This is a genomic window from Streptomyces mirabilis, assembly GCF_039503195.1.
GTDB lineage: Bacteria > Actinomycetota > Actinomycetes > Streptomycetales > Streptomycetaceae > Streptomyces > Streptomyces mirabilis_D.
Genome location: NZ_JBCJKP010000001.1, coordinates 4,690,353 through 4,745,909, shown reverse-complemented (window position 1 = coordinate 4,745,909; position 55,557 = coordinate 4,690,353). Strand labels below are relative to the sequence as shown.

Genomic DNA, 55,557 nt, shown 5'->3' with positions numbered 1-55,557 from the left:
CAGTTTGCCTTGCCGCTGAAGTTCCCGCTGGTCAGCAAGGTGGCGTTCTTCCAGGTGTCGTTCGGAGCCAGAAGGCGGTTCTCGGTCCCGAAGGTGCCGGCACCGACATAGGTGTAGAGGGTCAGTTCGCCGTCGACCCAGCGCACCATCAGGTCCGTGGCGTACTTTCCGTTGTGGAACTGCCCGGCCGACATCTGAATTGCGTTCTTCCACAGGGAGCCGGAGGGCGCCATCTGGACTTCTCCGCTCAGGCCCGAAGCGCTGACGTCCGGGTAGAGAGTGACCTCACCGTCGGACCAGCGCACCATGAGGTCGGAAAGATCGGAACCGGTGAAGTCTCCGCCCGTGACGGTCTCCGCGTGTGTCCAGGTCGAGTTGGGCGCCTGAAGCCGTCTCTCCGGCAGGAACCCGCCCTTGCCGTCACCGGGGTACAAGGTGACTTCGCCGTCGGACCAGACCACGATCATGTCGCTGCGGCGGTTGCCCGTGTAGTCGCCCGAGGCCAGCAGCTTCGCGTGCTGCCACAGCGCCGCTCCTCCAGGGAGCTTCGCCTGGATGCCCTGGTACGGGGGCAGGTTGGACGGAGGCTCCCGGTTGGCTATGGCGTCGGCGAGGAGGTTGGAGGCGTCGGAACCGAACGCCGGGGCGTAGCTGATGTAGTCGACGTTCGCGTCGTTGCCGCCGCCGTTGTAGCCACCGAGGTTGCCGATGACATGGCCGGTGTGTGCGTCGTCCTGGTAGTCGGTGATCCACGGGCTGCCGGAAACGCCACCGTAGTAGCCGCCACAGGTCATCGACATCTGACGGAACCCAGGCAGTTGCGTCGTCGGTACGGTGCACTTGATGGCCTGTCCGGCCCCGTTGTGGTCCTTGCCCGGATAGCCCACGACCGTGATGTCCTTGTGGTTGTAGCCGGTCGGCTGGGTGAAGGTCAGCCCTCCACCCACGGCGTCCTGGAGCTGCCGGCCGCGCTGATTCGCCGAGACGCGTGCGAACGCGGTGTCCAGATCGGACCAGGGCTTCTTGGTCGACGAATGGCCCTTGTCAGGTATGTAGCGGGGGTCGATGAAGATGTGCTGGATGTGGAAGATGCCGTAGGGCTGCTGGTCGGGTCCCGCGCCCTTGATGAATTCAGGAACGAAGATGTAGTTGTTGCTGTAGCCGAGTCCGCAGTGCGCCGCGGTGAGGATCACGTTCCTGGCCGGGGTGTCGATCACGCTGCCCGTGCACGACCAGTTCGTACCGGTTGGGCTGCTGGAGCCGAAGAACGTTCCTACGAGGCGGGTTCCGCCGAACAGGGTGCCGTTCCGAGAGGCGTTACCCGCCGCCGGCATCGCATGTTTGTGGGCGGAGGGTGCTGACCGTAGGGCGTTCAGCGGCCGGGCGTTGGCCATGCGCTGCGCGGTCCAGTACTTGGCAGCCTCTTGAGCCTCATGGCCCGCAGTCGCCGCCGCCGGAGACGGGGACGAGGTCGCAGACGGGGATGAGACTGCGGGCGGAGAGACGACCGGAGAGGGGCTCCGCGTAGGTGCGGACGCCGACGTCGACGCGACTGGTCGAGGTTTGTCCGTGGCGGTCGGCGTGGCAGGGTCCGCGGCGGAGGACGGACGCGGTGACGGTGACACGGCCCATGTGTTCGGGGCTGCGGTGCCGAGCACGGCCGCGCACAGCAGGGCGACGACTGGCAGGTGTCTTCGATACGACAACGTTCCACTCCTGTGGGTTTCACGGAATCTGGGCACGAGAAATCGACCTTCCGCCAACGCGCAGGTGGCCAGAATTGGCTTACTGTCCCGAGCGGTTCCGCGGAAAGCCGGCGGTAACGTGAGGGGTAAGGTGGTCAGTTGCACACAACGGCACGGTGCAGCACTACGGCCGCCATTCCCTTGGATGCCACGAGGTGGTACTGGTGGCGGCTCAGCCGCGCTACCGCCCTGGGAACTTCCCTGTCACCTACGCCGCGCTCGCCGAAACTGGCCCCCACGGTGCAGAGTTGGGCCATATCTCGTGGGTCCTGCAGCGGCCTCGCCGGTGAGAACCACCTGGGAACACAGGGAGGTTCGATCAGACTTGACAGAGGTGTCCCAGCAGGGCCGGACGTTGCACCGCTTCGCACGACAAGGCCCGGATCGATGAAACGGGCGCCGCACCGACGGCTGCCGGTGCACGGTGGTCATGGCGGTACGCCGGCGACTTCGGCGAAAAAAGCATGGAGATTCCCCCTGAATCATGCCCGCCACCTGGTCGGATGGCAGCGGACCACGCGATGTTCGCATGAGTTCTCCAATCCGGACCAGGGAATTGAGCAAAGCTTGAGGGCTCGAGGCCGTGTCCTGAGACGTGGAACGCGAGCCCCCTCACGCACTCATCCAGGCTTGAGGAGTTCGGTCGCGGTGTGGGGCGACCTCACGGAACGGGTCCTGATGGCTGTCTGCCACTGCGGACGGAGTTGCCGTTGTCCGCCCTCGTTCAGCGGCGTTGGTGTCAACTGGTCAGGTCAGCCGGACGATCGGCTAGCCGTTGACGCAGACGTTGCCCGTCGCCGGGTTGAGCAGCCCGATGACGTTCACGGAGTTGCCGCAAGCGTTGACCGGCATGTCCACTGGTACCTGCACCACATTGCCGGACAGCAGACCGCCCGAGCCCGTCGCGGTGCCCACCGCCGTTGCTCCCTTCATCTTGACGGTCAGCGTCGCGGGGTCCGGGGGATTCAGGCCAACCGTGGTGATCGCTTCGGGGCGGTTCACGTAGGTTCCCGCTTTGCCGGCTGTGACGTTCACCGTGACCGTGCAGGACTTCTCGCCGGCGGCCAGGTCGCCGCCGTTCAGAGCGACGGACGCGCCCCCCGCCGTCGCGGACACCGTGCCGTTGCCGCAGGTCGTGGACGCGTTCGCGTGCGCGGCCACCTTCACTCCGGCGGGCAGGTTGTCGGCGAAGCTGAAGTCGTTCTTCGCCGCCAGTTCACTGGTGTTCGTCACCGTCATGGTGAGCGTCGAGGTGCCACCCTTGTCCACGGTGGCAGGACTGAACGCCTTGTCCAATTGCGGAGTCGCATCCAGGATCCGGATGTTGTCGAATGCATGGTCATTGCTGAACCATTCGCCCTGCCCATTGACCATCTTGATGCCCAACTGGCTGTCGTTGAACAGTACGGCCCTGTTGCTGGCGAACGCCCCGGCCTTCAACCCGTTTGCTCCGGGATAGGGCTTGGAGTCGGGGTCGACGCAGGGATTGATGGGGGTGGTGAAGGTCGGGATGTCTGCCCCGTTGCCGGTCAGATAGAACTTCAGCAGCGGAGGAACGGCTTGGCCGCAATTCACGGCGGCTACATCCACTGCGAAGGTGATGTAGCGGTTCGGCTTCGTGATCGGGATCGGCCGCTCGGTCCGGAACTCCACCCGGTCGGCGCCAGGTGGCACCCAGTTGGTGTAGGCCGCGACCACGTGGTTGGTCGGCGGATTCGTTCCGCCTACCTGTCCCAGCGCACTGGCCATGTTCTTCAATACCGCCGGGCAGTCAGGCTGATCCGCACCGGTCTGATCGAGGATGATGCCATTGCACTGTCCGTGGTCGAGCCAGGGGGGGTCGGCTGTGTATGTCGCGTCGAGCGGTGGAGCGCCGACGTAGTTCTCCAGGAAGATCGGAGTCTCGCCCGCGTTTTCGAAGTCTTCGGCGAACACCGTTACCGGGGCCTGCGGGGCCCCCGGAGTGCCAGGAGCATGCCGGGCGTTCACGCCCAGCGGCATAACCAGGGCCTGGGCTTGAGAGGCCAGCGGAGCACTCGCGATCGCAAGTGCTACCAGGGACACCGGCGCAGTGCGCGTGCACCAGGAAATCTTAACCGCGGAAATATCCACCATCTCTTTTCCAATCACCACGGCGTACAAGCAGCAGTGGACATGGGAAGAAATGGCGCAGCCCAGGCCATCAGCCATGCACCCCGATAGGCAGGTCGTCGACATTCGAGCACACGCCTTCAAAAGAAGACGACCGGCGAGCGCGGCAACTGCGTTTTTCACCGCATTGGTCGCGCTCGGGTCACATCCTGTAGACGTATATCAGAATTTGATCAGGTGAATCTTATGGGTGTCGGTGCCTTGGGCGGCGGCGGATTCGGGTACCCGGGCAACGACCGCACGGTGCGACACGTGGCCGGAGGGCCGAAGACCGCAAGGAACGGTCTTCGGCCCTCCGGCTGGGTACAGCGGTCGTGCCGGCCATGACGACGGGTGGCAGGGGGTGTGGGCCTGCGCGTCACCGCACAGCCGCCAAGGCGGGCTAGTGGTGGCCGAGGTAGCGGTCCTGATCCCGGTGCCGGTCGCTGTACCAGCCGTGGCGCTCGCCCCGGTCGTGGCCTCGGTCCCAGCCCCGGTCCCGGTCCCAGCCCCGGTCCCGGTCCCGGTCGTGACCCCGGTCCCAGCCCCGGTCGTGGCCCCGGTCGTGGCCCCGGTCCAAGCCCCAGCCCCAGCCCCGGTCGCGGTCCCGGTCCCGGTCGCCGAAGTGGCCGCCGTAGTCGTGGTCGCTCCGGTGACTGTGCGAGTAACCCCTCCCGTTGTCGCGGTCGTGGCCGCCTCCGGCGGCCAGGGCCGGCATGGCGGCCGCGCCGACAAGCGCGCCCGAAGCCACGCAGGTGGCGATCAGGCGGACCGCCGTACGAGAAACAGACATGAATCTGTCACCTCACGTTCGTGCACACCGACCCTGGTCGGGCCGGGCGTGCAATCCGTAATTCCCGGCTCGGTGCCGAGGCCCACACTGTGGCCCTCCACTGCGACACCAGGCCAAGGAAACGATTCGCGTTACAAAGTGCAGATATATCCGTAACTCTCCCTTGTATGGGCCATTGACGCTGTGGAGGGGCCCGGGTGTCGGCCCTGTCCTAGCGTGGAATCACGCTGAGAGCAGGAAAAAAAGCAGCTGACGGCCCGTGACACTCGCGGCTGTCTCGCTGCCCCAACTCCTCCGAACGGCCCAATGGCTTCAGTAACGACGGGGGGCCTCTGTTCGGGGGACCGTCGCGGTTCGCGGCGATCCGGTCGATCGGTGGCACGGCGTCGGCGAGGCGTCGGACCCGGGTCGACATCCGCTGGGCCCCTGGCGGCCGTGTCGCCTCCACCGGGTGAGCCGGTCGTCAGACCTGGACGCAAAAGGGCACCTACGGCGATCCGTGGGTGCCCTTCTCGCCGTGCCCTCGGCAGGATTGGCTGCGCGGGCTCGTCGCGCGCGTCGCGCGGCGCGGCATCGAGTCCGGCGAACGCCTCGGTCGGCACCGCTGGAAGATCGAACGGTCGACCGCCTGCCTCTTCGGCTGCCGCCGCCGCACCGTCCGATACGAACGAAAGGGTTCGCACTTCCTCGCCTTCCTCGGCCTGGCCGCCGCCCTGACCTGCTACAAGAAGCTCGCGAAACTTGCCACGTGAGAACCCCTCTCAGGCTTTCCTGCCCTGGGCCTTGTCGGGGATCTTGGAAGCCTGAGTTCTCCCTGCTCAGGCACGACGGTCCCGTGCGCCCGGTGGCCGTCGTCGGTCGCCCTCGGCCACTGTCGGGCGACCTCGGACGGCCCAGGGACGGGGCCCGGCCATGGGGTACGTGAACGGCGTCAGCCGGTGGAAGCCGCCCGCCATTGCGCGGTGATGCACCCCTCTTCCGTGTCCCACCACTCCTTGGCCACGCCATGATTGAGCAGCCTCTGCACCTTGGCGAGATCGGCGGTGGGCGGGACGTCCAGGGCGACCATGCCGAACCGCTCGATGCCCTCGCCGCAGACTCCGAGTTCGTGAAACGCATGGATCACGCTCTGCCGTGCAGCTCCCGAACCACCGTCACGGAACACGATGAGGCGGATGGTGCAGTTCTCCGAACGCCGAACTACTTCGCCGGCCCATCGCACGCCCTCCTCCTCATCCGCCTCGGTAGCCACGATGTCCCCGCAAGCGATGCCTCGAACAAACCAGGGAATGCTGTCGAGCCGCACGGTGCCGTCGCCCTGGTCCACCGCCCACAGACTCTCCACCGACGCCGGGGGCCAGTCGTCCTCGATCTCAAGCCGGAAGTGCACCTTCACGTACGGGCCGTCGGGGTTCGTCAGGATGCACAGTTCTGCCATGTCGGCCGCAGCTGGGTGACCGATGACGTCTGCACAGAGTTTGATGCGGGTTCGTCTGGGCCTCGACCGACGACATACAGCCACGACGGCGAGGACGCCGACCGGCCGGGCGCGCGTATGCCTGGCCGCACCCTCACTGAGTCGGCTCATAGCACTTGCGGGTTCCTCACTATTCCTTGTGACTCCCCGCCGTTCCCCGCTCGATCTGGTGCGGTTGTGGTGCGGTCCTGCTGATGTGTGGCTGTCACTGGACAGCCCGTACGAAGGGGTGCGTCCGGGGAGTGCCTCAAAGATGCTGCTTGGCTGCTCTGACGAGTCGGCTGATGTCGTCACGGGTCTGTACTCGGCGCTGGTCGAGTTGGGTTCTGGTCTCCGTCTTGGTCAGTGCGGTGATGTCGGCGAGGACGGCCTCCGCGGTCTGACCCAGGGTCGCGTCGTCCGTGAGCATCTGGACCCGGAACAGGGCCTCTTGTGCGCTTGAGCGCAGGTCGTAGGCACGGATCCGGACGGAGTCGGGGTCTTCGGGTGGCGGTTGTTCGTGCTCGCAGAACCACAGGTGCACCAGGCAGCGGCGGTAGTTGATCAGCGCGCCGGCGTAGAGGGAGTAGGCGTCGAGTCGTTCTTGCCGGAGCTTCTCACGGCGGGCGAACTGGTGGCTTCTGTCGGTGGTGCGTTGCTGAAACGCCAGTGTGATTCCCGAGCCGAGCAAGGTTCCGAGGACGGCTATGGCACTGGCGATGATGGTCTCCACGTCCCAAGCTGATCACGTGTCGTGGGTCCAGGAGTGACGCATGGCCAACTCGACCGTCACCAACACGCTTTCCCACTGGGTTGGTCGGGTGTGGGTGTGTGTACGGGGGGCGTTCACCTGCGTTCATGGGCGGCTCGCCACCGGATTGGGATCGGCTTTTGGTCTCGGCTGAACAGCGCTGGACGAGGGTGAATGAGACGAAAGGCGCGATGGGCGTTGCGGTCGTCGTCAGTACGGCCTCGTACTGGGCGTATTCGGCTGTTCGGCCAATGAAAGGACATGCCGTGCCGGGCGTCGCGAGCGCCAGAGGTCTTCAACCTGTGATCATGGAGCGTTCATTAAAAGTGATCGACGAGGAGCTCCAGGTCGCGGGACCGATGTGCCGCCGCCGCAGGGCGCTCACGGGAACGCGCTGTAGGTGATGTGGTGAACTGGTTGACCTCGCTGCCGGCGGTGGTGCTGGTGGTGGGCTGGCTCGTGCTGGCCCTACTGGTCGCGGCCGTGGCGCGGGTCGGCGTCCGTGCGCTCGTACCGGTCGAGGAACGGGATCGGGTGCCGCAGATCGCCACGCCCCTGATGCCGACCCTCGGCGCTGCCTTTGCGATCTTTGCGGCACTCACATTGGCCAGCGAGGCCGGCTACCTGCGCGCAGCAGAGGGGCTGGTGAGCGACGAAGCGGCCGCGGCCTCCCGCCTGGCATGGGCGGCGACAAGTCCGCGCGTCCAGTCGGAGCCGATCCATGCGGCACTGCTGGACTACTTGCAGACCACGCGTGCCAGGGAGTGGGAGGCTGCAGCAGCGGCGTCCGGTGACGACCCCGCCACCGCTCACGCGATCGCACGCCTGGAACGGAGTGTGCGCGCCGAGGCGGCCCGTCCGGAGGTGGGAACCCCGACAGGCACGGAGCTGGTGGTTTCCATGGACGGTGTCACCAGTAGTCGTCGCGCCCGCATCGCGGCCGCCTCGCGCGACGTTCCCGCGCTCTACGTCGTCACGCTTGTGGTCAGCGGACTGGCCTTGATCGTGAACTCCGGCGCACTGGTCTTCCGCAGCAGCCTGCGAACGTCACTGCTGATCGTAGGTGTTGCGAGTGTCGTCGGGCTGAGCCTGGCGTTGCTCTTCGCACTCAGCGCGCCCTGGAGCGGACCGTTCATCGTCAGTGGGCGACCACTCGACGCCATCATCGAGGACCTGAAGTCCGGCTTCTTCGCCGGCGGGTCGTAGGCGGCGGGCGCGAACAGCAGTCGACAACTGATCATCGGCGGCCGTGACGTGCGGCCGCCCGATCAATCAACGGCCCGACCTGTTGTCGAGCTGGCGGAAGCTGTCGGCATCGGTCAGCATTGAGCGCCCTTTCACGGCATGCAAGTGCGCTGGCGTCCGGCGTCGTTGATGTCACCTGTGGATGTCAGCCTGGGCCAGCGCTTGGTTCTCCCACAGGTTGGCGCCATCAAGTCCCCAACGGAGAGCGCGTCCGAGGGGCAAGTGCCCCGGTGGGGTCTGCCGATGATCACACATATCTTCATCACGGACCCCGCAGTGAAGGACGACTACAACCGGTCCCTTCCCTCTGCGGACGTGGCGCGTTTCTCCCAGACCGTCGCAGACGCCCCCCCGTGTATCACCGAGTTGGCGGGCTCGACCGACGACCCAGCAGAACTGGAACCTGAGAGGTGGGGCAGGTCAACCTGTCACCCAAACCTGCACCAGACCCATCCGCGTTGGCCTCGTGAATCTTGGATCGGACCGAGCGAGCTGAGAAGTCTATCCACGCTGGTCATCATCTGGACCTGCGACCCCGACGACATCCACGCCCTCGCCGAGGAATCCGTACGCACCGCACCACGCCGCTTGACCAGGCCCGCAGCGACAACCCCCGTCGCCCATCAACCGGATACCAGTCGGCGAAGCGCTCATCGGTGAACAGCTCGTCCAACCGGTCACGAACCCACATGACCGCCGTGCGCCGCGGATTGCTCGCCCGCGCCATCCGCACCGTCAACGGCGGAATCATCCGTACCTGACGATGCGGCAGAGCACCAGCTTCGAAGAGTCCGGTTGCGGGTCAAGACTGATCTGGCACTTCGCTGAGCTGCGGCGATGGTCGGCCCTTGCTGTGACTCCCCGTCGTTCCCCGCCGCTTCCCCTCGATACGGGCACGCAACGGGCACGTGGCCGTGGTTTCTCTCGGTGCTGCGCCACTTCAGCAGGACTCGTTAATCAGCAGCAGGTTTCGTCCATCCTCCGAGACGAACTTGAAGGCGCAGTAGAGCGGTTCCTCCGGCCATTCGGGAGCTTCGACCTTGCCGCCGGGGCCCTTGTAACGTCGGCTGGCCATTTCCCAGACTGCGGCGCGCTGCTCGGCGGGCACGTCCTCCAGCTGAGTGCTGCCCCCGCGTCCCCACACCATCAGGTCGGCGCTGACCGCGAGTCGTCGGGCGACTCGTACGTCCAGTTCTTGTCCGGTCAGGTGCCAGGTACCTCCGGCCCAACCGTCGATCACGCCGGTGTTCACGACGGAGAGCCAGACGTCATGGGTGCTCCCGGGGTCCAAAGAGTCCATGATCTCTTTGAAAGTTGCACGATGCTCGCCCTTGGCCATGGGGCCAGTCTGGACTGGACCCGACCCGGGGCACAGCGCTTGCCGGAAGCCTTTCGCCCGCGCGCCTGGAAGCTGTAAGCCTGTCGGCTATGCCTACCCAGGTTCGAATCCTGGCACCGCCAAGCCAGTGGGAATCGGCCCCTGACCAGCACGTCTGGTCGTGGGCCGCTCTCTTTTCCACCCCCCCCGTGTGCCCGTGGTTCCCCGCGGCTCCCCCGTCGTTCTGGCACGCTCGTGGGACGGTGTCGCGACCTTGATCACGTGGCTGCGAAGTCTGCCCTGTCAGCGTCGCTGCCCGTTCCTGGAGCACCTGTTTGGAAGACGACTGATACGGACGTGGGCTGACCTGGGAGGCTTCTGACCTGGGCCGGAGCGCCGGTGTGGCCCTCTTTCCCGTGCGCCGTATCCCGTTGGATCGGGCACGCGGCGGACACAGAGCCTCTTCGTCCCCGAGGTCCGATCGGCCGGGTCCGCCATCGAGTGCGTAAGGGCACCGTCACAGGTGCGGTCAGGTTGCCGGGTGGACCAGCCGCCGTCCGGGGCCTAGCGTCAGGAGAAGGGAGTCCTCCGGATCCGCAGTCAAGGAGGGTGATCATGGACATCAAGGGTTCGGTAGCCCTTGTCACCGGAGCCAACCGTGGCATCGGGTCGGCCTTCGCCCAGGCACTGCTCGCTCACGGCGCCACCAAGGTCTACGCCGGTGCCCGGGAACCGGAGACCATCCGGGGTCCTGGGCTTGTTTCGCTGCGACTGGACGTCACCGACGAGGAGCAGGTCGCTGCAGCAGCACGTGCCGCCGATGATGTCAGCATCGTCATCAACAACGCCGGGGTCACTGGTGGCCCGTCCCTTCTCGAGGGGGCATTCGACGGTGCCAGGCGCGAGATGGAGGTCAACTACTTCGGCACCTGGGCTGTGTCGCGTGCGTTCGCGCCCGTACTGGCCGCCAATGGCGGCGGAGCGCTGGTCAATATGCTGTCCGTGGCGTCGTGGGTGGCCAACAGGCAGTTTCCGAGCTACGCGGCCTCCAAGTCCGCTCAGTGGTCGCTGACGAATGCCTTCCGACTGGCGCTGCGGGAGCAGGGCACGCTGGTGGTCGGCGTGCATGCCGGCTATGTCGACACCGACTTGGCGGCGGATATCGACTCCCCGAAGATCCTTGCCTCCGAGGTGGCCGACAAGACGATGACGGCGCTGCTCAATGACGAACCCGAAGTGCTCGTCGACGAGGTCACCCGCAACGTACGTGCCGCACTCTCGGGGGAACTGGAAGCGCTGTACGCCAATCGGTGACGGCTCGAGCCCGCCGTCGTCAGTCGGGTGGGAGCCGGGCCACCGTCTTCGATGCCCTCGACGAGAACGGGCTGAGATTCGACCCTCCTGGTCAGAGTCAGCACCGGCCTTCGCTGGTCCGGTCTCGACCTCGACAACCGTGTCCTGTACGTCCGTCATCAGACGCAGCGCCGCCGTGGCGTCCTGCACGACGACGATCCGAAGAGCCGCCGTCGTCGCGCCGTACCGCTGCCCGCGCTCTGTATCGCCCCGCTGCGCTGGCACCGGATGCGGCAGTCCGCCGCACGCGTCAGGGCGGGGGAGAAGTGGCAGGCATCCGGCTACGTCTTCACCACCCGCACCGGCCCAGGTCGAGCCGCGGAACGTCTACCGCTCCTTCACCCGCATCGCCGACTTCGCCGGCATCCGAGTCGTCCGGCTGCACGACGCCCGGCACGGTACGGCCACTCTCCTCACGGCGGCCGGAGTCGCGCCCCGCGTCGTGATGGAGATCCTCGGGCACAGCCAGATCAGCGTCACCATGGACGTCTACACGCACGTCGTGCAGGACACACAGCGCGAGGCCACGCGTCATGGATCGGCTGCTCAGGGGGCGTCCCGGTCGTCAGTGACCGTGCTCGTTGATGTCAGCGGGGCATGTCGATGCCCGGCAGTCGCCCTTGTTGACCGCGGCTGACCCCTGCATCTGGCACGGATGTGGCACGCGACCATCTGCGTCGTGCACCTTCTGATCCGTAGCTCTGTAGAGATCAGCCGTTGAGGGTCATGCAGGTCGCGCTTCAGCCATACGAAGACGCGGCTGGTCGGATTCGGTCGTTGAGGTTGCTGTATTTCGCTGCTGCACTGATTGAGTGCCCCCAGCAGCCATGCCGGGGGCACACGTATGCCCGGATCAGATGGCGTCGATCCGCCAGGCGATCACGCCGGTCGACGCCATCTGGCATGCATCTGGGCAGCGACACCTGCGAACGACACACTCGGTTTTACCAAAGGGGCTGCAACACCCGGTCGTTGCAGCCCCTCTGACGTGTCCCGCCGTCGGCCCTTTTCTTGAGCGCCGCCTCGCTGCCCTACGCAGTACATGAGGCACCCAGATGAACCAGCTCGCGGTACTGCGTTGTAAAAGGCTGCTGGACGCGGAGCACTCACGAGCCCGACCCTGGTCGGTCAGCTGCTCGACTTGACGCCCGGCGGCGTGGGACAGCTCTCGCGCCGCCGGGGTCGTTGTGGGCCGTACAAGAGGCTGACCGAACCGGGAGCTAGATGACGGGGAGTTCACCGCCGTCGACTGTCAGGCTTACTCCGGTGACCCACTGAGCCCGGTCCGATGCGAGGTAGGCGACGGCCTCGGCGATGTCGCGCGGGTCTCCGGGACGCCCCAGAGGGATGCCCGCTGTGGTGGCGGCAAGCGGGACGTCCATCGCGTCGGCGAAGTTCTGGCGGATCGCGTCGGCGCCCGGGGTGAGCACGTTGCCGGGGATGATCGTGGTGACGCGGATTCCGGCAGGAGCGAGCTCGGAAGCGAGCGCTTTGCTGTAGGTGTTAAGGGCGGCCTTGGCGGCACCGTAGTGAGCCAATGGCGGCGCCGGCGTGAGGGCCGCTCCCGATGAGATGTTGACGATCACGCTGCCCGACCCGGCCTCGCGCAGCGCCGGCAGCAGCGCGTTGTTGACCCTCACGGCGGACAGGTAGTTGAGGTCGAGTGCGTCGATCCATTCCTCATCGGGGATGGAGGAGATGCCCCCGATGTGGGCGCGTGCCGCCGCCGCGTTGTTCACCACGATGTCGACGCCGCCGAGTTCGTCGAGCGCTGCTGCAGTGAATGCCTGCACGCCCGCGAGCGTGCCGATGTCGCCCTGAATGAAGGTGGCGGCCTTCGGCGTCTCGTCGGAGGCGTTACGCGCCGTGGTGACGACGGTCGCGCCGCCGTCGAGCAGCCGCTGCACGATGGCCGCGCCGATCCCGCGAGTGCCTCCCGTGACGATCGCGCGCTTTCCTGCGAACTCAGTGGTGTCGGGTGAAATGCTAGTTCTGAACATACGGTCCACAATAACAGGTTCTGGACCGATGGTTCAGAACTGCGTACCATGGAGGCATGGGGCGACCACGGAAATTCAGCGAGCAAGACGTCCTGGCCACTGTGCGCCGGCAGTTCAATGAAACCGGGTACCACGGCACCTCGGTCGACGATCTCTCCCGCGCGACAGGGCTCAGCAAGGGAAGCCTCTACGGCGCGTTCGGCGACAAGGAGGCCCTGTTCCAGCGAATATTCGAGGAGTACTGCGCAAGCTCCGACGAGGGCGCCGCCGCCCTGCTCGAAGGCCCGGAGGACCAGGCCCTCGACCGCCTCCGCAAATGGCTCACGGCGCCGGACAACCACACTGGTCAGCCTGGCTGTCTGCTGGCCAAGGCCACGGCCGAACTGGCGTCGGAGAACGACGCCATCGCGACCAGGTCACTCGCGGCGTACGAAGTGCTGCTCGACAGCTGCCGCCAGCTTGTCGAGCAGGCGCAGCGCGCCGGGCACCTGGATCCGGCCGCCGACGCCGAGGCGCTCGGCGGACTGATCCTCACCACGCATCGCGGGCTCGAAGCGCTCGCCAAGGCAGGGGTCGACGCGAAGACCAGGAACCGAATCGCCGACGCCGCGATCGACAGCATCGCCCTGCCAGTTTCTTGACCCTGGAGCCGGCAGTTCCCGTCTGCGGCGCGGCAGACCTTGGTGCTCAGTCCTCTGCGGGAGCGGCCGGTGGCATGGTCGTGGGGCTCGCCGGCCGGGGCCCTTTTCTACGGGCCCCGGCCGCGTGCTGATGCGTGCGCACGATGGTGCAGTCCACCGAGACCGCCCAATTCAGGTCCTCATCGGCGTCGGCCTGGGTCATCATCTCGGTGAAGGCCCGCTCCAGGTGCCGTCGACCACCCACATCCGCAACCGGTTGTAGACCCCGCGCCAGTTTCCGTACTCGCGGTGATCTTCGATGTGCACGGCAACCCCCGGCGCTGGAAGATGAAGCCTCGCAAGAAGGCTGCCTCGAAGAAGATGGCGAAGAAGGCGCCTGCCAAGAAGGCTGCAGCGAAGAAGACCACGGGGAAGAAGGCGGCTGGCCGGAAGTCGCGCAGCGCCTGACTACCCGAGTATCCCGAGCTCAGCGTCTGGCCGGCAGTGGATGCAGGCCCGGACCCCGTCGGCCGGCGCGGCGGGGGCCTGCTCCCTGCTGATGGCGAGTCAGCGGCCGTGATCGTGAGATCGCCGATCGGCTCGGCTCGGTGATCCGCAAGACGCGGGGTGATGTGGACTCTTAGCGGACCTTGTGGCACGGCCGCGATCACGGCAAAGGGCCAGTTCAAGAGGATCAAGCCTCTGAACTGGCCCTTAGTCGTGTGCCCCGGCAGGATTCGAACCTGCGACACCCGCTTTAGGAGTTCGCTCCGACCTTGCTCCGGCTGCGGTCATCGGCTGGTTCGACGGCCGGACGGAGGCGCTGGTGTACGCCTCCGTCCGGTGGCGTTGATGTCAGCCGCGGATGTCAGAAGCCTTCTGGTCCGGAGCTCTCGCCGGATCGGTCAGTGACGGTCATTCCGGCCGCTACCGGGCCTCGCCGAGGGCATGACATGCGTCGCCCAGGCACTGACGTCGGCTAAAAAATGCCCTTGTAGCCCTGCCAGCCGGTGGCGATCTGCACTCGCGCCCCGAACGACCCCTTGCCGTCACCGTTGTTGCGGTACAGATTGCCCGCCGTGTCCCGCTCGACGAGGTCGCTCTTCCCGTCGCCGTTGATGTCGCCGACGCCGACGACGGCGTTGTACGACCCGCCCCAGTTCGAGAAGACCTTCACGCGGTCCTTCAACAGGCCCGTCCCCGTGCCGTTGTAGCGGTACAGGGTTCCGGCCTTGTCCCGCGCCAGCACATCGCCGTAGCCATCGCCGTCGAGGTCTCCCGCGCCCACGATCCTCGTGTAGGCGGTCCATGCCGTACGGATCTTCTTGCCCGCCGCAAGCGACCCGTCGCTCTGCGCGGCAAACAGGTAGATGTCACCGGTGGACTCGTTGCGAGCAAGCAGGTCGGGGCGGCTGTCGCCGGTCAGGTCACCCGGGGCAGTGAGGCTGTCGTAGGCGTTCCACCCGGTGCCGAGCGAGGTGTACGGCGTGCTCGGCTTGAGGGCCCCGCAGCCCGCGCGGTAGTCGCGCAGTTCTCCGCTCCCGAGCCGGACCAGCACGCTGTTGCACTGGTCGTCGCCGGTCCCGAACGGCACCGCGGCGGCGGAGGTCGGCCAGCCGCTGGCCGAGGTCTTGCCGGAGAAGGTGCCCGTGCCCGTGCCCTGCTGGAACGTGAAGGCTCCGGAGGAGTTGAGGGTGAGCAGGTCGCCGCTGCGGTCGCGACCCACGAAGTCGTGGTACGCCGCCTGGGCGCCGGTGATCTTCACCGAGCCGGACTTCACCACCTCCGGTCCCTGCCCGTCCGCGGGCCAGGCGGTGACGGTCCAGGCATAGGTGGCGTCCGGGACGCCGACGCCCGTCACGCCGGTCCAGCCGTCCCAACTCGGCGTGATCTGCCCGCGTGCCTCACCGCCAGTGAGCGTACGCACCGTCTTTCCACTCGTCCGGTTCTTGATCGTGAGCTGCCAGAAGCCGACGGGCTTCGAGATCCACCAGCGGGGCTTCCACGCGGGTCCCTCCATCACGACGTGCGCACTCGCCGGCACCGACGAGTCCGTCACGCTGAGCGCCCCGACGGGGATGCCCGTGGGAACGACGTACACGTTCTCGTCCGCGTCGACGTACGCGACCTGGCCACCGTACGCATCAACCGTCCAATCCGTACCGGCAGTCGTGCCGCGCGCGGTGCCCAGCACGCGGGTCGCCGGAGTCGCGGACGTGACGTCCGTGAGGGTGACCTGCCGGTCGGCGCCGACACGTACGACGAAGCCGTCGCCGAGCAGCCCGGGCGCCGAGCCGGTGGGCAGACCGCGCACCGTCCCGTCGGCGAGGTTCGCCAAGAAGGCAGTGTCCTTGCCGGCGCCGCACTCCACATACACGTACCGGACGGTGGCCTGCACGGACGACGGGGTGCACGAGGTGCCCACGGACAGCGTCCGGCTCACCGTCCCGGTGCGTACGTCGGTGGCCGTGACCTTGCCCGCCCCCGCAGACTGCCACAGGGTGGCGCCCCACAGCGCCGCAGGCGCGGCCGAGGCGGTGCGCACCACGGCGCCCGAGTCGAGGTCGCGCACCACGGTCGCGGTGGCGGTGCGGTAGGCGACGTACCGTCCGGAGACACTCTCGACGCTCAGGCCGGTCAGGCCCGTGTCGATCGTCGTGCCCGGGGTCGGCTGCGTCTTGTCGACGAGGCGCAGTACGGCCTTCCCCTCGTACACGGTCTGGTAGAGGACGCGACCGTCGCCGGTCGGATACAGCGGACAGCCGCTTGCCCCGCACGAGTCGGCATCGCCGAGGTTTTCCCGCGTGATGACCGAGGGTGTGCCGGACACGACCAGCTTCCGCTCGTGATAGGCCGTCACGTTGTCGACGTAGGTGTCCGCGGTGTCGAGGCGTCCCTGGAAGAGGGCGAGCGAGCTGGTGCGCGAGGGGACCCAGGGGATGTCCAGCACGGCGCTGCGCTGCAGGCCGCCGTCGGGGGACTCGGAGAGGCGGTGCACCCCGTATTCGCCGTTCAGTTCACCGCTCACGAGGAGATCCCCGTCCGGGCCAGGAAGGAGATTGTCGGAGGCCTCCCAGCCATGGTCCAAGGGTTTGGTCACGACGCCGTCGGACGACACGACGGTGACGGTCCGGCCCGGGTCCATGGTCATCCGTAGAACCCGGGAGCCGACAAGACGGAGGACGACGCTGTACGGCGCGTACGGCTTCGGGACGCTCCATGGCGTGGCCTGCGGGTCGTCGCGCGACACGATCCGCTCGACGCCGGCCGAGGAGTCGTACCAGGCGACGGCCTGGGGTGTGACCTGCACGCTGCCCAAATAGCTCTGGGGCACGGGCAGTACGCTCATCCGGGCCGTCGACAGATCCACCAGACCGACGCCGTCACCGGTGGCCGACCGGTAGTGCACGACCACACCGTTTCCATCACCGACGTCCGGGAGGAACGACAGGCCGCAGGTCGCGCCACTGGGCACGTCCGTCACCGGGCGGTCGTCCAGCGACCCGTCCGACGTGAGACGGAAGAGATGGCACTCGCCGTTCGCGACGCCGAGGACGGTGTCGCCCTGCACGGAACGGAGGGTGAAGCCCTCCGGCAGCTGGAGGGTGCGCTTGCCGCCGCCGGCCGGGTCGATCAGCACAACCCCGCTCGTGCCGGTCTGATAGGCGACCATGTCGGCGTGGGTGTTGAAGATCCGCCCCGCGCTGCCGTCCGCCGGAATGTCCGGCGTCGTCGACTCTCCGGTCGCGTAGTCCGTCCACCGCCATCCCTGGCCGTACGTGTGGTGCAGGAACCCGGTCCGTCCCGCGGAGTAGAGGTACTCGTACAGGACCGACTTGCCGTACGGCCCCATCACCGCCTCATCGGCCGTCGGCACCGGCTCGGCCGACACCGGAGGACTCATCATCCCCACGACAGCCGCAGTCGCCACGACGGCCAAACCCACGCGGCGCACTACCACACGACAACACGACAGAGTACGACCAGCCAAGGTGGTCCCTCCCCGAAAGCGCGAAAGGGGAGCGCGCCCGTCCGATGCCCGGGCCCCAGCGTCACATCCCCCGAAGTTAGCTGATCCTACAGACTCCTCAAAGCTTCAACGAGAGCATTATTCGATCACCGGGAACCGGGTAGGCGGGTAGACCAGGGCGATTTGCGGCAGACGGGCTGACCACCCTGACGTCCAAAGCCGAAGGGTGCGGATCCACTCAGGGTTCCAAGGTCCACGAGCAGGCCGTTTCTTCAGCGCAGCAGGTCAGCGACGTGGGGCGGCCCCTCAAAGGATCTACACCCATGGTGGATCACGACTACTCCACGGGCATGGTGCGCGGCCTCTTCTCCGAACTACTGCGCGATGGCCTGCCCTTGCTCAGGGAGCATGCACCGCCAGCGGATGCACGCCCCGGGCAGATACCCGCGCGTTCCGGGACCCTGCCCGGCTACACCACTTCATGGGACGCGATCATCGTGAGGGTTGTCGGGGGAACTGTTCACCTATGGACTAGCCAGGCTCCAAGGGCTGCACCGGCAGTGGATCCGGCCGTGGCCCGACAGGGCCGGACGCTTCCCTTGGGAGGACGGAGCGGACGACTACTGTCGCACGAGTCAACCTCTGCTCTGGATCCCGAAGTCCGACACCAACGGACCGTGGGCGCAGGTCGCATGAATACCGGTCGTGATGCCCTCGGCGCCTCGTGCATCGAGGGCATCACGTTCTGATCCGTAGCTCTACAGAGATCGGTCATTGAAGGCCATACAGGCTGTCCGGAAGCCCATGGCGGCCGCTGCGGGGTACTGCCGGTTGCTGGGGTTGCTGTACTTCTCTGCTGTACCGCAACTCCCGGCCGCCGTCCCGTTGTCAGTCCCCCTGCTAGCTTGCCTGGCGGAGTGAGACCGGTCAGAGAACCTTCGAGGTCCGCGGTCAAGGGGGGTGGGCATAAAGGTCCCCGGGAGCCACTTCGGGACTATGTTGCAGGCCCCAGACCCCACCCCCCTCATCACCTGGCCAACACGCTTTCCAACTGTGGTGGTGGGGTGGTGCGTAACGTTCGGGGCCGTTCACCTGCGTTCATGGGCGGCCAGTCATCTGGGCGGCTACCGCCTCCGGTCCTGTCTGAACGGCCGCGAACGGTGCTGAATGAGACGGAAACTGAGACGGACGGCGGGGCTGGGCTCGTTAGCATCTTCGCTGTTGGAGGGGGTGTCATGGCGCTGGTCCGCAAGGGATCACGACGGATCGTTGTCGACGGCAGGGCCTATAGCTGGCGGCTGCGAGGCAGGCCGACGTACTCCGAGGGCCTGGCCTGGTCGCCGTGCACATTCGCGGTCGAGCATGCGGACAACCCGGGTACGACCCTTGTGGTCACCACCAACCAGCCACATCCGAGCAACTGGATCGGTCGTGAGGCTGAGCCTGTACTGCCGTCCGGTGTTGCTGCGGCTGTTCGGCTCGCCCTGCGAGCGGGCTGGATTCCGACGGCTCCGGGCTCCGCATTCCGCCTCGACCAGTCCGCCGGCTTCACGCCCGGGTACTGAGCGATCTAGAGAGTGAGCACCGCTTTAGGAGTTCGATCCCGGCTTCGGGTGGCCTGCCCGAACCCATGCTCGCGGCCGTTTCCTGGTCCTCGGCCGGTTGGCCCGGTGCGCTGGCGTCCGGCGACGTTGATGTCACGTGGTGATGTCAGCCCGAGCGGCGGGACATCCATCGGAGGGCGTCGGCTGTTCGAGAAAACCAGGGGCCCGCTCTGCCAAGTTTCCGTGATGTCGGTCCAGTTATGGAAGTACGCGCCGCGACAGCGGGCCTCCGGCCTCCAGTCGTAGAAGAGGCTGAACCGGTAGATCCTGCCTTCACCCGACATGAGCTGACCGTCCTCATGGTCGGGGCCGCCCTCTAAGAGGTCTACGACAACGGCCTGCATGGGATCAACCCCTTGGCCCCGCCCTTGACTGGCTGAGTCATGACGGGGTTTCATCCATGGAGCTTGATCGTGAACAGTCACATCAACGCCAAGGGAGAAGCATGAAGCGCAAAAGGATCGCCGCTCTGGCCCTGGCCACGGCCACCCTTGTGGGCGGGGGCCTCGCCGGCGCGTCGTCCGCGTCGGCGAGTACCGCGCCGGACGGTAGCAGTTGGGACCACACCTGGACGACTGCCGACTCGGCGCAGGGCGGCACGGTCTACGTCGAGGAGCACGGCGACGTCATCAAGGTGTGCGACACCGCCGCCGACGGACTGGCACCCAGGATCCAGGTCTGGGCCGAGACCTCGATCGCCGGCGAATACGCCCTGCGGTACACCGGGATCTCCTCGGGCGGCCTGGGCTCGTGCAGCACCTACAGCGCCTCGGACGGCGGGGCGTACGACCTGCCCGAGGGCGACGAGATCTTGATCACGATCTGGCTGGGCCCCAGCCTCCCGTCCAGCACCAGCACCTCGCACTACTACCTGAACGACCACTGACAGCCGTCCAGGGGCACATGATGCCTCCGCCTCCGGCGACGCCACCGTTGAGATCACCCTCGGCGGCTCCGGCGACGGGGGCCGCGCTCTGGTCGACAGCGCCGTCCCGGAATTCGGTCAGCACTGATCGACTGCGGTGCGCCGCTCCGCGCGGGGGCGGGCCCGGCGCCGGTTGGCCGCAGTGGACGGCGGTGCGCGGTCCGATGTCTTCCGCGGCCGGTCCGTGATCGCAGACCTCCGCGCCTCCCCGACCCGATCGGCTCGAAGGGGAATCGCAGCCTAGTGCCGCGACGAGGCGAACGTAGCCTGTCGCGGCACTAGTTCGACAGGGCGCACCGGGACGCCGACTTCCGCCCGTTCCATTCCGAGCCTTACCCCCTCTCGCGAGGAAACGAACGCCCAGATCACCACCCGCGCGGGCAGGCTCCGCGCCGACGCCCTGGTCAAGAAGCTGCCCAAGCGGGCCTGGCAGAAGCTCTCCGCCGGCTCCGGGGCCAAGGGCCACCGTTTCTACGACTGGGCCCTGGCCGACATTGCCGATGACGAGCCCGGCCACCGCAACCTGCTTGTCCGCCGGAACCGCACGACCGGTGAGTTCGCCTTCTACCGCTGCTACTCGGCAACCCGAGTACCCCTGTCCACCTTGGTCAGGGTGGCCGGACGCAGGTGGACGGTCGAGGAGACCTTCCAGTCCAGCAAGGGCCTGGCCGGGCTGGATGAACACCAGGTCAGACGATGGACGTCCTGGCACCGCTGGGTCACCCTCGCGATGCTCGCCACGCCTTCCTCGCCGCGGCCACCGCCCACGATCGCGCCCAACAACCGGCCCCGGACGGACTGATCCCGCTGACCTGCAGCGAGATCCAGCACCTGTTCACCCCACTCGTCGCCCAGCCCATCCATACAGCTGGACACCGGCTTCGCTGGTCCGCATGGCGACGACGCCACCAGGCCCGGGCCCGCAGATGCCACTACCAGCGGCAAGCCGCCCATCAGCCATGAAGATCGCGATCAAGAGCTGGACCACTAACGCCATTCGGTCACCGGCCACTTTCCGTCGACCTTCGAAAGCAGCAGTTCGCTGATCTGGAGAGGGTTGTCGTCGAGGTTTATGTGTCCGAGGCTGCTGTCCCTTGCGAAGAACCGGGACGCGTAGGCGTCGGCCAACTTGCCTCGTTCCGCGCCACTCAGGGGTCCTACCAGCGCTTCGACGGCTTGCGGACACATGTCCTTGTGCTGGGCGGCAGCGAGTTCGGACTGCGCGGTCCGGGTCATGAGGGCGCAGGTGGCCTCGCCGTTACCTGAGCCAAGGGCTTTTAGGAACGCCTTGCCGGAGTCCTCCAGCGCTGCGAGGTCCCCTCTGATGTCGCGAATCGTGAGGAAGATCCCTGCTCCTCCGATCGCGAGCAGTACCGCCACTCCCCACAGGACCAACAGGCGTCCCCTGTCCCAACCGTTCGTGTCGGCCAATGTGTCTCATTCCTCTGTGCCGTAACCTGCGCGCTCGTCATCGGAAGTGTCGCAGCGCGGAACTCCCTCCTTGCGGGAGAGCCGACGACAGCCGCAGACACAGTGGCATCGCCGGCCAGTGGGCGGTGTGCATCGTAAAGTCGCAGGTCATGGGTCTGGTGTGCAGGGTGATTCGGGTACTCGCGTAGGTCGCCGACGGATGACCATGGCGTAGATCATCGGACGGGTCCGGTGTCGGCGGGATGCCGGGTTCGGCTGTGGCCACGACCGGCCGCCGCCTACGATCCGTCAGCGGGTCGGCACGCCATGAGATCGCGGGAGGTTGCGGAGAGGCAAGAGCGGCAAGAAGATCGCCCAACAGGCCGGCGGCGAGGTTCTGCTGTACGGCTCCCTCATACGCCCCCGCGGCACTCCACCCCACCGGACCGACGATCCGCATCTCCGGAACCCTGGGGTTCGGGCGGTTGAAGGTCCGTCACGCCCGACGCCGAGGGAACTACTTCCACGCAACGGCCACGACGACCGCGGCCGCCGAGAGTGTCCCCACGGCGTAGAAGGCCCACTGCTGCTTGTTGCGCATGCCCATCAGAGCTGCCACCGCCACCAGAACGTCCAGGGAGAGCTTCACCCCCATCTTCGCGTTGTCCACCGGTAGGTCGAGGGACGTCCGGGTCCATATCAGTCCCGCACCGGTGACCAACTGTATGACCGCGCTGATTGGCATGTAGCTGCCGGCCACCGGGTTCTTCTCCCTCAGCTGATAGAAGAGGCCGCCCATGATCGCGGCGAACCCGAAGAGGTGGAAGACGAGGAACACATATCTGAGGATCTCCATGCCGGCGATCATCCCATCCCTCAAAAGGAGGGCCCACACTGAGAGTTGACATGCTCCGATACATTGCGGGGCGGGCATCCCTGAGTTGCAGGTGTGAGTTCTGGTGTGTGTGGGCCTCGGGATGCTCGCGCTGGTCGGGGGCGGGTGATTTCGGTGAAAGATCGTCGGTTATCGGGAGACTTCGCGGTTGGTGAGGACCAGCAGGGCCCTGACCAGCGCGATTGCCCACCTTGGGTCGGTGCGGACCTTGGCGAGCACGCGACAGTTCTTGAGGTGGGCGAAGCCGTGCTCGACCGGAGTCCGGACGGCCGCGAGGGTCTTAGGGCTCTGCTTGGATCAGCCCATGATTTCTGTTGGCACCCCGGACGAGACGCAAGAGAAAGCAGAGCTTGCAGTCTGGTTCGGCGGAGCGTCCTTGGCGTTCTGGTTCTGCTGTCCGTTCTGGATACTGGTCAGCTTCGTCGCGCTGCCTCTGGCGCTCGTTGGCCTGGTGCGGGCCTTTGTCGAGTATCGCGCATCGAAGTCGAGGCGAGCGAACGGGACACGAGCTGTAGTGGGAGGCGTGTTGTCCCTCTTGGGAGCGGCAGCGGCGATCGCCTACATGATCTTTCTGGCCACCCATCCTGATCTTCCCGTCCAGGGATAGCCGCCTCATTTAAGGAGCGAGGTGAGGCGAGTGCCGCTCTGACCTGCGAACCGCCCGCGTGGGCAGACCGGTGGCTGGTCACCCGCCGGCCACTGTCGTTCCCCGTGACTCCCCGCTGGATCTGGCACAGGTGTGGCACGGCGAGCGCGGGCCTCATCCCTGTCAGAGGTCGTGAGGGCTCATGAACGTCGAGATGTCTGAGCTCGGAGTGCAGGGGGTCGCCAGCCGTCTCGCCATTTCCTCCTCCGATACTGGCCGACGCTCGGGCGGCTGGTAGTCAGCGGTGGATGTCAGCGCGCCGTACGCGTCCGCCCCAGGGCGGCGAGGGCAGTCCTCACCCTTCCGGTGCTGTCAGTGCTCGTCGGTGCCCTCCTCGCGCGACGCGATCAGGTCTAGGGGTGGAGGCGAGATGGCTGATTGGTTGGTTTCGACGGGAGCAGCTCTCATCGGCGGCCTGAGCCTGCGCGGTCTCGTCGCCGCCCACGGCGGCACCCTGCGCTGACCTGCGGCATACCCCCAGGGGTAGGACTCTAGGGAACACCCCTATCCTCTCCCCAGTCGCGCACGTGTTCGTGTGCATCGGGTGGGGAGAACAGCGGTGGACAACAGCGCCATGCCGTCGGCCGGCGTCGGAATCGTGCGGGAGTACCGCAAGTACAAGAAGACGCCCTTGGTGAGGATTCTGGGGCCGTCGGTCATTCCGATCCTCGCCTTCTCCCAGACAATGCGGCACGGCGACCCGTCCCGGTGGCCCATGCTCATCCTCGCCGTCATTTTCGTGCTGACCCTCGCGCGGCTGGGGCTCTACATGCGGCGCGGCCGCACGCTGGTCGACCCTGCCGGCATTACAGTCCGCCGCGCCCTCACCGAGCGCACCCGCGCCTGGTCCGCCATCTACGACATCCGCGCCGAGCCCGTTCCGAACGCCATGGGTTCCGCCCGCCGCTGGCTCGCCTACCTCTACGACACCGAGGGCCGGCGCCTCCTCCTGCCGCACATCGACGACTGGCAGCTGGACAACCCGCCGGCCGAGGTCGCCGGTCTGCTGGCCGTCGGTGCCCCGTACCGCGGCATGGCGTGGGCGCGCCGGCCGGAGGTGGAGGCGCTGATCCGGCAACGGGCGGCGCACCGCAGGGCCTGGCTGTGGGCGGTCTACGGGGCGCTCATCGTCTTCGGGTGCATGACCGTACTGTCGATCGGACTGTTGTTCACCTCGGACGGCTCGCCCGTGGTCCCGCTGACGGTGCTGGTTCCGCTGGGATCCTTCGTCCTGTTCGCCGCCCTCTTCCACGCGGGCTGGAAGTACCTGGTCCCCCGCGACCAGCGGGAGGCCTGACACACGTCGGGGGCGGCCGGTCCGGCCGCCCCCGAGGTCACTTCCGGCGCACGGCGCCTACCACACGACGGTGATGCGGTCCGCCGGAAGCGGTGCGATCGGGCTGCCAGCGGAGGAGCCGGCCGTCAGGTACTTCTCCAGCGTGCCCAGGTCGTCGCCGCCCACCAGGTCGCCCGTGCCCTGGCCGAGCGTCGGGAAGCCGTCTCCACCGCCCGCCAGGAAGCTGTCGGTGGCGACGCGGTAGGTGGCGGCCGGGTCGATGGGGCTGCCGTTGAGGCGGATGGAGTCGGTGACGACACGGTCCGATCGGGCCTGCTCGGTGATCTCGACCCCACGAGCGAAGGTCGCCGAGTACCAGAAGCGCGGCGCCGTCCACTTCCACGCCGTCATCCGCCTCGACGGCTCTACCGGCGGCGACACCCTGCCCCCGCCTGGGCGACCGCCGAACTGCTCACCGACGCCATCCGCGCGGCCACAACCAAGGCCTCCGTGGACGGCCCAGAAATCGACGGCCGCTCCCACACCTTCACCTTCGGCCGCCAACTCGACATCCGCACCATCCGATCCGCCGACTTCAACGGCGGCCAGGAGTTGACCGAGCGAGCAGTCGCCGCCTACATCGCCAAGTACGCCACCAAGGGTGCCGAGACCGCGACGGGAGCCCTCGACCGGTCGCTGAAGTTCGCCGCCGAACTCGCCCAGCTCGACATCAGCGACCACGCCCGCCGCCTCATCCGCACCGCATGGACCCTCGGCGCACACAAAGACCTCGAACACCTCCGTCTGCGCGCCTGGGCCCACATGCTCGGCTTCCGCGGCCACTTCTCCACCAAGTCCCGTCGCTACTCGACCACGCTCGGCGCCCTCCGCGATGCCCGCGCCGAATGGCGCCGAGCCCAAGCCGCAACAGCCAACGGGCCCGAGCCTGACTCGACGTACGTCCTTGCGCACTGGGTCTTCGCCGGAACTGGCCTCTCGGACGCCGAAGCCTGGCTTGCCGCATCCCTCGAACCCGCCCTCGGAACGGAAGGAGAGCCGACCCATGCATGACGACGAGCTGTTGACGGTGCCGGACGTGATGGAGCGGCTGAAGCTCGGCCGGTCCACGGTCTATGACCGCATCCTCTCCCGTCGACTGCCCTCGATCACCACCGGCCGGTGCCGCCGCATTCCGGCGTGGGCTGTCCGCGAATACATCACCAACGAACTGGAGGCGGCTGCCTGATGGCCCAGCAACGCAAGCGGAACCCCAACGGCGCTGGCACCATCACCAAGCGCAAGGACGGGCGTTTTCAGTGCGCGGTGTACGTCCTCCAGCCGGACGGCACCCGTGCCCGCAAGTTCGCCTACGGCAAGACGTGGGCCGAGTGCGACACCAAGCGCCGTGAACTGCTCGACAAGGTCGACCAGGGCGTGCCCGTACCCACCATGTCGGCAAGCTCTCCGAGTGGCTGCCGTACTGGCTGGACAACGTCATCAAGCCTCGGCGGAAGCTCAGCACGTACGACAAGTACGAGGCGCACGTACGGCTTTACCTGGTGCCCCTGCTCGGCGCTAAGCGGCTGGAGTCGCTTGGCGTCGCCGACGTGTGCCGGTTCCTCGTCCGCCTGGAGAAGGAGACCACCGCTGCAACCGCCAAGGAATCCAACCGAGTTCTGCGCTCGGCTCTCTCGTCCGCCTGCCGTGAGGAACTGATCACCCGCAACGTCGCCAAGCTCGTCGAGCCGCCCCGTACCGACAACAAGGAACTGCATCCCTGGTCCCTCGACGAGACGCTCGACTTCCTTGCGGCCTCCCGCAAGGACCCGCTCTACGCGGCCTTCGTTTCGCCATCGCCATGGGCCTCCGCCGGGGTGAGATCGTCGGCCTGCACTGGTCTGACGTCGACCTCGACAACCGCGTCCTCTACGTCCGCCAGCAGATGCAGCGCCGCCGTGGCGTCCTGTACGACGACGATCCGAAGAGCCGCCGTCGCCGTGCCGTTCCGCTGCCCGCTCTCTGCATCGCGCCCCTGCGCTGGCACCGCATGCGGCAGGCGGCTGCCCGCGCGAAGGCGGGGAGAGGTGGCAGGAGTCCGCGTACGTCTTCACCACCCGCACCGGCCGCCCGGTCGAGCCGCGCAACGTCTACCGCTCCTTCACCCGCGTCGCCCAGTCCGCCGGCCTCCACGACGCCCGGCACGGCACCGCCACCCACCCTCCTCACGGCGGCCGGAGTCGCGCCCCGTGTCGTGATGGAGATCCTCGGGCACTCCCAGATCAGCATCACGATGGACGTCTACACCCACGTCGTCCAGGACACCCAGCGCGAGGCCATGAGCCACGTGGACCGGCTGCTCAGGAAGAGGCCGCCCGGTCGTGCGGCACCACCGACATCCTCACAGTCAGAAGTAGATGTCAAAGGCCCCGGACCATGATCGGTCCGGGGCCTTTGCCCTGGTGCCCCCGGCAGGATTCGAACCTGCGACACCCGCTTTAGGAGTTCGATCAACTGAACCTCCTGCCTGGGTGCGGAGCCCGCGACGGAGCATGGCGAGTGTCCCTGGAGGCGCCCAAGGCCGGTGCAGTCTGATGACGTTGCCGTCAGAGGTTGCCGTCAGGACCTCTTCGTCCCGAAGCAACTTGGGCGTGGGCTCTGCCGTGGAGTGGTGTGGCTCTCGACTGCGCGGATGGTTCGCAGACGTCCGCGCTCGTCTGTCGGTGTTCGTCGGCGTTGTCACGCAGTTAGACACTCACCTGGCACTGCTCTCGGTACGCGGGATTAGCGCACTTCAGCTCAGTTCTCCGGGCTTAGGCATGGCGTTACTAGTGTCGCAGATCCACTTGGGTGACCTGCGGGTGGCGCTCGCTACGACTGTCATTAGTAGTCGTCACCGGTCGCTGCTGAGCGGCCTCGGACGGCCCAGCGGGGAGCGCTACCTCCCAGTCCCTAGGTGACAGGACCGGACCCTGCCAGTGTTGGCTTGCTGGTAGTACCTGCCGAGATGTCCGACGGCGTCGTTGACGGCGGACATCACATGTCTAGAGACATCCTCGCGTGCTTAGATGCGCACCGCGTAAGAGCACCCACCGGAGGCACGCACACCCAGTCAGAGGGAGAATGGAACAATTGGCGACGGTGCGACCCCAGGAGCGGCTATGACGGGCTCCCAGAACTCAGGCAGATCGCAGTCACAAGACAGCTCCGCGGCGGACAGTTCGCAGCCAAAATACAGCCCCGCGGCGGTCGAGTGGGCTCACAGACGAGTCCAAAAGAAGCGTAGATTCTACACCACTCTCGTGACCGGCGTCGTGATCAACTGCTTCTTTGTTGCAGCGTGGCCCTTCAGTGGAACTCAATACTTCTGGCCTGGTTGGATCCTGGGCATATGTTGCGTGCTGCTGCTTCTCAACGCATGGCAGACCTTTACCTACCGCCCCATCACCGACATGGACCTTAACGAAGAGTGCGATCGCATTAAGAACGGAGCTGGAATCACTCACAAGCCATAGGAATCCAAAGCGTGGCCTGTCCGTCGAAATCAGGAGAGTCATGCATCGCATTTCGAGATGGATACGGCGCTTCACTCGGTGGGCCCGCCATGATTGGCCATACCTCATCCTCTTCCTATTCATCGTGTTACCACTGTGGGTCATGGCGGCATCCCTGGCGATACGGACTAACCTTTTTCGCCTCGGCAAACCGACGGACACGCAGCTCAAAACCTTTCTAACATTTGTGGCCGGAGGTCTTGGCACTGCGGTCACTGTGCTAGGCGCCCTACTGACGAGGGAGCATAACGCGCGTGAAAGATGGCGTCAGCAGCTTGAGGCAGTGCTGAGAAGTCTCGAATTTATACGCAAAAAGCAAAGCAAACACGCAGACGTCGCCGCCGGCGTATTCTCTTCGATGGTGCTTCTCGGGCACAGGCACGCAGCCCTTCGCACCTTGATCCCCGCATGGGATAGCGGAAAAGTCGAACCAGCGACGGCTACATGGGTAATAGGCGAAATCCTAGCCGGAAATGATGAGAGCCTGGAAGGTCGACGCGTCAGTCCTGATGCGATGACTGAAGCTGCCTACGTGCTTAAAAAGCACGCCGAAAAAGGTGAGCTAACCAACGAAAGAGCGGAAACTTACTACTTTCCGGATCACTTCATGCGGGCATGGACGACCGATACCAAAATGCCACGGAAGGCAAAGCTGTACCTACTTGCAGCCATGGCGGAGACCATGTGCTCCCAAGATAAAGAGTGGTGGACTAGGAAGAATCTTCCACCATGGCCAATGTTCATTTGGGAAGAGTGCGCCGATAGAGACCCCGACCCGATCGTCCGAGACTCGGCCAAATCATTGCTGAATGCGGCGAAATTGCACTTCGTAACAGATATGGAGAGAGCCTCCCCTCGGGAGATCGATGTCACGCTAAGCAAAGTTAGCGCGTGGGGCGCTCCTTCGACGGAGGATTAGTCCTGATCGACTCGGGAATCTGTCGCGAGGGTATGCGCGCCCCGCCCTGAGGCGTTGTTTGATCGATGAGCTTCCGGAGTTCATCAGGCGTCGGCCACGGTGCCCTGCGGTGGATCATCCGGTGACAGTTGGCGCAGATTAGAGCAAGATCGCTGAGCTTCGTCCGTCCCTCGCCGGCCTCGTGCAAGGGCACGACGTGATGGCACTCGATGTATCCGGCGCCCCGCGCCCCGTACGTTGCTTCGAAATCGAAGCCGCATGCCTCACAAGCCAGGCCATGGCCCTGACGCAGCACGGCATCGATCTTCCTCTTGCGTAGCCTCTTATCCCGCTCACGGCTTCTGTGGCGGCGTATCAACAACCTGCCCTCGGGTGCACTGTAGTCATCTTCCTCTTCGGCGTCCGGCGGCAGGGCCTGGAACTCGCCTGTGGTGAGGCCGTCCCGGATGCGCTGGGCCACCTCCGCCATCTCGGCCGACCGGGCGAGGAAATCGTTCAAGACTTCAACATCCAGCGCGTTGCCATTTGTGGGTTTCCCCCGGTAATCCGGGTGCCGGGAGGTGATGTCGGCCGTCTTACGAGCCACGCCGTTGGGGTTCCGGAACAGTTCGGTACGCACTTCTTCAGGGTGGATCGGCATGGTCTGCAGCAGGGCGGACAGCTCGATCACACGCGGGTCGTAGTACTCCAGTCGCTTCCAGCCGTTGGCCATCGCCAGGTCGCAGGCGAGAATGATCTCGTCACGAGTCCAGTCAGGAGCTCTGGTCGAACGGACTACGAAGTCGAGCCGGACAAGCCACCTGGTCGCCTCCGTAGGCCCTCCGCTGAACTCGTCCCATCTCAGTGCTCGTTCTTGATCGAACTTGTGTGCCACTCCGGCTATGGCCTTCGAGTCGTACGTTCGGTCCTCATGTACGAGTAGGTATCCGGTCGCCGGCTTGTACCCGTACTCCGACAGGAACCTGTCACGGCCCAACTCGTCGTACTCTGCGATGGCCTTGATAACGCCATCTCGACTGATCGCACCCTTACGCATGGCGAAAGGGTAAGCGCCGCCACTGACAGTCCGTTAGACCCCAACTCACCTTCGGGGGTGGGCATCCGCGCCAGAGCCCGAACCGTCGTCTCTAAGCAGGGGGAGGGGCGTTGTCGACCGTCGCCATCTGCCATCGTCGAGCACCCCCGCACGGCTTAGAGACGGCCGAGCGGGGGCGTCGCGGTGTGCCCCTCGATGCGAACTATGGGCATGGTGGTCGCCGAGGTCTCCTGGGCTGGTACGGCGGACCGCTAGGAGCGCCGGCGGTTGGCACTGGTCGGTGGGGTTGCTGTACTTCGCTGCTGTACCGCGGGTCCCAGAGGCGCCGGCCGAGGTTGTGTCCAGACGCAGACCTTGGGCCGCAGCTCGGTCACTAGTCGAAGAAGTGATGATGCAGAGCCGCTACCACGGGGCCCTGTTTTCAGGGGGCCGCTGTGACCAGCGAGGACGCTGTCGTTGTTCGTCGTTGTTGGTAGTCGATGGCCACCCTCGGACGGCCCGCAGACGGCCCGGTGATGGGTGCAGACCTAGAGGAGATCGTATATATCCTCATCCGGCTCCGGAACCAGCTCATCGAATGCCCGCAGTAGTGGGTAACCTACGTCTGGCTCGACTGCGGCGATATAGCATGCCCAGCCCAACAGACGACGCCGAAGCATCACCTCGTCCGCGCCGCCGAACTCTTCCATATAGGTGTAGTAACCGAATTTCGATATCACGTGCAAGATCCATCGCATCTTACGCTTTAGCTGACGCGGAATCCGGGGCCCGTCCGATTCGCCGACGTACAAGCCGGTGACGTATTGTGGACCACCGCGGCGCATGAAAGCGGTTTTGCGCGTGTTCACCGACCAGCCAGCGTCGTCGAGGATTTGAGCGATATCCACTGAATGGCGGTCAGTGACATCGCCAGAGAACGTGAGATCGTCCACATAACGCGTGAACGACAGGCCCTCCGACTGTGCATACTCGGCGAGGGAGCGGTCTGTGCTCAGGAAGGCCAAATTAGACAAGAGGGGTGAAGTGCTAAGTCCGATTGGTAGCTTGCCGCCGATAGTGACGAGATTGACAGCAACGTCCGCGGCCTTCTCTTCGTAACCTTGCTCTCGCAATAGAGCCCTTATTGTTGCGGCGTCAATTGACGGAAAGAAATCCTCAAGATCCATGCGCAAAACGCACTGTTTTGCTAGGTGCTGACTGGCATTGCTGATCGTAGAACGTTGGCGAACAAATCCGTGAACATGGTCAGGGGCATCATACGAGAACACGTTTAGGAAGCTCCGATGCAAATTCTTGTTAATGGCATCGAAGGGTCGCCTCGGATTGAATACTTCTCGTACTCCGCCGTGCTTCTTGCGGTATATCCGCTGATCGTAGAGCCGCCCGGCACCCGCAGGAAGAGCCAAGGAAAGCGCCTCTAGAATTTCGACCGATACGCTGGCTTGCTCCGCTAGGTCATCAACCAAGTACGGCATTGCCCCCCCTGTGATGGCACAGACGGAGGTAGGGTCGCACTCCCGTGCAAGGGCTATCATGCAACGCACGCGAACTCGCGCACAACGTTGACCGCGACCCTACCTCCTCACGCGATCCTATCATACGTCAATGAAGTGGGTCTTTCCGGCTAGAGATGCGACCGTGCTCGAATGAATAGAGCATGGAAATGGACGGCTCAATCTCGCGGAATGCCCTATAGGCCCAGTCTTTCGGTTCTGTGGTACAGCGTGCTTGAAGCCATCTACTTACTGCTGCCATGACATAGTCGATGATGGCCGTAGACATGTAGTCACTCTTAGCGACCATTGTGATATTCAACTGCGGCAACGGTGCGGCTTTGCCCATTGTTTTGTAGGCCTGCCTGACAACGTTTCCGGGAAGTCGGCGAATAATTGCCGCCATACCCTCGCTCTGCTCTATGTAGCAAAGCAACTCAGATTCATGGCGATGGCGGATCAATAGATCACTAAGCAATTTCACATACATGAACTCGATCAGCCCGGATTCCGTGTCGCCAGGGAAACCTGTTCGATCGGTTACGACCATGTATGACCTAAAGAAAATGGTTCGCATGAGCTCTAGGAATGGACCGGAGACCTCTAGCGGATTGGTCGAGCTGTGAAAACCGTTATTGCGAAATTCTTCGAAGCTGGCAAGTCCGGCCAGGCTGCTCTTCGCAGATAGCCTCTTATGCAAATCCCGAATTTTTTCTTCTATGTCATCTGCATCTTCGCCCAGTTCAACCGCGCCGACGATCAGCGGCTGGGAGGTATTTCCGTTTCCTGACTCGTCCATAAATAGCTTCACCGCAAAGAACCTTTCGTGAGGCCTGCCCCAACGCCGCCAAACCGTCCGCGTCGTCGCGCTAATATCGACAGCCGCCGGGGTCGCACCTTCAATCGAGACACGTTGACTCCGCGTAGAGTAGGACAACCTGCCATTAGGTTGTCCCGGAATCGGCGAGGCGGTTGATGCGTGGCTGGGGCATCGGCGGGGGTGACGTTCAGCGTGGCTGGCCGTGGCGGCTGCCGCTGGAGGACCGTCGCATCACCCACCACTCACCCCAGCTCCCATCCCGTCCGCCGTCGACCCACACACCGTGGAGCAGGCGTGGTTCATGGCGTCCAGGTGGAGCGCGCCACTGTACGAACGACCTCATGGGCCGCGTCTGCTCGGCTCTGCCTGGGGCGACGGTGGACGGGATGGGAGCCCACCACGCACGCCATCCACGGACCCGCGGTCGGGAACGGCGCCCCCTCCATCCCGGTGCTGGCCGATCCCCCGCCGGAGGCATCGTTTTGACCGTGGCCCTGCGCCAGTCGAGGTCGGGTGTTGGTCTTCTACGTCCGCATGGTCGCGTCCGCCGTCCGGCCGGTGGCCTGGTGCGGGATCGGCCGACTGTTCGAACGCCCGCGTATCTGGCAGCGTCGGCCCGCATGCCGCCGCCACCGCGATCCGGCCTCTTTCGGTAACATAAAGCGTTTTTGACCTGCACCGTTGGGGATCACCGTTCGCCCCCGTCCCCGTGTTGGTATTGGCCGCCGCGCTTGGCGCGGCCCTCGGACTTGTTCGACCCCTTGTGGGCAACAGGGTGGAAAGGGGTGCGCGTGTGGCCCCTGAAACGAGGGCGTTGGGGTCTAGCTGCTGTTGATCTTTTCCATCCCTGAGGCCGGATCGCGGTGGCGGCGGCATGCGGGCCGGCGCGACCGTTGATGCGCCTGGGCGGAGCCTGCGGCCCGAAGATAGGCAAGCGCCGTCGGCCGCCGGTCGAGCGAGCGCAGCGAGCCTTGATGACGTAGGGAAAGCGTGTCCGCGTTGTCATCCGGAACGTCCGGCAGCCTGGCGGTCGGACGTTCCGCCCGGCCGGGCTACGACGCGCGTCGGTTGCCGGCGGCGCTGGTGGGGAGTGTGTGACGGACGGGCCGTCGCGTAGCTTCGCTGTGTGCTGGCACTTTTCGACCTCGATAACACCCTGATCGATCGGCTTGAGGGCCTTGAGGATTGGGCCCGTGCCTTTGCGTGCTCGCGGCGCCTGCCCCGAGAGGCGGAGTCCGTCATCTGTGATCGGCTCCGGGAGCGGGCTTACCCCGCAGACTTTGTATACCTGCGGGAGGCACTGGGGCTCAGCGACAAGCCGGCCGACCTCTGGCACGAATACGTCGATGGCATCGCCGGGTCGGTGCGCTGCTGGCCGAAGGTTCGGGACAGTCTCGAAGAGCTGCGCGGTACGGGGTGGACTCTCGGTATCGCGACGAACGGCCCTGGAGACATCCAGCGGGCCAAGCTCGCTGCGACCGGGCTGACTTCACTCTTCGACGGGATCTGTGTTTCGGAGGAGGTCGGCGCCCGGAAACCAGCGCGCGTTCACTTCGAGGTGGCCGCTGCACTGTGCGGTACCCGGCTGAGCGCCGGAGGGTGGATGGTGGGGGACAACCCCGAGACGGATATGGAAGGGGGGCGCGCGGCGGGACTGCGAACGGCGTGGGTGGCCAATGGTCGTGAATGGACCGATGGCCTCCGTGAGCCCGACGTCGTGGTGCGAGGCGTAGCAGAAGCCATCGAGGCAATGCGGGCGGCGGCAGCCTAGCCAGGCTCGTCGTCCGGGGTGCTGTGGAGGTGTTCGAGTGCCTGAGGGACGTCCAAGGGCGAATCCTTGAGGTCGTCCCACCGACTCATGACCATGGCCGATGCCTCGGCTAGGTCAGGAGGAAGTCCGGCGTCTCGGAGGGCGGACGCCGCCTCTCGCATCTCCGGCCCCCAGCGCCATGACCGCGCGGCCACCTTCGGGATGTAGGCCGTCTCAGCGAGGTAGCTGGTGGTGCGATTCTGGGCGATGTCGAGCAGTTCCTCCTCTACCCCGTAGACATGGGCGAGGGCGTACGAGACCGCGGCTAGTACGCGGCTGGCCTTCTGGTAGCTGCTGTACGACAGCTTCAGCGCGGAGGCACGGCCGATGCCGCCCGGCAGTTGGTAAACCTTCACCGCTGTGTCCGCGAAGAGCGACGTCACAGGCGTTAGTGCGTGCGCCGGGCCGGACACATACAGGCGAGCGGACTTAGAAGAGGACGGGGGCGAGCCGATGACAGAGCCGTCGACGACGGTCGCCCCGGTCGGTGCCACGATGGAGCAGACACGCGCCATGCTGGCAGGAGAGATGGCGTTGCCGTCCACATAGACGCCTTTGAACAGGTGAGCCGAGACCTCGGCCGCGACGTCCGCCGCATGCGCCGGTGGGCAGATGCTGAGGATGATTTCGGCTCGCTCCGTCAGCTCTCTGAGGTCACTCACAGCCGTCAGCCCATACCTCTGAGCCCGTTCCTTGGTTGCGGAGCTGCGTCCGGTCGGCAACCACAGAACCTCGGCTCCATTGAGGCTGGCCTGCGCTGCCACGGCAGCGCCCATACTGCCCGGATGAAGGATCCCGACGACGGTCATTCGACCAGCCTACGGACGTCGCGCCGTTCAGCGGGCGCGCCGGCCAACCGGGCATCGTCGATGGCCTGTGCTGCCTGAGTCGCGCTGACCTGGTCGGTTCTGAGGACGAGCGACCAGGGCTCTGCCGCATGGTCCAAGAGATCCTGTCGGGTCTCGTGCCAGACCTTGAGTCGGGCGTCCAGATCCTTGTCCCCGCGTACCTGGCAGCGTTGACGCGTGGTTTCTTCGGGGCACCACAACAGAACGCGCACCCAGTTGATGGGGAAGGTGGCGACGGCGTGAGCCCCGGCAACCTGGCCCATGTGGAGGACAGGAATGCGTCCGGCGTCGACAAGCGCGGAGACCTCACCGCGGTCGATGGCATATTGGGCGTCATACCGGCTATTTCGATACAGAACCTCTCCGACCTGCGTCAGTTCCTCGATGTGCTGCGCTGTGGTCAGCCGGTACCCTGTGGTTCGCCCGGGGCCCGCTTTGAGCCGCTGGAAGAGCGTGAACTCTGGCCGCAGGCGTGATAGCTCGGCTGCAATAGTGTCCTTTCCGGCCCCTGGGGGGCCGTAGAGGATGACCCCGGAAGGGCTCATAGCCCGCCGCCGCTCAGCACGTCACGGGCTTCGTCGACCAGGGCCACGGCGGCGCCAAGCCGGTTGTCGACAACGAAATGCGGGCCCTCCGGCCGCATCTTAAGGTTGAGTCCCGAGGCGTATTCCTCCCATGCTGCCATCTTCCAGGCATCGCGCGCGGCACCCCGGAATTCGATGTACTCGCGCATCGATTCGAGGTCACACTCAACCCATATGGTTGCGACGGAAACACGCTTAGATCGGCAACGATTCTGGAAGCGCTGCATCCATTCAGCTTGGGAGAATTCAGTTATGAACGGAGCGTCGAGGATCGCTGAAATCCCGCAATTCAGGTTGTCCCATGCGGCTTCCATGAGGCACCGGTATTCCAGCGGCCGGACCTTTTCGCGGTAGAGTTCAGAACTTCGGTCGTGCGCCTCTCCGCCCAATGAAACCAAGAGTTGGTCCACCAGTGGACGTGTTAGCGAGTCCTTGTCGAGGATCGGCCACCCGGTGAGCCCTCCGAGGAACTTTGCGAACTCCGACTTCCCTGACCCGGCGTAACCTCCGACCAGGACCACGGTCGGGCCTTCGGCGTTTACCCCTGCGGTGTGGCGACGCCATGCGTCGACTATACGATTGCGCAGAGCTTCACTGTCCACATCGTCGGTTCCTTCACGGATGCTGCTCAGCGCTTTACGTACTGCGTCCGGCTGGGCGGGGAGCTTTCGCTCAGCGGAAACGGGCGCCGGTACGGATTCCACAGGGGCATCCTCTCCGGGCAGGGCTTTACGGAAGCCGAGTTGAGCTTCGTTGCGACGATAGAGACGGCAGTACGCCCGGCGGTAATGCGGACCGGGATACACCGAACCCTTTTCGTGGCCCCAAATCGTCTGGAAGTTCGCGGCAATGTTGAAGCCGTGACGCTCCGCGATTTCGCGAAGCTTCTCCCCAGTGTCTTCCAAGGTGAGCCCTATTTCCTCGCGATGCATTCGCAGGAGATCGGGCTTCCAATCTGGGTGCTTCCGAGCCATCTGCCCCTCCTAGATAGCTAGTCGGAACCGCGAGTGTAGCGGCTCGACTAGGCCTGTGGAAATTCGTGATAGCGCCTGTGTAAGCGGATGTATAAAACCGGCTGGACTTTCTCAGGTAGCGGGACGTGATACCGGTTTTCGCACCGTGGCGGTGAACTTGTGCTCACACCGAACGAGGAGGTTCAGATGCCCCGCGTCGTGGCTGTCCAGACCCAACCCCGGCTTGCTGGAAGGTCAGCTTCCTTCCAGGGTCGCGACGCGTTGGCGAAGCTCCCCTACTTCGTTCCGCAGTTGCGCGACTTCCGCGCGCAGTTCGGCCACGGTCCCGACCGGATCGGCGAGCTGTGCGGCACGGCCGGCGTCCGGCGTCAGGAAGGCGCCCTTGCCCTGGTGGCTCACAGCGAGGCCATCCGTCGTCAACTGCCGGATGGCGGCGCGAGCGACGGTCACTGTGACCTCGTACGTCTTCTGAAGCTGCGCCAGCGAGGGGAGCTGTCCGGTGCCGGCGAACTCGCCATCCGCGATGCGTCGCCGCAGGTCATCGGCCACCTGCTGGTAGGCGAACTTGCCGGTCCACTCGACCATCTACACCCCAAGTTTCGTCTCGGTCTCTGCCTCATAGTGCCCAAGTCGCAGAGCTAGAACCAGCGTCCCACGCCCCTTGTCCCGTGAGGGGACTTGACGCACTCTGCCTCACAGTGCACTCTGAGGCAGAGTTAAGAAAGTGGCTCACCCCGAGAGGGGCGGAGCGCTGAACAACCTGCTTGACCTGCACGCTCGCCTCCGCAGCGCGGATCTCTGCTGCGGTCGGTTGCCTCCTCCGCCCGTCCGGCCTTCGCGGTCGTACGGGCGGTGCGTGGGGAGCCGGAAGTTCTGGTTTCCAACGGCGTGCGGCCCCGGGTGGCTAGACCCGGGGCCGCTGTTCGGGCCGTTCCTGTGTGAGAGGAGCACGACCCATGAAGTGCATCGTTGCTGGTCATGAAGCCGTTACCGCGACGGAGTTCGCGGAGCTGGCGTTCGGTATCGACCTGGAGCTGTTCACCGGTCCGGCCGTGGAGTCCGAGCAGGAGCGGGCAGTGCGGCTGGCCGTGGCGCGCGAGGTGCTCGCGGAGCTGCGGGAGTCGGACCGGGAGGCCGCGGCGTACGCGGAGGCGTTGCTGCGGATCAGCCCGCTGAAGGACGTGCGGGCCGCGGCTCGCCGGCCGCGTCGGGCGTCGTCGGCGCGCCGGACGGTGCGGAGCCACGTCGTGGGCATGGCGGTGGCGGCATGAGCGAGAACCTGACGCTGGACGACCTCACCGTCCCGATGCGGGCGCTGCGCGCGCTGGCCGTCGACTTCCCCGACCTGCCCGCGCCAACGCTGGAGATTTCGACGATCTGGCCGAAGAGGCTGGAGCTGACGCTGTACGACGATCTGGCGCCGTTCGAGACATGGCGGGTCGCGCTGGGCATCGCCCCGGACGACGTGCAGTTCCGCGAGCAGAACGGCGGCCGGACGTGGGTGCTGCTGGCGTCCGGTGAGTTCGCCGGTGCGGAGCTGAAGCTCATCGCCTACGGCGATTCCCTCGACAGCCTGCGCAAGGACGCGGGGGATGGGGGCGGGGATGCTTAATTCCCTGACTCCGTCCCAGATTCAGTCCGCGGAGAAGACGCTCGCGGCCGGCACGTGGGCGATCACCGCGGGTGCGGTGCTGTTCTCCGTGCTGACGGTCACACCCCTGGTGGAGCGGGTCACCCCCGCCGCCTGGACGTGGACGGCACCGATCCTTCCCCTTGTGGTCGATGCCGCGGTCGTCATCGTGGTGCGCCTCGATGCGGTCGTGGCGCGGCTGGGTGGGAGGTCGGGGCTGTGGCCAGCCGTGCTGCGGTGGATGACCGGGCTGATGACGCTGTTGCTCAACGCCGGTGACAGCGCGCTGAAGAACGATCTCGTCGGGGTGGCCGTGCACTCGGTCGCGCCGCTGCTGCTGATCGTCACCGCTGAAGCGGGACTGGCCTACCGACGCGCGATCAGTGCCGCGCTGGAGCGCATCGAGCGTTCACGGGCCACCGCGCAGGCCGAGCGTGAACAGCGCGAGCAGGCCGAGCGTGAACACGAGCGGCAGACCCGTGAACACGCTGAACACGCCGCGCGCGAACACGCCGAACGGCTGGAGCGCGAGCGGGCCGAGCGCGAGAGTTCCGAGCGGGCCGCGGAGCGCGAGCACACCGCCCGGATGGAGCGTGAACGCCTCGACCGGGAGGCGGAACTGCGGCGTGAGCAGCGCGAATACGAGGACCGCGTCCGGCACGAGAAAGAGCAGCGGTCCGATGCGCTGCGGCGTGAACAGCAGGAGCAGGCGGAGCGTTCACGGCGTGAACGCGCGGCCATCGCACCGCCCGCCCCCACCGCCCACGGTGCGGGTGAGGGGGAGGCCGTGAACACGGATTACCACTTGCCGAACGTCAGCTTGAACAGCGGCGAGCTGGTGCTCAGGAAGATGCCGGAGTCCGAGGCCCGCTCCTACATCGCCTCGTTCCGCGAGGGCGAGCGGACCGTGCGGCAGCTTGCCGAGGACACCGGCTGGTCCGTCGGGTGGGTCGCCGCTCGCGTGCAGGAAGCGCGCGAGGAGCGGGCCACCGAGCAGGCAGAGCCCGCTGAGGCGGTGGCCTGATGTCCGGGGTCTACGCCGACTGCTACGACCCGACCGGACTCCACTACGGCATCCCCGCCTATCCCTACCGCCTCGCCCCGAAGGGGCTGGCTACCCGCCGTCAGCTCCGTGCTCGGGGCTTACGTCCGGGTGGTCAACCGATCGCCGCGCAGCTCATGCGGATCAACCGACGGGCCGGCGGCCACCAGGTCGCCTACCTCTACCGCATCGACCTGGCCAAGCCCGTCCGGCCGATGACCTCCCGCAAGTGGGGCGCGCTCGCGCTGGCGATGCTCGCCCGCCGCACCTGCCCCCGCTGCCAGTTGGACGTCGGCTACTGCATCCCGCGCTCCTACGGGATCTGCGGCCTGTGTATCGCCGTCGAGGAACAGCGCACCGCCTGAACATCCGAACTCTCATGAGGAGTTGCTCTGTGAGCACCCAGACCACCGCCGCCGGTAAGGCTGTCGGCTTCCACTACGTCCTGACCGTCCAGACCCGCAGCGGCGAGCAGTTGACCGTGTCGTCGGTCGCCACCTTCGACCCCGCGTACTTCTCCCGCTCCCAGGCCTACCAGGAGATCCGGGCCATCGCCGCGGACGAGCTGGGCCACGGCGACTTCACGGTCTTGTTCTTCTCGCTGGAGCCGGACGCGTTCTAGCTCAGACCGGCGCGACCCCCCGCTTGCAGGCCAAAGGGCCGCGCCGGCACCCCGACCTCTTCGAGACGGAGCACTCCAGCATGACGGAACTCAGCACAGAACCGGTAGCCGTCGAGGCTGCCCCGACCGCACCACCACCCCCGCCGCTCGACACCCCGCCCGCGCCCACGTCCGCCGCGGCGGAGGTGGACCACACGCCCGGTGGCTGGCCGGTAGTGCCTCTGGCCCTGTCGGGTGCGAACACGACCGTGGGCATGGTCGCCGCTGCATCCCTCGTGGGCGGTCCGATCGCCGCCATGGTGGCCGCTACCGGGGCCGTTGTTCTCGGAACGGTCGCCGCCGCCCGCTCACACAAGCCCGGCGCGCGCCGCGAGCAGCGGCGCACTGCCGCCCGCGGCGCCGGCCGGGCCGCCGCCCGCACCACGGGCCTGCACCGTGGAAGCGCGGGCAGGACCGGGGCCGGGAGCCGTTCGCTCGCCTCCCGCGCCGGGGGCAGGTCTGGCCAGGTGCCGGGCCAGCACCGCCGCGGGGCGGGCACCGCCGCACGGCACGGCAGCACGGCTACCAGCGGCAAGACCCTCAACAAGGCTGGTCACTCGTCCGCCAAGCGCGCGCACGGTGGCGCGGGTCAGGCTGCGGGCCGGGCCGGCCAAGTGCGGGCGCTGCGCGCGGCGCAGCAGGCTGCGGGCGGATCGCGGGCCGGGCAGCGGGCGCAGACCACTGCCGCCCGCCGCGCGGTCGCGGATGCCCGCCGCAACGCCAAGGCCGCAGGCGGCGCCGGTTTCACCAGCCGTGCCGGGCGCCGGGGCGGTTTGGCCGGTCGGATGCTCGGTGGCACCGCGCGTAGGGCCCGTGCCGTGCGGGATGCGGCGATCGCCAAGAACCGCGCCCGGCGGGACGACAAGGCCCGCGCCACGGTCGACGCGCAGCGCGGCGCGGTACGCAAGGCACCCGCGAGGAAGGCGGCCCGCAGCGCGCTCTGGCGTTCAGCGGCACGCTTCCACGGCCGTCGCATGCTCGCCGCCCTGCTCGCCCTCCCGGTGGGCCTGCTGGGCCTCTTGACCAGTCCGATCGGCCGCAAGTTGAAGTTGCCGTGGCTGATCCATCCCGGTCGGCGCCTGTATCGGCGCCTGTGCCAGACCGCCCGCGAGCAGCGCAACGTCCGCGACGACGCGATCCGTGAGGAGCTGTCCGAGCGGGAGGCTGCGGCGGATGCCGAGGCCGTCCAGGACGGCACCGACGGCATCGCCGACAGCGTTCAGCGGCCCGCCGTACAGGTTCCGACCAGCACGAACACGCCTGTCAGTGAAGGAGAGCACGTGTCCGGTTTCCGGTTCGAAGAGGTCGCTTCCGAGATGGAGCAGGCCGCCAACTCCTACGACCCCGAGGACGCCATGGAGATCCTCGCCATGGTCGAAGGCCTCCCGGCCGCGCTGACCAGCGTGGCGAACGTGATGAAGATCCTCGCCGAGCGCTCCGACAACGAGTTCCCGCTGGAGAAGGAAGTCGCGGACGCCTTCAACGACATCTTCGGCGCCCTGATGAGCGCCGTCGCGGTCGCGGAGGACATGGGCCCGCTGTTCAGGCAGGTCCACGCGCAGGACATCGCCCGGCACGAGGACCCCCGCAACGGCCCGCAGGCAGAGAAGGGATGGAACGTCTGAGATGAGCACCGCCACCGCCAAACAGCAGGGCAGTGGCCCGGTGCTGGACTGGGCAGCTGGTCACGGACCCGTGACCGGCGCCCTGTCCGCCACCACCGGAGCCTTCGCCGTCGCCACCACCGGCGCCGCCACCGCCATGCCCCCCGGTTGGGCGCTTGCCGTCGGCGCCGCCGGCGCCCTCGGCCACACCATCGTCGGCCTGCGGGTACGCAACGCCGGCCGCACCCTGGCCACCCGCGCCGCGTCCTGGCTCGTCGGCGCCGGCTGGACCACCTGGGCCATGACCCACGGCCCCCTCACCTGGGCCGCCCTCGGCTCCCTCGCCACCATCGGCGTCGGCATCGGGGCCGCCGCCCGGTCTGCCGCGCTGCTCGAGGAGGCCCGCGAGGAAGAGGCCACCGCCGCCATGGAGCGGCAGATCGCGCGAGAGTTGTCCGCGGAGCGCCGGGCGATCGCCGCGGAATGGGTGGAGCGCATCCAGCGGGTGTGCGGGATCACCGTGCGCGTGCTGGGCGTCGAGACGTGGCCGACCGGGGCCGGGTTCTCCATCGACGCCGAACTCCCCCAGGGCGGCGCCACCTACGCCAAGATCGCCGCCGAGTCCGCGCGGCTGTCCGCGGACGCCCGCCTGCCGCACGGCTGCACCGCCACCGCTTCCCCCGGCATCGACCAGGGCCGCGTCATCATCGACGTGACCACGGTCAACGTCCTTCAGGAAGAGCGCACTTACCCCTCGGACTACGGCACTCTGTCGCTGCTGTCCGGGATTCCGTGGGGTTACCGGACGAACGCGGCGTGCATCGTCGCCTACCTGCGTGAGCAGTGCGCGCTGGTCGTGGGTCCGACGGGTTCGGGCAAGACGAACATGGTCCACACGATCCTGGCCGGGTTCGCCCGCGCCGAGGACGTCCTGACGTGGGTGATCGACCTGAACGCCGGATCCGCGGGCCTGCCCTGGGTCCTGCCCGCGCTGAACGGGGAGATCGAGACCCCGGAGGGCAAGGTGGTGCGGCCGGGGATCGACTGGCTTGCCGGTACGTACGACGAAGCGATGGCGATGCTGGAGACCGCGGTCCGTGTCGCCAAGCAGCGCAAGATGGGCTACCAGGACCTCCTGGCCAAGGCCAACACGGACCTGCTGCCCATCAGCCGGAAGATCCCTCAGATCATGCTCGTGATCGATGAGGGCGCGGAGATCCTCGCCAGCTCGGACCGGGCGATGCGCAAGCTCGCGGAAAAGATCCTGGAAGTCATCCGCATCGCCCGCGCCATGGGCGTGCGCACCGTCCTGACCGCCCTCGGAGCCACCGGGGCAGTGCTGGGCAACCTGATGATCCGCCGGGAAGCCAAAGTGCGCGTCGCTCTCACCGGTGGCGAGACCGAGGGCATGGACCTGGGCAAGATGTTCCCCGGCTCCCGCGGCCTGCGCGTGGACCAGGCACCCTTCAAGGGCGCCGGGTTCATGGGCACCCCGGAGTCGCCGGCCGCGCTGTTCAAGGCGTGGCGGATCCTGCCCAACCAGATCCGCGAGATCATCGCCGCCACCAGCGACCGGCACCCGACGCTCGATGCCGTGTCCGCCAAGGCAGCCGGGCCCGACTACGCCCGCCGCTGGGACGCGAGCCGCGTCGCATGGATGCGCGAGCACACCCCCGACGACGGAACGGGCGGTGAGCCTTCGGGTGCGGGCGGGGGTGGGCTGAACCTGTCCGCGCTGAGTGACCCCCGAGCGGAGCAGGGCTCGGAGGATGACGAGATGCTGCGGCAGTTCCGGGCACAGATCGACGCCCAGTTCGCCACCGCGCCCGAACCGCAGGCCTCCGAGGATGGCCCGCCGGCTCCGGGGGACGGGCTGAACCTGTCCGCGCTGCGGGGTGAGCGGGAGCACGGCCCGGCATGGCTGCCCGCCGCACTGGAGGCGATCAAGGCGACCGGCGCGGAGGGCATGAAACCCTCCGCGGTCGCAGAGCTGGCCGGCAAGGACCGCAAGACCGTCCGCGCCGCCCTGCAAGCCGCAGTCGAACGGGGCCAGTTGGTCTACCGGGACAACGGCCCACACTCGGTCTACGTCCACCCCGACCACGCCTGAGCGTCCACACGCAGCGCTACTGAGTAGTGGGTAGCGGGGAACGCCCCACTACCCACCAAAGGCCCCTACTGGGGCGCACAAGGGCTATGAGCAGGGCTTCCCCACTGGGGACCCCACTACCCACTACCCAGTAGCCCCCACGCACCCGTCACGCAACGCCACCACCACCCCTTGCCGAAGGGACCCCGTTGTGCACCCCGAAACCTCGTACGAGATCACCACCGCTACCCAGCCGCGACCCCATCCGCTGGCCCACCACCCCGACTGGAGCCAGCCCCTGCGGATGCTTCCCGAGGAACTCCCGCCCGGCGTCCAGGTGGTCACCCTGCCCGGCGGGATGCGCACCCTCGCCTACATCCAGCCCCCCGCCCACACGGCGCCGCCCGTAGCGGTGGTGCAGCCGATTCCGGCGTGGGCCAAGACCACCGCCCTGCTCGCCCCCACCGTCGGATGCGGCATCGCCGCCGCATCCGTCGGCATCTCCTACGCCGCACCGGGACTGATCGCCATGAGCCACGCCCTGTGGTCCGCCGTCGCCCTCATCGCCGCCGGCGTCGTCGCCATCCCGGTCATCCTGCGCGCCGGGCGCCGCCCCACCGGCCCGGCACAGATCACCCAGAACATCACGGCCACCGGCCTGTTCGGCCGGGCCAACGGCACCATCAACCACCGCTGAGGAGACCGCATGTCGTTCGGAGAGACCCCGATCACCATCGTCGGCAACCTGACCGGCGACCCGGAACTGAAGTTCACCGAGGGCGGGGCCGCGCTCGCCAAGTTCACCATCGCTGTCACCCCGCGCAGCTTCGACCGCACCTCCAACCAGTGGAAGGACGGCACCACCGCGTTCTACCGCTGCGCCGCCTGGCGCACCCTCGCAGAACACATCGCCGACAGCCTCAAGAAGGGCTCCCGCGTGGTCGCCAGCGGGCGGATGCGGCAGCACGACTGGACCACCGAGCAGGACGAGAAGCGCTCCATGCTCGCCGTCGAGATCGACGACATCGGCGCCTCCATCCGGTTCACCACCGTCACCATCAACGCCAAGCGCGCCTCCCAGAACGGCCCCGCAGGCGACGACCCGTGGGCCAAGACCGGCGACACCCCGGGAGCCTCGCAGCACAGCGAAGAGCCCCCCTTCTAGCAACGCCAAGGGCGGCCCCCCATCTCGCCAAAGAATCCGGGGCCGCCCTTGCCCAACCAATCCAGAACAGATCTGTTGGAGGTCTTCCAGCATGACGCAACCCACCGACATCCGGCGAGTATCGGCCTTAGCCGAACCGTTCCGGGTGCTGGACGCCTACAGCTGCATCGGCGGTGGCACCAAGGGATACAAGCGCGGCATCCCCGGTGTGCACGTCACCGGCGTCGACAACCAGGCGCAGCCGGACTACTGCGGCGACGCCTTCCACCAGGGCGACGCGATCGACTTCATCCGCGCGTACGGCCACGAATTCGACTTCATCCACGCCTCTCCGCCCTGCCAGGGCGAGGGTGCCCCGACCAAGGGCACGAACGCGGCTCGAAACGCGGCGATCGGCCGCACGTACCCGAGGCTGATCGCCCCGACGCGCGCCGCGCTGGAGGCCACGGGCCGGCCGTACGTGATCGAGAACGTGCCCGGCTCCGAGGTGCGCAAGGACATCCGGCTGTGCGGCGAGCAATTCGGCCTGGCCGTGCTCATGCACCGCTACTTCGAACTCGGAGGCTGGACCACCGTGCAGCCGGCCCATCCCCGGCACCGGGGCCGGGTGCGCGGCTGGCGCCACGGCGAATTCCACAAGGGTCCGTACGTCGCCGCGTACGGCAAGGGCGGCGGCAAAGCCACTGTGGAGGAGATCCGCGCGGCCAAGGGCATCGACTGGTCCACCGACCACTTCCGACTGCGGGAGGCCCTGCCGCCCGCCTACACGGAATGGATCGCCCGCGCCTACCTCGCCGCCCTCGCCGCGACGCTGGAGGTCGCGGCATGAGCGAGCCGATGACCGTGGCCCTGGAAAGCCTGCACCTGCTCGCCGCCGCGCTGCTTTCCGTTGAGCGCGGCTGGCCCGTCATCCCTCTGCACCCGAACACCAAGCGGCCCGCCGGGCACCCCGAGCGGGCATGCCCCCGCACCGGGCGCTGCGTCGGCGGGCACCGCACCCCGGAGCAGCGGGCCACCACCGACCCGGGCCTGATCCAGACCGCTTGGGCGAACCGCCCGTACAACGTCGGCATCGCCACCGGCCCCGCCGGGCTGCTCGTCGTCGACCTGGACGTACCCAAACCCGAAGAGCAGGAAGGAGCGCCTGACGGCGCCACTTCTTTCAAGGCGCTCTGCGAGCGCGCCGAACAGCCCATCCCGCTCACCTACCAGGTGCGGACTCCCAGCGGGGGCAGCCACCTGTACTTCACCGCCCCCGCCGGGGTGCGGATGAAGTGCAGCGTGAAACGGCTCGCCCCGCACATCGACACCCGCGCCTGGGGCGGCTACGTCGTCGCCCCCGGCAGCACCATCGAACAGGGCGCCTACGAAGTCGCCGAGGCGGCCCCCGTCGCCCCGCTCCCCGCATGGCTCGCCGCTCTCCTCACCGAGCGGGCTAAACCGGCGGCCCCGCCCGTCCCGACGCCCGTGTGGGACGGCACCAAAGCCGCCCGCACCGCCCTGGAGCGGGAATGCGCCGTCATCCGGGCAGCGAACGAGGGCGGCCCGAACGGACGGAACAACACGCTGTACCGCAGCACCTGCAAGGTGGCCCGGTTCGTCGCCTGGGGCCACATCTCCCGCCCCACGGTCGAAGAAGCAATCCAGGCGGCGGGGGAGTCGACGGGACTGCCGGCTGCCGAGTGCCGCACCACGATCCGCAGCGCCATGGAGTGGCTGATCGCCAACGCCACACCGCGGGAGGCCGTATGACCGCCCCCCGCTCCCCCCGCCTGGATTGCCCCATCCCCGCCATGGACGGCCCGCAGGACGCCGAACAGGCCTGCGGGGCAACGGGTGTGGGCGCCCGAGAGAAGTTCGCCCGTCAGGGCGTCCTTTCAGCTCTTCCCACCGCCCTCCGTATCGCGGGCACGGCCCGCTGCTCCGACAGGAGGTATGCCGCATGACCGCCACCATCGACGGGGCCGCGCTGCTCAATGAGGTGGAAGCCTTCCACCGCCGCTTCAACGTCTTCCCCCGAGAAGCCGCCTACGTCGCCGTGACCCTGTGGGACGCGCACGCCCATCTGATCGAGTGCTTCGAGACGACGCCGAGGATCGCGTTTTTGTCCCCGGAGCCCGGGTCGGGAAAGTCGCGGGCGCTGGAGATCGTGGAACTGCTCACCCCCCGACCGGTCGCCACCGTGTCCGCATCCGCCAATGCCCTCTACCGGCTGGTCGACTCGGCCGAAGGACTGCCCACCGTGCTGTTCGACGAGGTGGACACAATCTTCGGTCCCAGGGCCGGCGCCGATGAGGCCCTGCGCGGCTTCCTGAACGCCGGATACCGGCGCATCGGCGGCGCCCTGCGCTGCGTCGGCGAAGGCTCCAACCAGAACGCGCAGGTCTTCGATTCCTACTGCGCGGTCGCCATGGCCGGGCTCGGGTCCCTGCCCAACACCGTTCTCACGCGCGCGGTCATCGTCCGCATGCGCAAGCGCGCCCCCAACGAGAAAGTCGAGCCCTACCGGCAGCGCACCCACGAGAAGCAAGGCCACGCCCTACGGGACCAGCTCGCCAAGTGGGCGGACACCGTCCGCGACCGGGTGGCGAACGCGTGGCCCGAGATGCCCGAGGGCGTGACCGACCGGCCCGCCGATGTATGGGAGCCCCTGCTCGCCGTCGCGGACGCAGCCGGGGGCGACTGGCCGGCACGGGCGCGGGTCGCCTGTGTGGAACTGATCAGCGCAGCCCACGACAACGACGAATCCTCCATCGGCATCAGGCTGTTGACGGACCTGCGGGACAAGGTGTTCTGCGGCGCGGACCGCATGCCGACCGCCGTGATCATCGAGTGCCTGCTCCGCATGGACGACGGGCCGTGGGGCGATGTCGACGACAAGCCGATCAACTCCCGCACGCTGGGACGGCTGTTGGGGCAGTACGTCACTCACGCGAACAAGCCGATCAAGTCGCGCGGCATCCGCACCCCGTCCGGGTTCCCCAAGGGCTACTACGCGGAGGACCTCGCGGACGCGTGGGTGCGGTACTGCCCTCCGTCCCCTGGAGAATCCGCCACGTCCGCCACGTCCGCCACACCGCAGGTCAGCGGGGGTGAATCCGTGGCGGATAGCGCCACAGCCATCCGCCACACGTCCGCGGAAACCGCCACACAGCCCGTCCTCGCCGGCTGACCAAACCGGCTCTCCCGGTGCCGCCGCATCCCCTCGGTGTGGCGGCACCTATCCGCCACAAAAACGCTATCCGCCACACGATCAAGGCTCTGACCTGCGATGTGGCGGCGTGGCGGACGTGGCGGATTCCCCAGAAGGAAGCCAACAGCCCCGTTTGGGAGGCCGCAGTGAGTTCCGCCTTGCCCACTACTCACCAAGCGCTCACGGTTCCCGAAGTGATGGAGGCATTGAGCCTTAGCCGTTTCAAGGTCTACGACCTCATCCGCTCTCGACAGCTCAAGAGCATCAAGATCGGCCGATGCCGCCGCGTGCCTGCCGATGCTCTTCGAGCCTTCATCAATGACCAGTTGGAGGAAGCCGCCTGATGGCACGCAAGAGGAATCCAAACGGCGCCGGCAGCATCTGGCAGCGCAAGGATGGCCGGTACGAAGCCCGTGTGTACGTTCCGCAGCCTGACGGCACCCGCAAGCGCAAGACGGTCTACGGCGCCACGTGGGAGGAGTGCGACACCAAACGCCAGGAACTGGTCCGACGCGACCGCCAAGGCATCCCCACGCCCACCCGCTCCGCCAAGCTCTCCGAGTGGCTGCCGTACTGGCTGGAGCACTACGTTGAGCCGCGCCGCAAGCTCAGCACGTACGACAAGTACGAGGCGCATGTGCGGCTTTACCTGGTCCCGATCCTGGGCCCCAAGCGGCTGGAATCCCTGAGCGTTGCCGACGTGCGCCGCTTCATCACTCGGGTGCAAGGCGCCCACACGGCCGCGACCGGGAAGGAAGCACACCGGGTGCTGCGCACGGCGCTCTCGGCAGCCGTCCGAGAGGAACTGATCACACGCAATGTCGCCGCGCTGGTGGAGCCGCCGCGCGTCAAGCAGCGGGAGATTCGCCCGTGGACGCTGGAGGAGACCCTGTCGTTCCTGGAGGCGGCGCGAAGCGATCCGCTCTACGCCGCATTCGTGCTCGCTGTCGCCATGGGACTGCGCCGCGGTGAACTGGTGGGCCTGCGCTGGTCGGACCTGGACTTGGACAACCGGGTGCTGCACGTACGTCAGCAGACCCAGCGCCGCAGGGGCACGCTCTACGACGACGACCCCAAGAGCCGTCGCAGTCGGGTGGTCCCCATGCCCGCCCTGTGCCTCGCCCCGCTGCGGTGGCATCGGCTCCGGCAACGGGAGGCGTTCGCGCGCACCGGTGTCGCCTGGTCTGAGGACGGCCACGTCTTCGCGACGAGGAACGGCCGGCCGGTGGAGCCGCGGAACGTCTACCGGTCCTTCACTCGGGTCGCCGCAGACGCCGGGCTACGGGTGGTGCGGCTGCACGATGCACGGCACGGCTGCGCCACGCTGCTGACTGCGGCCGGGGTCGCCCCGCGGGTCATCATGGAGATCCTCGGCCACAGCCAGATCAGCATCACCATGGACGTCTACACGCACGTCGTGCACGACACGCAGCGGGAGGCGATCAGCCACATGGACCGCCTGCTCAAGCGCCGTCCGCCTGCTGCCTGAGAGGCGACTGCCGTCAAATGCTGCCGTCAAAGGCCCCGGACCATGATCGGTCCGGGGCCTTTGCCCTGGTGCCCCCGGCAGGATTCGAACCTGCGACACCCGCTTTAGGAGCGAGGTGGGGCGAGTTGAGGTCTGACCTGCAGGATTCCGACTTCGGCATCTGCTGGCTGCGCTACCCGTCGGCAGCCGAGGTTCCCCGTGAGTCCCCGCCTCATCTGGCGCGACTGTGGCACGCGGACACGTTCGACCTGACCTCCAACTGCGCACTTACTCGGTCTGTCTCGGCCGCTTCCTCTTGGCGGCAGACCGCCAAGACCCCTCGCCGCCCCGAGTAACGCTGTCAGGACCGGCTGACTCGGCAATGTACGCCGCGTAGCGTTCCCGCGCTTCCGTCAGGCTCTCCGCCCCATTGGGACCGCCGAGGACTTTGTCAGCGTCGGAATCGTCCTGCCCATCGTCCTCCCACCCGCACTCTGGACAGATCTCGAAACTGGCCGATGTCTCGAGAGTCATGAGCCGGCAGCACGGGCACTCGTATGGTCCTCCGTCCATGAGTCGGGGCCGACAGGGCAAAGAACCTGATTCGTCAGAAGCCATGTCGCAGAGGGTATGGACTTGGCCTATCGGGAGCACAGTGATTTCAGTCAGCTGTGGCAGTGACCCTAGTGACGAGCAGCAGACAGCCACAGCCCCCGGCCACCGCTCTCGTACCCCCTCGATGCGAACTCTGGGCGGGGCGGTCGCTGAGGTCTCTCGGGCACGTCAATCGGTCGTCTGGGGTCGGTGGTGGTCGGTCGGGAACGCGGTGGTTGCTGTACTTCGCTGCTGTACAGCTCAACCTCACCGCGCCGGGTCCTCCCACGGACCGCTCGTGGCTGCTGCTGTCCGCCGTCGTTGATGTCAGGTGTGGATGTCAGAACGGGAGCGCGTCTGGCTCCTCAGAGATCCGCCGGGCGAACTCGTCGACGACCTGCGGGACGACTCTTTCGGCATTTTCATCCCGCAGTGCCTGCACGAGGGCTTCCCTGACGGTTGTGTACAACTGTCCGGCGTGAGAGGAACGGGTCCGGCTGACTGCCCGCTCGATCTTCGCCAGATGGGCCGCCACGATCGGCATCGCCTTGTCGTACTCGCTCGGGTCCGTGGCCATGGGAGCATCCGATCAGGGCGACCAGAGTAGGTCAAGGCTGGCGGGGCTTCGCCCATCGGTTGATGGTGACACCCCGCGTGGTCCCAGCCTTTGAGGTCTGGCCTCATCTTTATCAGGTCGATCACCGGGGACCGTCGACGTCGGCCCACCGGTCCTACGCCTCGGCCGATCGTCCACGGAGGTCCGGCGTCGACCGCTGCTGTTCGCGCTTGTTGGTGTCAACCGCTGGTGTCAGCCGCCGCACGCAGTCTTGACAAGCGGCTTTTCTCTCCGGCCTGAAGCACTAGTTTGGAAGACGGCGTATGTGGATGGCGGCTGACCTGGGAAGTCCCTGACCTGCGCTGGAGCGCGACTGGCCCCACGGTTCCCCGTGAGACCCCGGGAGATCCCGCCGGATCGGGCACGCAACGAGCACGGCTAGCACTCGCCTCCAACGGTGGATGGCTGGGGGTGCGCGGTCTCAAGCGCGCCAGCGGTCCCAAAGTAGCCATTTCGTGTGTTGGGGCAGGTGATGACGCCAGAGCCAGAGAGGCAAGCGCCGGTGCGGGACAAACGTCCAGAGATCGTCGTCGGCTTCGTTGCCCCTGGGGCGGGTTCGCAAGAGGGCCAGGCACTCGGTATCGACCGAGTGGTGAAGACGTGCAACGTGCGCTAGCGCGACCGTGCCCTGTCGGCGCAGTTCTTCCGAGTCCGAGCGGAGAGCGTGGGCGATCCGGGGAAGGATGGCCACGGGATCGGAGTAATTGAGGGCAAGGCCGATCACGGCCACTCCGACGTGCGGCTCGCCGCGTTCAAATGCCGCGTCGATTTCCTCCGGCTGGTCCATCCCGAGCAGACCTGTACCGTCTGCCCAGTTGTAGGCCCAGTCAGGAGAACCTGTGCCTGCACGCTTGTCTGTCACGCGCAGACCTTTCGACTGGCCGTGTACCGCCGCGAGATCAGTTCTTCTGGAAGTGGCGCAGCCAGTCTCTCATGTGGGCGTCTTTCCTGGCTGACCTCTGTGACCTGCGGGGAAGTGGTCAGCCCCTGTCGTCGTCTGTCAACGCTGGTCCGCCTCGGACGGCCCAGGAACGGCCCGAGCTGCTTCGTCAGCGATCGACCACCCAGGACGTGTCGGCGGGCCAGGAGCCCTCACTGACGATGTGGCGGACGATCTTGAGGGCCTCCTCAAGCGGCACCGTGTCCTCATTTGGGTACTCGTCGTGCTGACCGTTGGCGAGGATAAAGCCGTCGCTTGATCCATCGGCTTCTCGGTCCACGGCGTGCTCGCCAGCATCACCTTCTCCGTCCAGCAACGACACGGTCGCACGGTCCGTGTTGGTGACGAAGGCCAACAAACGGCCAGATGAGCTGGTCAGCCATGTTTCGAGCCGCCCTCCCTCGATCCTCTCCAGAAGTGCCTCCCGCACCACCTGGGACGTCACTGGATCAGAGCTGCCGTCGATCGTCCATGACTCGGTCATGAGCGGGACCATCTCACAGCCTGCACCCCCCACTCTCCCCAGCTCCCATCCCGTCCGCCTTCGGCCCACACGTAGTGGAGCGGGCGTGGTTCAGGGCGTCCAGGTGGAGCGCGCCACTGTACGAACGACCTGGACGCCCTGGGCCGCGTCTGCTCGGCTTGACCTGGGTCGAAGGTGGTCGGGATGGGAGCTCCACGACGCTCGCCACGCTCCGGCCGGCACTCGCGAACGGTGCCCCATCCATCCCGGAGTCTGAGCGCCCCCGCCGGAGGCATCGTCTTGAAGCCGCGGGCTTGGTTCTCGTCTCATGCTCTCCGGGCCTATCTCTCGTGGGCGCGCGTCGGCGCAGCCCGCGCGGAGCGGGCCGAAGGCAGGAGCGTCGCGCGGAGCGGAGCCGGGAGCGCGCCCGGCGGAGCGGAGCGCAGCCGGGGCTTGATGAGGTAGAGAAATCTGTAACTCCGGCCTGCCGGTGGGCCGTTCGGGCGCTCACTGTCACTTTTACTGACAGCGTCACGGTTCGGCGTGGGTACCGTCGTAGTGTCGAAGGGAACCCATGATGGCTGAACTGACCACAGGGCAGCGCGTAGCACGAGCGCGGCGCCGACTCGGCTGGGATCAAGCGCAGTTGGCGGCATCCGTCGATCGCTCGGTGAGCTGGGTCTCGAAGATCGAAACCGGCCGCCTTCCGCTCGATCGCATGAGCGTCCTCGGTCAGATCGCCGAGGTTCTCGGCGTGGAGGTCGTAGAGCTGACCGGCCAGCCGTACCGGCACGAGACATCGGAACTCGACTCCGGTCACGCTGCGATTCCCGGCCTTCGCCTCGCGCTCCAACAGGCGACCATGCCCGGCGGCGCTGCTCTGATTGCGGTGGCCGATGTTCCGGCCCTTCCCGAACTCACCTTGCGAGTCGAGGCGGCAGAGAGGTTGAGGCAGGATGCGAAGTTCGCCGCCCTGGGCGACGTCCTCCCTCGGATTCTTCGTGATCTGATCGTTCTGTGTGATACGGCCGAGGGCGAAGATGTACCGCGGGCTGAGTCGCTCATGCTGCGGGCGAGCCACATGGCGCGCGTGTCGTCCAATCTCCTCGGTCACCATGACCTCGGATGGAGTGCTGTTCAGCGTGAGCTGGTGGCGGCCGAGCGGGCAGAGTCTCCGATCCTCCGCGCTGCGGCTCGCTGGGATCTCTGCGGCCTTTGGCTTCACGAGGGAGAGCTGGGCGCGGCGCGTGACATGGCACGCAAGGCTCTCGATGACCTCGAACCTCACATGGGTGCGGCTGACCAGACGTTGCGCGCCCTGTGGGGTGCGATGCATCTGCGGGCCGCCGTGGCATGGTCCCGACTCTGGGATCGGCCGGAGGCGGAGTCCCATCTGGCTGAGGCTCGACAGGCGGCGGCCGGCGTACCGGAGGACGGCAACGCATTCCAGACTCAGTTCAACGCAGTCAACGCAGAGATCCACTCGGTGGAAGTGAGTTTGGAACTGGGCCACCCTCGCGACGTGCTCTCACGCGCCGAGTTGGTCAACATCGGGAACATGGCGTCGGGCGAGCGGCAGTCGCACTTCTGGGTCTGCACGGCTGTCGGCCAGATGATGAACGGCAAGTCGGCCCCGGCGGCTGACGCGATCCTGCGGGCTGACGCGATTGCCCCTCAGCACGTACGCAACAGGCCGATTGCCCGGAACCTTGTGGACGATCTGAGGTCGACGGACAAGCACGCGCACACGGCGGAGATCAGGCGTCTCGCCGCGAGTATGAAACTGGGCTGATCACTGACTGGGGGACAGACGCTGTGAGGGTCGCGGACAGGGCGCGATTATTAGTAGAGCTGCACGAGATCCGGAAGAAGCTCGCCGAAGCTGCTCAGCGGGTCGAGCGGCTGTCTTCCTCGGTCAAGGACGTTCGCGAACCTGGGTCTCAAGGCGGTCGAGCCGCGAGTTGATCAGTTCCAGAGCGGCCCTGATCTCGCCGAGTTCATCGGCCATGGTGCTGGCCTCCTCCGCCGAGTCTGCGAAGCCCGGATCGCTGGCGACGAAGGTCCCGCGCCCTTGCTGGCTCACGATGAGCTGTTCGCGTCGCAGGATGTCGAGCGCGTGGCGAATGGTCATCGGCGCTACGCCATAGCGTTCAGCCATCTTGGCGTTTCCGTCGAGCCGCTGGCCAGCCTTGAGAGCTCCGGAGGCAATCCTCCGTCGGAGGTCGTCTGCCACCTGCTCGTAGGCGCTACGCGGATCATCCTGGCTCACCGTCACCTCCCCAGGTTACCTAAGTGACCTAAAGAAATCTGCCCCAGGTCTTGCATTGAACCGTCCCGCAACTAATCTAGGTAACACAAGAGAAGTTAGACAGGTTGATCGCCTGTCAAAGCCAGGGGCGGCGCTCCTACCGCCAAGCAGATTCGCCGCCCCTCGTCCCCTAAGGGAGCTTCCATCATGCCTGCAACGTTGGTCGCACCGCATGCATCTGCATCCGCTGCGGTGATCGCGACCCTTTCCGGAATGGAACGCGCGGTCGCCCTCTACTCGTCGGACATGCCGAACGGGTACCGGCTCCGGAGCTCTTCGGATTCGGCTCTGATCGCTTGGATCCTCCAGGGCACTGTGCGACTCGGACGTGAGGAGACTCGTCGGCGCGCGTCGTATCTGGCCGGACACCGCAAACTCTGGTTGCGGGACATGACCACCCAGGAGATCGACCGTCGGCACGCCGAGCGGTTCCCGTCAGCCCGCCGCCTCGACCGGTCGGAGGAGCTGGCGTCCGCCTCGGTCATGTGGCTGGTCGGGGTTGCCCCGGAAGCTCGGCACCTCCCGGCGGTCATCGACGGCTGCTGCCCGGAGTGCGACAACTCCGGGAAGGTCTGGGGGGCCTGGGTCATCGATGCTGGCTCGGACTGGTCCGAGGAGGGCTATCGAGCCTGTTGGGTCTGCCAGACCGGTGGCGGTGCCGCGTGAGCATCTTCCCGTCCTGCTCCGACCTGCTCGACGCCATCCCGCCCACTTGCCCCGGCTGTCGAGCGCACGCCCCGGCCTGGCGCTGGGTCCGCATCGATGGTCTGCGCATCCTCACGCACGGCGGTGACGTGATCTGCCCGAAGGACCGCACCTTCGGCTCCACCCCCGGCCCCGTCTCGGCTCCGCTGGCCGTGGTCGAGCCGCTGGAGGTGGCCGCGTGACGGTGTTCCCCGTCCCCCCGGAGGCCGTGGCCGGTGCTGCGGCCTCCATGGGCACCGACCCGTTAACCCTGGCCGATCTCCTGCGGGTCGCTGGCTCCCCGGACTTCGACCGCTGGCAGGAACAGATCCGACGCACAGGCGGCTGCTCCCATCCGATCCGGCTGATGGGCCAGACGACCACCCGCGACCGCGCGACCGGTGACGTCCTCTACTCCTACAGCACCGAGAACGAGCCCGGCGGGATGCTTCGGGTGGCGTGCGGTAACCGGCGGGCCTCGCGCTGCCCGGCCTGTGCCTGGACGTACGCGGGGGACACGTACCACCTGATCCGTGCCGGGATCACAGGTGACGTGAACAAGGGCGTCTCGACCGTGGTCCGGGATCACCCCCGGGTCTTCGCCACCCTGACGGCGCCCTCGTTCGGGCCCGTGCACAACCGGCCGGACGCCGGGTGTTGCCGCTGTGGGAGCTCCCACGCGGAGAGCGATCCGGCGTTGGGGACGGCGCTCGATCCGGGCCGGTACGACTACGCCGGGGCGGTGCTGTTCAACAACTTCGCCGGGGACCTGTGGCGCCGCTTCACCGTCTACCTGCGCCGGGAGATCGCCGCACGCGCGGGCCTGTCTCAGACGGCCATGAAGGAGGTGTGCCGGGTCTCCTTCGGCAAGGTCGCCGAGTTCCAGAAACGCGGCTCCGTGCACTTCCACGCGGTGGTGCGCCTGGAC

At 66.7% G+C, this 55,557-nt stretch carries 54 protein-coding genes, 1 tRNA gene and 7 pseudogenes (2 of these 62 running past the window's edge); 35 read left to right on the top strand and 27 right to left on the bottom strand.

Translation table 11 applies throughout. From position 1 onward, the window contains the following. The 4 genes from AAFF41_RS21915 to AAFF41_RS21895 all read right to left on the bottom strand — a co-directional run. On the bottom strand, positions 1 to 1,334 hold the 5' portion of the coding sequence (locus AAFF41_RS21915; RefSeq protein ID WP_343324490.1) for a trypsin-like serine peptidase. It extends 262 nt beyond the left edge of the window; 1,334 of the gene's 1,596 nt are visible here — the first part of the coding sequence; the start codon lies at positions 1,332 to 1,334; its stop codon lies beyond the left edge, outside the window. Positions 1,335 to 1,431: 97 nt separating this feature from the next. Further along, a complete protein-coding gene (locus AAFF41_RS21910) occupies positions 1,432 to 1,632 on the bottom strand; it encodes a hypothetical protein (RefSeq protein ID WP_319748858.1) in 201 nt (66 codons plus the stop codon). 881 nt (positions 1,633 to 2,513) lie between these two features. After that, positions 2,514 to 3,935, bottom strand: coding sequence for a DUF7933 domain-containing protein (locus AAFF41_RS51630; protein WP_425526141.1), 1,422 nt, complete (start codon positions 3,933 to 3,935; stop codon positions 2,514 to 2,516). A 343-nt stretch (positions 3,936 to 4,278) separates the two neighbouring features. Further along, entirely contained in the window at positions 4,279 to 4,668 is a 390-nt protein-coding gene (locus tag AAFF41_RS21895) for a hypothetical protein (RefSeq protein ID WP_343324489.1), read from the bottom strand. Between the two features lie 533 nt (positions 4,669 to 5,201). Between AAFF41_RS21895 and AAFF41_RS21890 the strand changes: the two are divergent. Continuing rightward, positions 5,202 to 5,420: pseudogene (locus AAFF41_RS21890) on the top strand (IS5/IS1182 family transposase); the annotation flags it as partial. Between the two features lie 179 nt (positions 5,421 to 5,599). Here AAFF41_RS21890 and AAFF41_RS21885 read toward each other — a convergent pair. Together AAFF41_RS21885 and AAFF41_RS21880 are read right to left on the bottom strand one after the other, a co-directional pair. Next, on the bottom strand, positions 5,600 to 6,088 hold the full coding sequence (locus AAFF41_RS21885; protein ID WP_343326328.1) for a DUF4265 domain-containing protein: 489 nt from the start codon (positions 6,086 to 6,088) through the stop codon (positions 5,600 to 5,602). A 304-nt stretch (positions 6,089 to 6,392) separates the two neighbouring features. Continuing rightward, the gene (locus tag AAFF41_RS21880; RefSeq protein WP_343324488.1) at positions 6,393 to 6,857 is read right to left on the bottom strand and encodes a hypothetical protein; all 465 of its coding nucleotides are present in this window, start codon (positions 6,855 to 6,857) and stop codon (positions 6,393 to 6,395) included. Between the two features lie 426 nt (positions 6,858 to 7,283). On the opposite strand from AAFF41_RS21880, the gene AAFF41_RS21875 reads away from it, so the two are divergent. Continuing rightward, positions 7,284 to 8,081: a bestrophin-like domain gene (locus AAFF41_RS21875; RefSeq protein ID WP_319754752.1), complete on the top strand. Its 798-nt coding sequence runs from the start codon at positions 7,284 to 7,286 to the stop codon at positions 8,079 to 8,081. A 979-nt stretch (positions 8,082 to 9,060) separates the two neighbouring features. Here AAFF41_RS21875 and AAFF41_RS21870 read toward each other — a convergent pair. After that, on the bottom strand, positions 9,061 to 9,459 hold the full coding sequence (locus AAFF41_RS21870; protein ID WP_343324487.1) for a hypothetical protein: 399 nt from the start codon (positions 9,457 to 9,459) through the stop codon (positions 9,061 to 9,063). Between the two features lie 594 nt (positions 9,460 to 10,053). Here AAFF41_RS21870 and AAFF41_RS21865 point away from each other — a divergent pair. Together AAFF41_RS21865 and AAFF41_RS21860 are read left to right on the top strand one after the other, a co-directional pair. Further along, positions 10,054 to 10,752 carry an SDR family oxidoreductase gene (locus tag AAFF41_RS21865; RefSeq protein ID WP_319754754.1) on the top strand — a complete coding sequence of 233 codons (699 nt, stop codon included), beginning with the start codon at positions 10,054 to 10,056 and terminating at the stop codon, positions 10,750 to 10,752. Between the two features lie 105 nt (positions 10,753 to 10,857). Then, positions 10,858 to 11,363: pseudogene (locus AAFF41_RS21860) on the top strand (tyrosine-type recombinase/integrase); the annotation flags it as partial. Between the two features lie 648 nt (positions 11,364 to 12,011). Here the strand turns inward: AAFF41_RS21860 and AAFF41_RS21855 are convergent. Next, positions 12,012 to 12,791 (bottom strand): SDR family oxidoreductase, encoded by a 780-nt coding sequence (locus AAFF41_RS21855; protein WP_319754909.1) that lies wholly within the window; start codon positions 12,789 to 12,791, stop codon positions 12,012 to 12,014. Between the two features lie 56 nt (positions 12,792 to 12,847). Between AAFF41_RS21855 and AAFF41_RS21850 the strand changes: the two genes are divergently transcribed. Further along, entirely contained in the window at positions 12,848 to 13,432 is a 585-nt protein-coding gene (locus AAFF41_RS21850; RefSeq protein WP_319754907.1) for a TetR/AcrR family transcriptional regulator, read from the top strand. Positions 13,433 to 13,720: 288 nt separating this feature from the next. Beyond that, the gene (locus AAFF41_RS21840; RefSeq protein WP_343324486.1) at positions 13,721 to 13,879 is read left to right on the top strand and encodes a hypothetical protein; all 159 of its coding nucleotides are present in this window, start codon (positions 13,721 to 13,723) and stop codon (positions 13,877 to 13,879) included. Here AAFF41_RS21840 and AAFF41_RS21835 read toward each other — a convergent pair whose 3' ends face one another. Together AAFF41_RS21835 and AAFF41_RS21830 are read right to left on the bottom strand one after the other, a co-directional pair. After that, positions 13,880 to 13,972 carry a DUF6233 domain-containing protein gene (locus AAFF41_RS21835; protein ID WP_319754908.1) on the bottom strand — a complete coding sequence of 31 codons (93 nt, stop codon included), beginning with the start codon at positions 13,970 to 13,972 and terminating at the stop codon, positions 13,880 to 13,882. It lies immediately after the preceding gene. Positions 13,973 to 14,390: 418 nt separating this feature from the next. Then, positions 14,391 to 17,303 carry an FG-GAP repeat domain-containing protein gene (locus AAFF41_RS21830; protein ID WP_343324485.1) on the bottom strand — a complete coding sequence of 971 codons (2,913 nt, stop codon included), beginning with the start codon at positions 17,301 to 17,303 and terminating at the stop codon, positions 14,391 to 14,393. 1,313 nt (positions 17,304 to 18,616) lie between these two features. Here AAFF41_RS21830 and AAFF41_RS21825 point away from each other — a divergent pair. The 3 genes and pseudogenes from AAFF41_RS21825 to AAFF41_RS21815 form a co-directional block, all read left to right on the top strand. Next, a complete protein-coding gene (locus AAFF41_RS21825; protein ID WP_343324484.1) occupies positions 18,617 to 18,946 on the top strand; it encodes a hypothetical protein in 330 nt (109 codons plus the stop codon). A gap of 484 nt (positions 18,947 to 19,430) precedes the next feature. After that, complete coding sequence (locus AAFF41_RS21820) at positions 19,431 to 19,871, top strand: hypothetical protein (protein WP_343324483.1); 441 nt, start codon at positions 19,431 to 19,433, stop codon at positions 19,869 to 19,871. 400 nt (positions 19,872 to 20,271) lie between these two features. Continuing rightward, positions 20,272 to 20,873, top strand: a pseudogene (locus AAFF41_RS21815) (transposase family protein); the annotation flags it as partial. Between the two features lie 24 nt (positions 20,874 to 20,897). Here the strand turns inward: AAFF41_RS21815 and AAFF41_RS21810 are convergent. The 3 genes and pseudogenes from AAFF41_RS21810 to AAFF41_RS21800 all read right to left on the bottom strand — a co-directional run. After that, a complete protein-coding gene (locus AAFF41_RS21810) occupies positions 20,898 to 21,341 on the bottom strand; it encodes a hypothetical protein (protein ID WP_343324482.1) in 444 nt (147 codons plus the stop codon). A 496-nt stretch (positions 21,342 to 21,837) separates the two neighbouring features. Next, a complete protein-coding gene (locus tag AAFF41_RS21805) occupies positions 21,838 to 22,176 on the bottom strand; it encodes a hypothetical protein (protein ID WP_343324481.1) in 339 nt (112 codons plus the stop codon). 168 nt (positions 22,177 to 22,344) lie between these two features. After that, positions 22,345 to 22,509 (bottom strand): annotated as a pseudogene (locus AAFF41_RS21800) (IS5/IS1182 family transposase); the annotation flags it as partial. A gap of 10 nt (positions 22,510 to 22,519) precedes the next feature. Here AAFF41_RS21800 and AAFF41_RS21795 point away from each other — a divergent pair. Both AAFF41_RS21795 and AAFF41_RS21790 read left to right on the top strand, forming a co-directional pair. After that, complete coding sequence (locus AAFF41_RS21795) at positions 22,520 to 22,822, top strand: hypothetical protein (protein ID WP_343324480.1); 303 nt, start codon at positions 22,520 to 22,522, stop codon at positions 22,820 to 22,822. A gap of 598 nt (positions 22,823 to 23,420) precedes the next feature. Then, positions 23,421 to 24,158, top strand: coding sequence for a PH domain-containing protein (locus AAFF41_RS21790; protein ID WP_343324479.1), 738 nt, complete (start codon positions 23,421 to 23,423; stop codon positions 24,156 to 24,158). A gap of 57 nt (positions 24,159 to 24,215) precedes the next feature. Here the strand turns inward: AAFF41_RS21790 and AAFF41_RS21785 are convergent. Next, positions 24,216 to 24,464, bottom strand: a pseudogene (locus AAFF41_RS21785) (5'-nucleotidase C-terminal domain-containing protein); the annotation flags it as partial. On the opposite strand from AAFF41_RS21785, the pseudogene AAFF41_RS21780 reads away from it, so the two are divergent. From AAFF41_RS21780 to AAFF41_RS21770, 3 genes and pseudogenes are all read left to right on the top strand, one after another. Further along, a pseudogene (locus AAFF41_RS21780) lies at positions 24,418 to 25,208 on the top strand (replication initiator). The pseudogenes AAFF41_RS21785 and AAFF41_RS21780 overlap by 47 nt on opposite strands. Further along, on the top strand, positions 25,201 to 25,383 hold the full coding sequence (locus AAFF41_RS21775) for a helix-turn-helix domain-containing protein (RefSeq protein WP_343324478.1): 183 nt from the start codon (positions 25,201 to 25,203) through the stop codon (positions 25,381 to 25,383). The pseudogene AAFF41_RS21780 and the gene AAFF41_RS21775 overlap by 8 nt, the downstream one beginning before the upstream one ends. Then, positions 25,383 to 26,574: pseudogene (locus tag AAFF41_RS21770) on the top strand (tyrosine-type recombinase/integrase). The gene AAFF41_RS21775 and the pseudogene AAFF41_RS21770 overlap by 1 nt, the downstream one beginning before the upstream one ends. A gap of 20 nt (positions 26,575 to 26,594) precedes the next feature. Here AAFF41_RS21770 and AAFF41_RS21765 read toward each other — a convergent pair. Beyond that, positions 26,595 to 26,655 (bottom strand) — tRNA-OTHER (locus AAFF41_RS21765). A 640-nt stretch (positions 26,656 to 27,295) separates the two neighbouring features. Here AAFF41_RS21765 and AAFF41_RS51625 point away from each other — a divergent pair. Together AAFF41_RS51625 and AAFF41_RS21760 are read left to right on the top strand one after the other, a co-directional pair. After that, entirely contained in the window at positions 27,296 to 27,649 is a 354-nt protein-coding gene (locus AAFF41_RS51625) for a 2TM domain-containing protein (protein WP_425526140.1), read from the top strand. A gap of 142 nt (positions 27,650 to 27,791) precedes the next feature. Further along, on the top strand, positions 27,792 to 28,607 hold the full coding sequence (locus AAFF41_RS21760) for a hypothetical protein (RefSeq protein WP_343324477.1): 816 nt from the start codon (positions 27,792 to 27,794) through the stop codon (positions 28,605 to 28,607). Here the strand turns inward: AAFF41_RS21760 and AAFF41_RS21755 are convergent. The 3 genes from AAFF41_RS21755 to AAFF41_RS21745 all read right to left on the bottom strand — a co-directional run bounded on the left by AAFF41_RS21755 (position 28,573) and on the right by AAFF41_RS21745 (position 31,947). Next, the gene (locus tag AAFF41_RS21755) at positions 28,573 to 29,643 is read right to left on the bottom strand and encodes an HNH endonuclease (protein ID WP_343324476.1); all 1,071 of its coding nucleotides are present in this window, start codon (positions 29,641 to 29,643) and stop codon (positions 28,573 to 28,575) included. The genes AAFF41_RS21760 and AAFF41_RS21755 overlap by 35 nt on opposite strands. Positions 29,644 to 30,170: 527 nt before the next feature. After that, the gene (locus tag AAFF41_RS21750) at positions 30,171 to 31,118 is read right to left on the bottom strand and encodes a reverse transcriptase family protein (protein ID WP_343324475.1); all 948 of its coding nucleotides are present in this window, start codon (positions 31,116 to 31,118) and stop codon (positions 30,171 to 30,173) included. A gap of 127 nt (positions 31,119 to 31,245) precedes the next feature. Further along, entirely contained in the window at positions 31,246 to 31,947 is a 702-nt protein-coding gene (locus AAFF41_RS21745) for a DUF3800 domain-containing protein (protein WP_343324474.1), read from the bottom strand. Positions 31,948 to 33,082: 1,135 nt separating this feature from the next. Between AAFF41_RS21745 and AAFF41_RS21740 the strand changes: the two genes are divergently transcribed. Continuing rightward, positions 33,083 to 33,727 (top strand): HAD family hydrolase, encoded by a 645-nt coding sequence (locus AAFF41_RS21740; protein ID WP_343324473.1) that lies wholly within the window; start codon positions 33,083 to 33,085, stop codon positions 33,725 to 33,727. Here the strand turns inward: AAFF41_RS21740 and AAFF41_RS21735 are convergent. The 4 genes from AAFF41_RS21735 to AAFF41_RS21720 all read right to left on the bottom strand — a co-directional run bounded on the left by AAFF41_RS21735 (position 33,724) and on the right by AAFF41_RS21720 (position 36,757). Next, entirely contained in the window at positions 33,724 to 34,575 is an 852-nt protein-coding gene (locus AAFF41_RS21735) for an NAD(P)-dependent oxidoreductase (RefSeq protein WP_343324472.1), read from the bottom strand. The two genes, AAFF41_RS21740 and AAFF41_RS21735, sit on opposite strands and share 4 nt — an antisense overlap. Further along, positions 34,572 to 35,159, bottom strand: coding sequence for an AAA family ATPase (locus tag AAFF41_RS21730; RefSeq protein ID WP_343324471.1), 588 nt, complete (start codon positions 35,157 to 35,159; stop codon positions 34,572 to 34,574). Before AAFF41_RS21730 ends, AAFF41_RS21735 begins: the two co-directional genes overlap by 4 nt. Then, a complete protein-coding gene (locus AAFF41_RS21725; RefSeq protein ID WP_343324470.1) occupies positions 35,156 to 36,172 on the bottom strand; it encodes a P-loop nucleotide/nucleoside kinase family protein in 1,017 nt (338 codons plus the stop codon). The genes AAFF41_RS21730 and AAFF41_RS21725 overlap by 4 nt, the downstream gene beginning before the upstream one ends. A gap of 234 nt (positions 36,173 to 36,406) precedes the next feature. Continuing rightward, positions 36,407 to 36,757 carry a GntR family transcriptional regulator gene (locus AAFF41_RS21720; protein WP_343324469.1) on the bottom strand — a complete coding sequence of 117 codons (351 nt, stop codon included), beginning with the start codon at positions 36,755 to 36,757 and terminating at the stop codon, positions 36,407 to 36,409. Positions 36,758 to 37,128: 371 nt separating this feature from the next. On the opposite strand from AAFF41_RS21720, the gene AAFF41_RS21715 reads away from it, so the two are divergent. From AAFF41_RS21715 to AAFF41_RS21650, 14 genes are all read left to right on the top strand, one after another. Continuing rightward, positions 37,129 to 37,443 carry a hypothetical protein gene (locus AAFF41_RS21715; protein WP_343324468.1) on the top strand — a complete coding sequence of 105 codons (315 nt, stop codon included), beginning with the start codon at positions 37,129 to 37,131 and terminating at the stop codon, positions 37,441 to 37,443. Next, a complete protein-coding gene (locus tag AAFF41_RS21710) occupies positions 37,440 to 37,784 on the top strand; it encodes a hypothetical protein (protein WP_343324467.1) in 345 nt (114 codons plus the stop codon). Before AAFF41_RS21715 ends, AAFF41_RS21710 begins: the two co-directional genes overlap by 4 nt. A gap of 163 nt (positions 37,785 to 37,947) precedes the next feature. Further along, positions 37,948 to 38,826 (top strand): coiled-coil domain-containing protein, encoded by an 879-nt coding sequence (locus AAFF41_RS21705; protein WP_343324466.1) that lies wholly within the window; start codon positions 37,948 to 37,950, stop codon positions 38,824 to 38,826. Then, on the top strand, positions 38,826 to 39,209 hold the full coding sequence (locus tag AAFF41_RS21700; protein ID WP_343324465.1) for an RRQRL motif-containing zinc-binding protein: 384 nt from the start codon (positions 38,826 to 38,828) through the stop codon (positions 39,207 to 39,209). Before AAFF41_RS21705 ends, AAFF41_RS21700 begins: the two co-directional genes overlap by 1 nt. 29 nt (positions 39,210 to 39,238) lie before the next feature. Next, a complete protein-coding gene (locus AAFF41_RS21695; RefSeq protein WP_328757671.1) occupies positions 39,239 to 39,466 on the top strand; it encodes a hypothetical protein in 228 nt (75 codons plus the stop codon). A gap of 80 nt (positions 39,467 to 39,546) precedes the next feature. Continuing rightward, positions 39,547 to 41,130 carry a hypothetical protein gene (locus AAFF41_RS21690; RefSeq protein WP_343324464.1) on the top strand — a complete coding sequence of 528 codons (1,584 nt, stop codon included), beginning with the start codon at positions 39,547 to 39,549 and terminating at the stop codon, positions 41,128 to 41,130. Position 41,131: 1 nt separating this feature from the next. Then, positions 41,132 to 43,219, top strand: a complete 2,088-nt coding sequence (locus tag AAFF41_RS21685) for a hypothetical protein (protein WP_343324463.1) — start codon at positions 41,132 to 41,134, stop codon at positions 43,217 to 43,219. A 190-nt stretch (positions 43,220 to 43,409) separates the two neighbouring features. Next, the gene (locus AAFF41_RS21680) at positions 43,410 to 43,895 is read left to right on the top strand and encodes a hypothetical protein (RefSeq protein ID WP_425526139.1); all 486 of its coding nucleotides are present in this window, start codon (positions 43,410 to 43,412) and stop codon (positions 43,893 to 43,895) included. A 9-nt stretch (positions 43,896 to 43,904) separates the two neighbouring features. Further along, positions 43,905 to 44,363, top strand: a complete 459-nt coding sequence (ssb, locus tag AAFF41_RS21675; protein ID WP_343324462.1) for a single-stranded DNA-binding protein — start codon at positions 43,905 to 43,907, stop codon at positions 44,361 to 44,363. A gap of 91 nt (positions 44,364 to 44,454) precedes the next feature. Beyond that, positions 44,455 to 45,192 carry a class I SAM-dependent methyltransferase gene (locus tag AAFF41_RS21670; protein ID WP_343324461.1) on the top strand — a complete coding sequence of 246 codons (738 nt, stop codon included), beginning with the start codon at positions 44,455 to 44,457 and terminating at the stop codon, positions 45,190 to 45,192. After that, complete coding sequence (locus tag AAFF41_RS21665) at positions 45,189 to 46,115, top strand: bifunctional DNA primase/polymerase (RefSeq protein ID WP_343324460.1); 927 nt, start codon at positions 45,189 to 45,191, stop codon at positions 46,113 to 46,115. The genes AAFF41_RS21670 and AAFF41_RS21665 overlap by 4 nt, the downstream gene beginning before the upstream one ends. A gap of 190 nt (positions 46,116 to 46,305) precedes the next feature. Further along, the gene (locus AAFF41_RS21660; RefSeq protein WP_343324459.1) at positions 46,306 to 47,535 is read left to right on the top strand and encodes a DUF3631 domain-containing protein; all 1,230 of its coding nucleotides are present in this window, start codon (positions 46,306 to 46,308) and stop codon (positions 47,533 to 47,535) included. Between the two features lie 167 nt (positions 47,536 to 47,702). Next, a complete protein-coding gene (locus tag AAFF41_RS21655; protein ID WP_067376440.1) occupies positions 47,703 to 47,900 on the top strand; it encodes a helix-turn-helix domain-containing protein in 198 nt (65 codons plus the stop codon). Further along, complete coding sequence (locus AAFF41_RS21650) at positions 47,900 to 49,045, top strand: tyrosine-type recombinase/integrase (RefSeq protein ID WP_343324458.1); 1,146 nt, start codon at positions 47,900 to 47,902, stop codon at positions 49,043 to 49,045. The genes AAFF41_RS21655 and AAFF41_RS21650 overlap by 1 nt, the downstream gene beginning before the upstream one ends. A 267-nt stretch (positions 49,046 to 49,312) precedes the next feature. On the opposite strand, the gene AAFF41_RS21645 is transcribed toward AAFF41_RS21650, so the two are convergent. The 4 genes from AAFF41_RS21645 to AAFF41_RS21630 all read right to left on the bottom strand — a co-directional run bounded on the left by AAFF41_RS21645 (position 49,313) and on the right by AAFF41_RS21630 (position 51,658). Further along, a complete protein-coding gene (locus tag AAFF41_RS21645; protein WP_343326326.1) occupies positions 49,313 to 49,597 on the bottom strand; it encodes a CPCC family cysteine-rich protein in 285 nt (94 codons plus the stop codon). Between the two features lie 361 nt (positions 49,598 to 49,958). Continuing rightward, positions 49,959 to 50,195 (bottom strand): hypothetical protein, encoded by a 237-nt coding sequence (locus AAFF41_RS21640; protein WP_316733527.1) that lies wholly within the window; start codon positions 50,193 to 50,195, stop codon positions 49,959 to 49,961. A 460-nt stretch (positions 50,196 to 50,655) separates the two neighbouring features. Next, on the bottom strand, positions 50,656 to 51,096 hold the full coding sequence (locus AAFF41_RS21635; RefSeq protein WP_343324457.1) for a hypothetical protein: 441 nt from the start codon (positions 51,094 to 51,096) through the stop codon (positions 50,656 to 50,658). Positions 51,097 to 51,283: 187 nt separating this feature from the next. Continuing rightward, positions 51,284 to 51,658: a hypothetical protein gene (locus AAFF41_RS21630; RefSeq protein WP_343324456.1), complete on the bottom strand. Its 375-nt coding sequence runs from the start codon at positions 51,656 to 51,658 to the stop codon at positions 51,284 to 51,286. 553 nt (positions 51,659 to 52,211) lie between these two features. On the opposite strand from AAFF41_RS21630, the gene AAFF41_RS21625 reads away from it, so the two are divergent. Beyond that, the gene (locus AAFF41_RS21625) at positions 52,212 to 53,429 is read left to right on the top strand and encodes a helix-turn-helix domain-containing protein (RefSeq protein ID WP_343324455.1); all 1,218 of its coding nucleotides are present in this window, start codon (positions 52,212 to 52,214) and stop codon (positions 53,427 to 53,429) included. 123 nt (positions 53,430 to 53,552) lie between these two features. Here the strand turns inward: AAFF41_RS21625 and AAFF41_RS21620 are convergent, their stop codons facing one another. After that, positions 53,553 to 53,912: a GntR family transcriptional regulator gene (locus tag AAFF41_RS21620; RefSeq protein WP_343324454.1), complete on the bottom strand. Its 360-nt coding sequence runs from the start codon at positions 53,910 to 53,912 to the stop codon at positions 53,553 to 53,555. A 423-nt stretch (positions 53,913 to 54,335) separates the two neighbouring features. On the opposite strand from AAFF41_RS21620, the gene AAFF41_RS21615 reads away from it, so the two are divergent. The 3 genes in view from AAFF41_RS21615 to repSA are tightly spaced (at most 47 nt apart) and all read left to right on the top strand, a layout consistent with a single transcriptional unit that may run on beyond the window. Continuing rightward, a complete protein-coding gene (locus AAFF41_RS21615) occupies positions 54,336 to 54,611 on the top strand; it encodes a hypothetical protein (RefSeq protein ID WP_343324453.1) in 276 nt (91 codons plus the stop codon). After that, positions 54,608 to 54,832: a hypothetical protein gene (locus tag AAFF41_RS21610; protein WP_343324452.1), complete on the top strand. Its 225-nt coding sequence runs from the start codon at positions 54,608 to 54,610 to the stop codon at positions 54,830 to 54,832. The genes AAFF41_RS21615 and AAFF41_RS21610 overlap by 4 nt, the downstream gene beginning before the upstream one ends. A gap of 47 nt (positions 54,833 to 54,879) precedes the next feature. After that, positions 54,880 to 55,557 carry the start of a replication initiator protein RepSA gene (repSA, locus tag AAFF41_RS21605; RefSeq protein WP_343326325.1) on the top strand. The gene runs 696 nt beyond the window's last position, so only the first 678 of its 1,374 coding nucleotides appear in the window; it begins with the start codon at positions 54,880 to 54,882; its stop codon lies beyond the right edge, outside the window.

Coding starts and splice junctions, on each gene's coding strand:
- AAFF41_RS21630 (WP_343324456.1), bottom strand. CDS start 51,658: ATGACCGAGTCATGGACGATCGACGGCAGCTCTGATCCAGTGACGTCC.
- AAFF41_RS21650 (WP_343324458.1), top strand. CDS start 47,900: ATGGCACGCAAGAGGAATCCAAACGGCGCCGGCAGCATCTGGCAGCGC.
- AAFF41_RS21615 (WP_343324453.1), top strand. CDS start 54,336: ATGACCACCCAGGAGATCGACCGTCGGCACGCCGAGCGGTTCCCGTCA.
- AAFF41_RS21850 (WP_319754907.1), top strand. CDS start 12,848: ATGGGGCGACCACGGAAATTCAGCGAGCAAGACGTCCTGGCCACTGTG.
- AAFF41_RS51625 (WP_425526140.1), top strand. CDS start 27,296: ATGACGGGCTCCCAGAACTCAGGCAGATCGCAGTCACAAGACAGCTCC.
- ssb (WP_343324462.1), top strand. CDS start 43,905: ATGTCGTTCGGAGAGACCCCGATCACCATCGTCGGCAACCTGACCGGC.
- AAFF41_RS21795 (WP_343324480.1), top strand. CDS start 22,520: ATGATTTCTGTTGGCACCCCGGACGAGACGCAAGAGAAAGCAGAGCTT.
- AAFF41_RS21750 (WP_343324475.1), bottom strand. CDS start 31,118: ATGCCGTACTTGGTTGATGACCTAGCGGAGCAAGCCAGCGTATCGGTC.
- AAFF41_RS21910 (WP_319748858.1), bottom strand. CDS start 1,632: ATGGGCCGTGTCACCGTCACCGCGTCCGTCCTCCGCCGCGGACCCTGC.
- AAFF41_RS21735 (WP_343324472.1), bottom strand. CDS start 34,575: ATGACCGTCGTCGGGATCCTTCATCCGGGCAGTATGGGCGCTGCCGTG.
- AAFF41_RS21755 (WP_343324476.1), bottom strand. CDS start 29,643: ATGCGTAAGGGTGCGATCAGTCGAGATGGCGTTATCAAGGCCATCGCA.
- AAFF41_RS21640 (WP_316733527.1), bottom strand. CDS start 50,195: ATGGCCACGGACCCGAGCGAGTACGACAAGGCGATGCCGATCGTGGCG.
- AAFF41_RS21805 (WP_343324481.1), bottom strand. CDS start 22,176: ATGGAGATCCTCAGATATGTGTTCCTCGTCTTCCACCTCTTCGGGTTC.
- AAFF41_RS21625 (WP_343324455.1), top strand. CDS start 52,212: ATGATGGCTGAACTGACCACAGGGCAGCGCGTAGCACGAGCGCGGCGC.
- AAFF41_RS21820 (WP_343324483.1), top strand. CDS start 19,431: ATGAAGCGCAAAAGGATCGCCGCTCTGGCCCTGGCCACGGCCACCCTT.
- AAFF41_RS21685 (WP_343324463.1), top strand. CDS start 41,132: ATGAGCACCGCCACCGCCAAACAGCAGGGCAGTGGCCCGGTGCTGGAC.
- AAFF41_RS21645 (WP_343326326.1), bottom strand. CDS start 49,597: ATGGACGGAGGACCATACGAGTGCCCGTGCTGCCGGCTCATGACTCTC.
- AAFF41_RS21690 (WP_343324464.1), top strand. CDS start 39,547: ATGACGGAACTCAGCACAGAACCGGTAGCCGTCGAGGCTGCCCCGACC.
- AAFF41_RS21870 (WP_343324487.1), bottom strand. CDS start 9,459: ATGGCCAAGGGCGAGCATCGTGCAACTTTCAAAGAGATCATGGACTCT.
- AAFF41_RS21730 (WP_343324471.1), bottom strand. CDS start 35,159: ATGAGCCCTTCCGGGGTCATCCTCTACGGCCCCCCAGGGGCCGGAAAG.
- AAFF41_RS21855 (WP_319754909.1), bottom strand. CDS start 12,791: ATGTTCAGAACTAGCATTTCACCCGACACCACTGAGTTCGCAGGAAAG.
- AAFF41_RS21710 (WP_343324467.1), top strand. CDS start 37,440: ATGAGCGAGAACCTGACGCTGGACGACCTCACCGTCCCGATGCGGGCG.
- AAFF41_RS21760 (WP_343324477.1), top strand. CDS start 27,792: ATGGCGGCATCCCTGGCGATACGGACTAACCTTTTTCGCCTCGGCAAA.
- AAFF41_RS21715 (WP_343324468.1), top strand. CDS start 37,129: ATGAAGTGCATCGTTGCTGGTCATGAAGCCGTTACCGCGACGGAGTTC.
- AAFF41_RS21665 (WP_343324460.1), top strand. CDS start 45,189: ATGAGCGAGCCGATGACCGTGGCCCTGGAAAGCCTGCACCTGCTCGCC.
- AAFF41_RS21825 (WP_343324484.1), top strand. CDS start 18,617: ATGGCGCTGGTCCGCAAGGGATCACGACGGATCGTTGTCGACGGCAGG.
- AAFF41_RS21895 (WP_343324489.1), bottom strand. CDS start 4,668: ATGTCTGTTTCTCGTACGGCGGTCCGCCTGATCGCCACCTGCGTGGCT.
- AAFF41_RS21720 (WP_343324469.1), bottom strand. CDS start 36,757: ATGGTCGAGTGGACCGGCAAGTTCGCCTACCAGCAGGTGGCCGATGAC.
- AAFF41_RS21700 (WP_343324465.1), top strand. CDS start 38,826: ATGTCCGGGGTCTACGCCGACTGCTACGACCCGACCGGACTCCACTAC.
- AAFF41_RS21670 (WP_343324461.1), top strand. CDS start 44,455: ATGACGCAACCCACCGACATCCGGCGAGTATCGGCCTTAGCCGAACCG.
- AAFF41_RS21660 (WP_343324459.1), top strand. CDS start 46,306: ATGACCGCCACCATCGACGGGGCCGCGCTGCTCAATGAGGTGGAAGCC.
- AAFF41_RS51630 (WP_425526141.1), bottom strand. CDS start 3,935: ATGGCTGATGGCCTGGGCTGCGCCATTTCTTCCCATGTCCACTGCTGC.
- AAFF41_RS21865 (WP_319754754.1), top strand. CDS start 10,054: ATGGACATCAAGGGTTCGGTAGCCCTTGTCACCGGAGCCAACCGTGGC.
- AAFF41_RS21725 (WP_343324470.1), bottom strand. CDS start 36,172: ATGGCTCGGAAGCACCCAGATTGGAAGCCCGATCTCCTGCGAATGCAT.
- AAFF41_RS21775 (WP_343324478.1), top strand. CDS start 25,201: ATGCATGACGACGAGCTGTTGACGGTGCCGGACGTGATGGAGCGGCTG.